Annotated in this window: 58 protein-coding genes; 21 read left to right on the top strand and 37 right to left on the bottom strand. The window is 73.0% G+C overall.

Going from position 1 to position 53748, the window contains the following annotated elements; all coding sequences use genetic code 11:
• On the bottom strand, positions 1-95 hold a 95-nt coding region (locus ACQKQD_RS23015; RefSeq protein WP_133250949.1), incomplete at its 3' end, for a GTP-binding protein.
• Between the two features lie 308 nt (positions 96-403).
• On the opposite strand from ACQKQD_RS23015, the gene ACQKQD_RS23020 reads away from it, so the two are divergent.
• On the top strand, positions 404-1267 hold the full coding sequence (locus ACQKQD_RS23020) for an outer membrane protein (RefSeq protein WP_020093755.1): 864 nt from the start codon (positions 404-406) through the stop codon (positions 1265-1267).
• Between the two features lie 173 nt (positions 1268-1440).
• Here the strand turns inward: ACQKQD_RS23020 and phnN are convergent, their stop codons facing one another.
• Genes phnN through phnG form a run of 9 tightly spaced genes read right to left on the bottom strand, consistent with a single transcriptional unit; the run spans position 1441 to position 8147 of the window.
• The gene (gene phnN, locus ACQKQD_RS23025) at positions 1441-1971 is read right to left on the bottom strand and encodes a phosphonate metabolism protein/1,5-bisphosphokinase (PRPP-forming) PhnN (protein ID WP_427509658.1); all 531 of its coding nucleotides are present in this window, start codon (positions 1969-1971) and stop codon (positions 1441-1443) included.
• Positions 1971-3107, bottom strand: coding sequence for an alpha-D-ribose 1-methylphosphonate 5-triphosphate diphosphatase (locus ACQKQD_RS23030; RefSeq protein WP_427509659.1), 1137 nt, complete (start codon positions 3105-3107; stop codon positions 1971-1973). Before ACQKQD_RS23030 ends, phnN begins: the two co-directional genes overlap by 1 nt.
• Before the next feature lie 11 nt (positions 3108-3118).
• Positions 3119-3826: a phosphonate C-P lyase system protein PhnL gene (gene phnL, locus ACQKQD_RS23035; RefSeq protein ID WP_427509660.1), complete on the bottom strand. Its 708-nt coding sequence runs from the start codon at positions 3824-3826 to the stop codon at positions 3119-3121.
• Positions 3823-4596 carry a phosphonate C-P lyase system protein PhnK gene (gene phnK, locus ACQKQD_RS23040; RefSeq protein WP_091980058.1) on the bottom strand — a complete coding sequence of 258 codons (774 nt, stop codon included), beginning with the start codon at positions 4594-4596 and terminating at the stop codon, positions 3823-3825. Before phnK ends, phnL begins: the two co-directional genes overlap by 4 nt.
• Positions 4593-5066, bottom strand: coding sequence for a GNAT family N-acetyltransferase (locus tag ACQKQD_RS23045; protein WP_091980056.1), 474 nt, complete (start codon positions 5064-5066; stop codon positions 4593-4595). Before ACQKQD_RS23045 ends, phnK begins: the two co-directional genes overlap by 4 nt.
• Positions 5067-5074: 8 nt before the next feature.
• Positions 5075-5962 (bottom strand): alpha-D-ribose 1-methylphosphonate 5-phosphate C-P-lyase PhnJ, encoded by an 888-nt coding sequence (locus ACQKQD_RS23050; protein ID WP_020093761.1) that lies wholly within the window; start codon positions 5960-5962, stop codon positions 5075-5077.
• The gene (locus ACQKQD_RS23055; RefSeq protein WP_427509661.1) at positions 5959-7071 is read right to left on the bottom strand and encodes a carbon-phosphorus lyase complex subunit PhnI; all 1113 of its coding nucleotides are present in this window, start codon (positions 7069-7071) and stop codon (positions 5959-5961) included. The genes ACQKQD_RS23050 and ACQKQD_RS23055 overlap by 4 nt, the downstream gene beginning before the upstream one ends.
• A 3-nt stretch (positions 7072-7074) precedes the next feature.
• Entirely contained in the window at positions 7075-7662 is a 588-nt protein-coding gene (gene phnH, locus ACQKQD_RS23060; protein ID WP_427509662.1) for a phosphonate C-P lyase system protein PhnH, read from the bottom strand.
• A 2-nt stretch (positions 7663-7664) separates the two neighbouring features.
• Positions 7665-8147 carry a phosphonate C-P lyase system protein PhnG gene (gene phnG / locus ACQKQD_RS23065; protein WP_427509663.1) on the bottom strand — a complete coding sequence of 161 codons (483 nt, stop codon included), beginning with the start codon at positions 8145-8147 and terminating at the stop codon, positions 7665-7667.
• A gap of 79 nt (positions 8148-8226) precedes the next feature.
• Between phnG and phnF the strand changes: the two genes are divergently transcribed.
• Positions 8227-8970 carry a phosphonate metabolism transcriptional regulator PhnF gene (phnF, locus tag ACQKQD_RS23070; RefSeq protein ID WP_427509664.1) on the top strand — a complete coding sequence of 248 codons (744 nt, stop codon included), beginning with the start codon at positions 8227-8229 and terminating at the stop codon, positions 8968-8970.
• A gap of 162 nt (positions 8971-9132) precedes the next feature.
• Here phnF and phnE (ACQKQD_RS23075) read toward each other — a convergent pair whose 3' ends face one another.
• From phnE (ACQKQD_RS23075) to ACQKQD_RS23105, 7 genes are all read right to left on the bottom strand, one after another.
• Entirely contained in the window at positions 9133-9999 is an 867-nt protein-coding gene (gene phnE, locus ACQKQD_RS23075; protein WP_132367075.1) for a phosphonate ABC transporter, permease protein PhnE, read from the bottom strand.
• Positions 9996-10877, bottom strand: coding sequence for a phosphonate ABC transporter, permease protein PhnE (phnE, locus tag ACQKQD_RS23080; protein ID WP_020093767.1), 882 nt, complete (start codon positions 10875-10877; stop codon positions 9996-9998). Before phnE (ACQKQD_RS23080) ends, phnE (ACQKQD_RS23075) begins: the two co-directional genes overlap by 4 nt.
• A gap of 16 nt (positions 10878-10893) precedes the next feature.
• Positions 10894-11820 (bottom strand): phosphonate ABC transporter substrate-binding protein, encoded by a 927-nt coding sequence (gene phnD, locus ACQKQD_RS23085; protein WP_012320793.1) that lies wholly within the window; start codon positions 11818-11820, stop codon positions 10894-10896.
• Between the two features lie 103 nt (positions 11821-11923).
• Entirely contained in the window at positions 11924-12772 is an 849-nt protein-coding gene (gene phnC / locus ACQKQD_RS23090; RefSeq protein WP_427509665.1) for a phosphonate ABC transporter ATP-binding protein, read from the bottom strand.
• Positions 12773-12886: 114 nt separating this feature from the next.
• Positions 12887-13507, bottom strand: a complete 621-nt coding sequence (locus tag ACQKQD_RS23095; RefSeq protein ID WP_091980043.1) for a chloramphenicol acetyltransferase — start codon at positions 13505-13507, stop codon at positions 12887-12889.
• Positions 13500-14186 carry a DUF1045 domain-containing protein gene (locus ACQKQD_RS23100; protein ID WP_103985857.1) on the bottom strand — a complete coding sequence of 229 codons (687 nt, stop codon included), beginning with the start codon at positions 14184-14186 and terminating at the stop codon, positions 13500-13502. Before ACQKQD_RS23100 ends, ACQKQD_RS23095 begins: the two co-directional genes overlap by 8 nt.
• Before the next feature lie 25 nt (positions 14187-14211).
• A complete protein-coding gene (locus ACQKQD_RS23105; protein WP_103985856.1) occupies positions 14212-15360 on the bottom strand; it encodes a ceramide glucosyltransferase in 1149 nt (382 codons plus the stop codon).
• Between the two features lie 209 nt (positions 15361-15569).
• Here ACQKQD_RS23105 and ACQKQD_RS23110 point away from each other — a divergent pair, with 209 nt between their 5' ends.
• Positions 15570-17198 carry an inorganic phosphate transporter gene (locus ACQKQD_RS23110; RefSeq protein ID WP_427509666.1) on the top strand — a complete coding sequence of 543 codons (1629 nt, stop codon included), beginning with the start codon at positions 15570-15572 and terminating at the stop codon, positions 17196-17198.
• Positions 17199-17287: 89 nt separating this feature from the next.
• Here the strand turns inward: ACQKQD_RS23110 and ACQKQD_RS23115 are convergent, their stop codons facing one another.
• The 7 genes from ACQKQD_RS23115 to ACQKQD_RS23145 form a co-directional block, all read right to left on the bottom strand.
• Positions 17288-17539, bottom strand: a complete 252-nt coding sequence (locus ACQKQD_RS23115) for a hypothetical protein (RefSeq protein ID WP_091980035.1) — start codon at positions 17537-17539, stop codon at positions 17288-17290.
• 3 nt (positions 17540-17542) lie between these two features.
• Complete coding sequence (locus ACQKQD_RS23120; RefSeq protein ID WP_020093775.1) at positions 17543-17950, bottom strand: MucR family transcriptional regulator; 408 nt, start codon at positions 17948-17950, stop codon at positions 17543-17545.
• Positions 17951-18428: 478 nt separating this feature from the next.
• Complete coding sequence (locus ACQKQD_RS23125; RefSeq protein WP_427509667.1) at positions 18429-19757, bottom strand: MFS transporter; 1329 nt, start codon at positions 19755-19757, stop codon at positions 18429-18431.
• A gap of 339 nt (positions 19758-20096) precedes the next feature.
• Positions 20097-21023, bottom strand: coding sequence for a hydroxymethylglutaryl-CoA lyase (locus tag ACQKQD_RS23130; RefSeq protein WP_020093778.1), 927 nt, complete (start codon positions 21021-21023; stop codon positions 20097-20099).
• Positions 21020-22213, bottom strand: a complete 1194-nt coding sequence (locus tag ACQKQD_RS23135) for a CaiB/BaiF CoA transferase family protein (RefSeq protein ID WP_427509668.1) — start codon at positions 22211-22213, stop codon at positions 21020-21022. Before ACQKQD_RS23135 ends, ACQKQD_RS23130 begins: the two co-directional genes overlap by 4 nt.
• Positions 22214-22313: 100 nt before the next feature.
• Positions 22314-23234, bottom strand: a complete 921-nt coding sequence (locus ACQKQD_RS23140; RefSeq protein WP_427509669.1) for a LysR substrate-binding domain-containing protein — start codon at positions 23232-23234, stop codon at positions 22314-22316.
• A gap of 25 nt (positions 23235-23259) precedes the next feature.
• Positions 23260-23634: a hypothetical protein gene (locus ACQKQD_RS23145; protein ID WP_020093781.1), complete on the bottom strand. Its 375-nt coding sequence runs from the start codon at positions 23632-23634 to the stop codon at positions 23260-23262.
• A gap of 230 nt (positions 23635-23864) precedes the next feature.
• On the opposite strand from ACQKQD_RS23145, the gene ACQKQD_RS23150 reads away from it, so the two are divergent.
• The 9 genes from ACQKQD_RS23150 (at position 23865) to ACQKQD_RS23190 (ending at position 32513) form a co-directional block, all read left to right on the top strand.
• Positions 23865-24488 (top strand): LemA family protein, encoded by a 624-nt coding sequence (locus ACQKQD_RS23150; RefSeq protein ID WP_376738905.1) that lies wholly within the window; start codon positions 23865-23867, stop codon positions 24486-24488.
• A 34-nt stretch (positions 24489-24522) separates the two neighbouring features.
• Positions 24523-25335, top strand: a complete 813-nt coding sequence (locus ACQKQD_RS23155; RefSeq protein WP_427509670.1) for a TPM domain-containing protein — start codon at positions 24523-24525, stop codon at positions 25333-25335.
• Positions 25325-25957 (top strand): TPM domain-containing protein, encoded by a 633-nt coding sequence (locus tag ACQKQD_RS23160; protein ID WP_091927376.1) that lies wholly within the window; start codon positions 25325-25327, stop codon positions 25955-25957. The genes ACQKQD_RS23155 and ACQKQD_RS23160 overlap by 11 nt, the downstream gene beginning before the upstream one ends.
• Before the next feature lie 303 nt (positions 25958-26260).
• Positions 26261-27577, top strand: coding sequence for a glycosyltransferase (locus tag ACQKQD_RS23165; protein WP_427509671.1), 1317 nt, complete (start codon positions 26261-26263; stop codon positions 27575-27577).
• Entirely contained in the window at positions 27577-27813 is a 237-nt protein-coding gene (locus tag ACQKQD_RS23170) for a ferredoxin (protein ID WP_020093786.1), read from the top strand. Before ACQKQD_RS23165 ends, ACQKQD_RS23170 begins: the two co-directional genes overlap by 1 nt.
• Positions 27810-29135, top strand: a complete 1326-nt coding sequence (locus ACQKQD_RS23175) for an NAD(P)/FAD-dependent oxidoreductase (RefSeq protein WP_427509672.1) — start codon at positions 27810-27812, stop codon at positions 29133-29135. The genes ACQKQD_RS23170 and ACQKQD_RS23175 overlap by 4 nt, the downstream gene beginning before the upstream one ends.
• Positions 29128-30369, top strand: coding sequence for a cytochrome P450 (locus ACQKQD_RS23180; RefSeq protein WP_427509673.1), 1242 nt, complete (start codon positions 29128-29130; stop codon positions 30367-30369). The genes ACQKQD_RS23175 and ACQKQD_RS23180 overlap by 8 nt, the downstream gene beginning before the upstream one ends.
• A 185-nt stretch (positions 30370-30554) precedes the next feature.
• Positions 30555-31730, top strand: a complete 1176-nt coding sequence (locus ACQKQD_RS23185; protein WP_091681780.1) for a zinc-dependent alcohol dehydrogenase — start codon at positions 30555-30557, stop codon at positions 31728-31730.
• Positions 31731-31844: 114 nt separating this feature from the next.
• A complete protein-coding gene (locus ACQKQD_RS23190; RefSeq protein ID WP_427509674.1) occupies positions 31845-32513 on the top strand; it encodes an SOS response-associated peptidase in 669 nt (222 codons plus the stop codon).
• Between the two features lie 6 nt (positions 32514-32519).
• Here the strand turns inward: ACQKQD_RS23190 and ACQKQD_RS23195 are convergent, their stop codons facing one another.
• From ACQKQD_RS23195 to ACQKQD_RS23205, 3 genes are all read right to left on the bottom strand, one after another.
• A complete protein-coding gene (locus ACQKQD_RS23195; RefSeq protein ID WP_427509675.1) occupies positions 32520-33290 on the bottom strand; it encodes a lytic transglycosylase domain-containing protein in 771 nt (256 codons plus the stop codon).
• 72 nt (positions 33291-33362) lie between these two features.
• Positions 33363-33623, bottom strand: a complete 261-nt coding sequence (locus ACQKQD_RS23200; RefSeq protein WP_020093792.1) for a hypothetical protein — start codon at positions 33621-33623, stop codon at positions 33363-33365.
• Positions 33624-33671: 48 nt separating this feature from the next.
• Positions 33672-33962, bottom strand: coding sequence for a hypothetical protein (locus ACQKQD_RS23205; RefSeq protein ID WP_170863009.1), 291 nt, complete (start codon positions 33960-33962; stop codon positions 33672-33674).
• A 137-nt stretch (positions 33963-34099) separates the two neighbouring features.
• Between ACQKQD_RS23205 and ACQKQD_RS23210 the strand changes: the two genes are divergently transcribed.
• A complete protein-coding gene (locus ACQKQD_RS23210) occupies positions 34100-34321 on the top strand; it encodes a hypothetical protein (protein ID WP_100252755.1) in 222 nt (73 codons plus the stop codon).
• Positions 34322-34398: 77 nt separating this feature from the next.
• On the opposite strand, the gene ACQKQD_RS23215 is transcribed toward ACQKQD_RS23210, so the two are convergent.
• A complete protein-coding gene (locus ACQKQD_RS23215; protein ID WP_427509676.1) occupies positions 34399-35679 on the bottom strand; it encodes a hypothetical protein in 1281 nt (426 codons plus the stop codon).
• A gap of 117 nt (positions 35680-35796) precedes the next feature.
• Between ACQKQD_RS23215 and ACQKQD_RS23220 the strand changes: the two genes are divergently transcribed.
• The 3 genes from ACQKQD_RS23220 to der all read left to right on the top strand — a co-directional run bounded on the left by ACQKQD_RS23220 (position 35797) and on the right by der (position 38628).
• Positions 35797-36408 carry an NnrU family protein gene (locus ACQKQD_RS23220; protein ID WP_020093796.1) on the top strand — a complete coding sequence of 204 codons (612 nt, stop codon included), beginning with the start codon at positions 35797-35799 and terminating at the stop codon, positions 36406-36408.
• 128 nt (positions 36409-36536) lie between these two features.
• Positions 36537-37247, top strand: coding sequence for a tetratricopeptide repeat protein (locus ACQKQD_RS23225; protein ID WP_020093797.1), 711 nt, complete (start codon positions 36537-36539; stop codon positions 37245-37247).
• Positions 37248-37278: 31 nt separating this feature from the next.
• Positions 37279-38628, top strand: a complete 1350-nt coding sequence (gene der, locus ACQKQD_RS23230; protein ID WP_100252757.1) for a ribosome biogenesis GTPase Der — start codon at positions 37279-37281, stop codon at positions 38626-38628.
• A gap of 123 nt (positions 38629-38751) precedes the next feature.
• On the opposite strand, the gene ACQKQD_RS23235 is transcribed toward der, so the two are convergent.
• The 5 genes from ACQKQD_RS23235 to ACQKQD_RS23255 form a co-directional block, all read right to left on the bottom strand.
• Positions 38752-39870, bottom strand: a complete 1119-nt coding sequence (locus tag ACQKQD_RS23235) for a carboxylate-amine ligase (RefSeq protein ID WP_427509677.1) — start codon at positions 39868-39870, stop codon at positions 38752-38754.
• Between the two features lie 61 nt (positions 39871-39931).
• The gene (locus tag ACQKQD_RS23240) at positions 39932-40342 is read right to left on the bottom strand and encodes a dihydrofolate reductase (protein ID WP_012320823.1); all 411 of its coding nucleotides are present in this window, start codon (positions 40340-40342) and stop codon (positions 39932-39934) included.
• 196 nt (positions 40343-40538) lie between these two features.
• Positions 40539-41288 (bottom strand): SDR family NAD(P)-dependent oxidoreductase, encoded by a 750-nt coding sequence (locus tag ACQKQD_RS23245; protein WP_100252759.1) that lies wholly within the window; start codon positions 41286-41288, stop codon positions 40539-40541.
• A 64-nt stretch (positions 41289-41352) separates the two neighbouring features.
• The gene (purF, locus tag ACQKQD_RS23250) at positions 41353-42828 is read right to left on the bottom strand and encodes an amidophosphoribosyltransferase (protein ID WP_091681890.1); all 1476 of its coding nucleotides are present in this window, start codon (positions 42826-42828) and stop codon (positions 41353-41355) included.
• A gap of 131 nt (positions 42829-42959) precedes the next feature.
• The gene (locus tag ACQKQD_RS23255; RefSeq protein ID WP_056523728.1) at positions 42960-43568 is read right to left on the bottom strand and encodes a CvpA family protein; all 609 of its coding nucleotides are present in this window, start codon (positions 43566-43568) and stop codon (positions 42960-42962) included.
• A gap of 276 nt (positions 43569-43844) precedes the next feature.
• On the opposite strand from ACQKQD_RS23255, the gene alr reads away from it, so the two are divergent.
• Together alr and radA are read left to right on the top strand one after the other, a co-directional pair.
• Positions 43845-44954 (top strand): alanine racemase, encoded by a 1110-nt coding sequence (alr, locus tag ACQKQD_RS23260; protein ID WP_427509678.1) that lies wholly within the window; start codon positions 43845-43847, stop codon positions 44952-44954.
• Between the two features lie 45 nt (positions 44955-44999).
• Positions 45000-46436, top strand: coding sequence for a DNA repair protein RadA (radA, locus tag ACQKQD_RS23265; protein WP_091681792.1), 1437 nt, complete (start codon positions 45000-45002; stop codon positions 46434-46436).
• 106 nt (positions 46437-46542) lie between these two features.
• Here radA and moaA read toward each other — a convergent pair whose 3' ends face one another.
• On the bottom strand, positions 46543-47595 hold the full coding sequence (moaA, locus tag ACQKQD_RS23270) for a GTP 3',8-cyclase MoaA (RefSeq protein WP_427509679.1): 1053 nt from the start codon (positions 47593-47595) through the stop codon (positions 46543-46545).
• A gap of 81 nt (positions 47596-47676) precedes the next feature.
• On the opposite strand from moaA, the gene ACQKQD_RS23275 reads away from it, so the two are divergent.
• Positions 47677-48099: a gamma-butyrobetaine hydroxylase-like domain-containing protein gene (locus tag ACQKQD_RS23275; protein WP_056523722.1), complete on the top strand. Its 423-nt coding sequence runs from the start codon at positions 47677-47679 to the stop codon at positions 48097-48099.
• 173 nt (positions 48100-48272) lie between these two features.
• Positions 48273-48593 carry a cupin domain-containing protein gene (locus ACQKQD_RS23280; RefSeq protein WP_020093808.1) on the top strand — a complete coding sequence of 107 codons (321 nt, stop codon included), beginning with the start codon at positions 48273-48275 and terminating at the stop codon, positions 48591-48593.
• 220 nt (positions 48594-48813) lie between these two features.
• On the opposite strand, the gene ACQKQD_RS23285 is transcribed toward ACQKQD_RS23280, so the two are convergent.
• Together ACQKQD_RS23285 and mdoH are read right to left on the bottom strand one after the other, a co-directional pair.
• Complete coding sequence (locus ACQKQD_RS23285) at positions 48814-49479, bottom strand: L,D-transpeptidase (RefSeq protein WP_427509680.1); 666 nt, start codon at positions 49477-49479, stop codon at positions 48814-48816.
• Positions 49480-49705: 226 nt separating this feature from the next.
• Positions 49706-51634 (bottom strand): glucans biosynthesis glucosyltransferase MdoH, encoded by a 1929-nt coding sequence (gene mdoH / locus ACQKQD_RS23290; RefSeq protein WP_427509681.1) that lies wholly within the window; start codon positions 51632-51634, stop codon positions 49706-49708.
• A gap of 271 nt (positions 51635-51905) precedes the next feature.
• Between mdoH and ACQKQD_RS23295 the strand changes: the two genes are divergently transcribed.
• Entirely contained in the window at positions 51906-53420 is a 1515-nt protein-coding gene (locus ACQKQD_RS23295) for a glucan biosynthesis protein (RefSeq protein WP_427509682.1), read from the top strand.
• 41 nt (positions 53421-53461) lie between these two features.
• Here the strand turns inward: ACQKQD_RS23295 and ACQKQD_RS23300 are convergent, their stop codons facing one another.
• Positions 53462-53662 (bottom strand): hypothetical protein, encoded by a 201-nt coding sequence (locus tag ACQKQD_RS23300; protein ID WP_020093812.1) that lies wholly within the window; start codon positions 53660-53662, stop codon positions 53462-53464.
• Positions 53663-53748 lie beyond the last annotated feature (86 nt).

Below are 53748 nucleotides of genomic sequence, written 5' to 3' on the forward strand. Positions count from 1 at the left end.
ATCGCCGCCGTCAGAGACGTCTTGCCGTGATCGACGTGGCCGATCGTGCCAATGTTGCAGTGCGGCTTGGTGCGGGAGAACTTTTCCTTGCCCATGATTCCCATTCCTGCGGCGGGGACCACGCAAGGGCCCCGAATCCTGGTCCGCCGCCCCGAAGTTCCGACAGGGGCGAAAAACGCGGTCCGCTTAGAGGGTCGGCCGCCAGGGATCAAGCTCCGCGACGCGCGGGGGCCCGCCGACCGACCGCGCTGTCAAGCTGCGGATGCGAGTCTTGAACGGAGAAAGATCAATCACAGGCAGTATCCGCGCCGCTTTCGCGCCACAGTGTGGCTTCGCGGGCATAGCGGGATCCGTGCGGCCGAGCTTAAGTGGCGACAACAACGCGTCACCTCGGACCCCCGCCATGATGAAGAAGCTCCTCCTCGCCACCGCCGCGACGGCCCTGGTCACGACGGCCGCCTCCGCCGCCGACCTGCCGCGTCGCGCCGCCCCGCCGCCGGTCTTCACGCCGGTGCCGGTCTTCACCTGGACGGGCTTCTACGCCGGTCTCGAGTCGGCCTACACCTTCACCGACCGTGAGCGCATCACGACCGTCGGCGTCCAGCCCGGCAACGCCACCAACGTCGCCCTCGGCCGCCGCCCGTTCGCGACCTCGACCTCGCAGGACGGCTTCGCCAACATCGGCGGCACCGCCGGCTACAACTACCAGTTCACGCCGGGCGCCGGCATCGTCGTCGGTATCGCCAACAGCATCGACTGGACGGACATCACCAAGAACCGGGTCGTGCTCGGCACCGGCAACGTCGCCGGCGGCCCGCCGAACATCAGCCAGTTCCGCCAGAGCCTCGACTGGCTCGGCACCCTCACCGGCCGCGTCGGCTACGCCTTCGACCGCGTCCTGGTCTACGGGATGGGCGGCCTCGCCTACGGCAACGTGTTCCACGACGCCAACTTCTACACCCCGGGTGGCCGCCTCCAGTTCGCCGGCCGCTACGACGACTTCAAGACCGGCTTCGCCTACGGCGGCGGCATCGAGTTCGCCCTGCCGACCGACAGCTTCCTGAACACCTTCGCGCTCGGCCGCTACATCGGCATCAAGTACGACGCCATCACGGTGAAGGCCGAGTACCTGCACTACGACCTCGGCAGCCAGAACGTTCTCGTCGGCGCGGTCCCGGGCGTGGGCAACGGCGCGTACATCTCGCGCTTCCGCACCGAGGGCAGCATCGTCCGCGCCGGCTTCAACTACAAGTTCGGCGGCATCTGAGTCGGACGACGCCGGGGTCTCCCCGGCGGATCACAGCGAGGGCGGGTGCCGGCATCGGCGCCCGCCCTTTTTTCGTGGCGCACGCGCGCCGCGCGGCCGGCGCGCGAGCCCCGGATCGCGCCCCACGATCTGCGACCGGGATCGCGGCCCGAGCCGCCGAGAGCCGCTCCGCGTCAGCAGGCGCGCAGGTGCGCCACCAGCCGTACGGCCGCAGCCTCCGCAGAGCCGGTATTGAGGATCGTCAGGTCCGCGGTGACGCCGCCCTCCCGGGCGAGACGCGCGGCCAAGTCGCCGTCCTGCGCCCGGCCGCGGGCGGCGATGCGCCGCGCCAGGATCTCGGCCGGCGCCGTGATCTCGACGACGCTCACCCGCGAGCCGCCCGCCCGCGCCCGCGCGACGACGCGGCGCGAGACGTTGCAGACCACCACGTGGCCGTCGGCGACGCGCCGGCCGACCGTCTCCGGGAGCGCGTAGCCGAGGCCGTGGGCGCGCCAGCTCAGGGTGAAGCGCCCGGCCGCGCAGCCCTCGGTGAAGGCCGCCTCGTCGATCTCGTCGTTGTCCTCGTCGGCCGAGGGCGGGCGGGTGACGAGGCGGCGCGGGAAGACGTAGCGCGGGTCGTCGGCGAGCGCCGCCCGGGCGAGCCGGAGCAGCGTGTCCTTGCCGGCCCCGCTCGGGCCGACCACGAGGACGAGGCAGCCCGCCATCAGGCGACCCGCCGGCCGGCGCGCCAGACCTCGCGGACGACCGGCACGCCCTCGGCCCGCTGCACGCGCACGAGGTCGGCCCGCAGCCCGGGCGCCAGGGCTCCGCGATCGGTCAGGCCGGTGGCGCGGGCGGGGTTCGACGTGACGGTGGCGAGCGCCGCGGGCAGCGTGATCCCGGGCGCCTGCTCGGGCAACAGGAAGGCCGCCATCAGCAGGCTCGCCGGCACGTAGTCCGACGACAGGATGTCGAGGTGCCCGGCCTCGGCCAGCGCCAGGGCCGCGACGTTGCCGGAATGCGAGCCGCCGCGAATCAGGTTCGGCGCGCCCATCATCACGGTGATGCCCTGCCGGTGCGCGGCTTCGGCCGCCTCCAGGGTGGTGGGGAACTCGGCCAGCCGCACGCCCTCGCCGACCGCGAGGTCGACGTCGGCCAGGGTGGTGTCGTCGTGGCTCGCCAGCGGGATGCCCATCTCGCGGGCGAACTGAACGAGGGCCGGCCGGTTCTTCGCGTTGAGCGCCCGCCCGTCGCGGACCTTGCGCTCGGTGTTGGCGCGGATCTCGTCCATCGGCCGGCCGCCGCGGGTGGCGTAGGTGTAGTACTTCTCCATGTCGCGGAACTGCCGCTGGCCGGGCGTGTGGTCCATCAGCGAGATCAGCCCCACCGGGTAGCGGGCCGTGAAGGTCGCCACCGTGTCGAGCACGTCCAGGGAGGGCAATTCGCAGCGCAGGTGCGTGAAGTGCTCGGCCCGGAACAGGTCGGCGGCGCGCGCGGCGGCGATGGCGCCGGCGAGCTGCTCCAGCTCGGAGCCGAGGCCGCTGCCGTCCGGATCGCTGCCGGCACGGAGCGAATCGAACACCGTGGTGATTCCCGAGGCGGTGATCTGCGCGTCGTAGGCCAGGACGGCGCCGAGGGGATGCCAGCGCACCTTCGGGCGCGGCGCGAAATGGCTCTCCAGGTGGTCGGTGTGCAACTCGATCAGGCCGGGGATCAGGTGGTCGCCGCCGAGATCGAGGCCGCGCGCGGGCGGGCGCCCCTCGCCGATCTCGGCGATCGCCCCGTCCGAGACCGCGAGCCAGCCGCGCTGCACCCGGTCCGGCAGGACCAGGGTCGCGTTCTCGAGGATGAAGTCGTCCATCGTGAGGATCCTCAGGCTGCCCGGGCGCGCGGCGCGAAGCGGGTGACATCGACCACCCGGGTCGCCACAGCGTCGCGCATCTCGCTGTCGTGGAAGATGCCGAGCACGCCGGCCCCGGCCCTGAGCTTCTCGCGGACGAGCTCGGCCACCACGGCGCGGTTCTCCGCGTCCAGGGAGGCGGTCGGCTCGTCGAGGAGCAGGAGCGGCCGGTCGGCGATCAGGCCCCGGGCGATGTTCACCCGCTGCTGCTCGCCGCCCGAGAAGGTCGCGGGCGGCAGGCCCCAGAGCCGCTCCGGCAGGTTGAGCCGGGCCAGCAGGCTCTCGGCCCGGGCGCGCGCCGCCGCTTCGGACAAGCCGCCCTCGCGGCCCGCGGCCTCGACGACGTCGAGGGCCGGGACCCGGGGGATCACCCGGAGGAACTGCGACACGTAGGCGATCACCCGCGCCCGCAGCGCCAGGACCGCCCGCGGATCGGCCCGGACGACGTCCACGACCGTCGCGCCGTCGCGGACCAGGATCGCGCCGCCGTCGCAGCGGTAGTTGCCGTAGGCCATCTTCAGCAGCGAGGATTTCCCCGCTCCGGACGGGCCGCCGAGCACCACGCACTCGCCGGGCTCCACGGACAGGCTGACATCGCCCACCACCGGCAGCACGACGCCGCCGCGCAGGTGCAGGGTGAAGCTCTTGGCGACGGTCTCGAAGGTCAGGAGCGCGGTCATGCGGCGAGCACCGAGGCAACGAGGAGCTGGGTGTAGGCGTGCTCGGGATCGTCGAGCACGCGGTCGGTGAGGCCGGTCTCGATCACCCGGCCGGCGCGCATGACCATGATCCTGTGCGAGAGGAGCCGCGCCACCGCGAGGTCGTGGGTGACGATGATCACCGCGAGCCCCAGCTCGGCCGAGAGCCGGCGGATCAGGTCGAGGAGCCGGGCCTGGACCGAGACGTCGAGGCCGGAGGTCGGCTCGTCCATCAGCACCAGGCGGGGGCCGGTGACGAGGTTCCGGGCGATCTGCAGGCGCTGGCGCATGCCGCCGGAGAAGCGCGTCGGCGGGTCGTCGATCCGGTCGGCGGCGATCTCGACGCGGCCGAGCCAGTCGAGGGCCTGGGCGCGGATCCGCCCGTAATGGCGGTCGCCGAGCCCCATCAGCCGCTCGCCGACATTGCCGCCGGCCGAGACCGCCATGCGCAGGCCCTGGGCCGCGTCCTGGCGAACGAAGCCCCACTCGGTGCGCATCAGCGCCCGGCGCCCGGCCTCGCTCAAGGTGGCGAGGTCGCGCAGCGCGCCGTCGCGCGTCCGGTAGGCGACCGTCCCGGAATCGGGCGCCAGCTCGGTGGCGATGAGGGAGAGCAGCGTCGACTTGCCCGAGCCGGATTCGCCCACGATCGCCAGCACCTCGCCGGGGACGAGGTCGAACGACACGTCGGCGCAGGCGAGCCGGGCGCCGTAGCGCTTGGTCAGGCCGCGGACCTGAAGCAGGGTTTCGCTCATCGGGTCGCCTCCGCGGCGTCGGGCAGGAAGGGGGGATCGAGGCGGAAGCTGTAGCCGTAGCGCTCGAAGCCGAGGCTCTCGTAGAAGGCGTGGGCCGGCTTGGCGTCGACGTTCGACGACAGGGCGAGCTTGTAGCAGCCCCGCGCCTCGGCGAGCCGGGCCGCCTCGTGCATCATCGCCCGGCCGTGGCCGCCGCCGCGGTGCCGGGACGCGACCACGACACTCTCGACGAGCGCCGAGGGCGTGCCCCAGTGGGCGATGTTGTCGAGGATGACGAGACAGAAGGTGCCGACGACCGCGCCGTCGCGTTCGGCCACGTAGAGCCCGTAATCGGGATAGGCCGCGAGCCGGTCGAGCAGCGCCCCGGCCTGTGCCAGGGTCGCCACCCGCCCGCCGTTCAGCTCGGCGTAGAGGTCGAGGATCGCGGGCAGGTCGGGCTTTCCGGCCCGGCGGACCGTGAGGTCGGTCATAGCGCGTCTCATGCCGCGTCCCCCGTGCCGACATGGCCGTCCGCGCGGCGCCCCTCGCAATGGTCGGTGTCCGAGCAGACGAACATCCGCCGGCCCGCATCGTCGAGCAGCACCTCGTCGAGATAGACGCCCTCGGCACCGCACAGCGCGCAGGGATGCTCGAACGCCTGGATCCGGAACGGGTGGTCCTCGAAGTCGAGGCTGCGCACCCGCGTGTAGGGCGGCACCGCGTAGATCCGCCGCTCGCGGCCCGCGCCGAAGAGCTGGAGCGCCGGGCAGTCGTCCATCTTGGGGTTGTCGAATTTCGGCGTCGGCGACGGGTCCATCACGTAGCGGCCCGCCACCTCCACCGGGTACGCGTAGGTGGTGGCGATGTGGCCGTGGCGGCTGATGTCCTCGTAGAGCTTCACGTGCATGGCGCCGTACTCGGCCAGCGCGTGGAGCTGGCGGGTCTCGGTCTCGCGGGGCTCGAGGAAGCGCAGGGGCTCGGGGATCGGCACCTGGTAGACGAGGGTCTGCCCCTCGGTGAGCGGCGTCTCGGGGATGCGGTGGCGGGTCTGGATCACCGTCGCCTCCGCGGTGCGGGTGGTGGTGGCCACCCCGGAGGTCTTGGCGAAGAAGCGGCGGATCGAGACCGCGTTGGTGGTGTCGTCGGCGCCCTGGTCGATGACCTTCAGCACGTCCGAGCGGCCGAGGATCGCGGCCGTCACCTGCACGCCGCCGGTGCCCCAGCCGTAGGGCATCGGCATCTCGCGGGAGGCGAAGGGCACCTGGTAGCCCGGCACCGCGATGGCCTTGAGGATGGCCCGGCGGATCATCCGCTTCGTGCCCTCGTCGAGATAGGCGAAGTTGTAGCCCGGTTCGCTCTCCGGGCGGTGCGCGATCGCGGCGCTCATTCGGCGGCCTCCTGCATCTCGACGGTGTCGGACCCGTGCTCGAACTCGGTACGTAGCCGGCGAACCAGCTCCAGCTCGGCCTGGAAGTCGACGTAGTGGGGCAGCTTCAGGTGCTCGACGAAGCCGGTCGCCTGGAGACTGTCGCAGTGGGCCAGCACGAACTCCTGGTCCTGGGCCGGGCTCGCCACCGGCTCGCCCAGCTCCTCAGCGCGGAGCGCCCGGTCGACCAGGGCCATCGCCATGGCCTTGCGCTCGCTCTGCCCGAAGCTCAGCCCGTAGCCGCGGGTGAACTGGGGCGGGGCCGCCCCGGAGCCCTTGAACTGGTTGACCATCTGGCACTCGGTGAGCCGCACCCGGCCGAGCGGCACCGCGAAGCCCAGCTCCTCGGGCACGAACTCGAGCGCGACCTCCCCGACCCGGATCTCGCCGACGAACGGGTGGGTGCGGCCGTAGCCGCGCTGCGTCGAGTAGGCGAGGCCGAGCACGAAGCCCTCGTCGCCCCGGGCCAGCGCCTGGAGGCGGAGCGCCCGGTCAGCGGGGTAGTCCACCGGCTCGCGGGTGAGGTCGCCCGCGGGCGCGCCGTCGTCCGGGGGCGAGGGCTCGATCAGGCCGTCCCGGGCCAGCAGGTCGGTGACCCGCGGGCAGGTGCCGGCATCGGCGCGCGGCGCGGCCTCGGCGGCGGACTCGATCCCGGCTTCGGACTCGGCCGCGAGCGCGAAGTCGACCAGCCTGTGGGTGTAGTCGAAGGTCGGCCCGAGCACCTGCCCGCCGGGCAGGTCCTTGAACGTCGCGGAGATCCGGCGCTCGACCGCCATGGCGCCGGTGTCGACCGGCGCGGAGGCGCCGAAGCGCGGCAGCGTGGTCCGGTAGGCCCGGACCAGGAACACCGCCTCGACGACGTCGCCGCGCGCCTGCTTGAGCGCCAAAGCCGCGAGGTCCGGATCGTAGAGCGAGCCCTCGGTCATCACCCGGTCGACGAGCAGCGCCATCTGCTCCCGAATCTGCTCGACGGAGAGCTCCGGCACGGCCGGATCGCCCCGGCGCGCCTCGGCGAGGAGACGGTGAGCGTTGTCGATGGCGGCCTCGCCGCCCTTCACGGCCACGTACATGGATCAGGCCTCCGTCACCGTCGTGGAGCGCGGCAGGCCGGCCACGCGGCCGGGCGCCGTCAGGATCAGGTCGACGCCCAGGGGGAAGCCCGCGCGGTTCTCCGCGAGCTGCGCCGCGAAGCCGTCCGGCAGGGGCGCCGGCGCGATCCCGGCGGTGCCCCGGATGCCGGGGCCGGACAGGCACAGCCCCTCCCCCTCCGCGAGCGCGTCGAGGGCGAGCACCAGCGTCGTGGCGGTGTCGGGATAGGCCGGCGTCCCGGGAGCGAATCGGCTCAGCGGCGGGCAGCGCGCCGGGTCGCTGACCAGCGCGAAGGCCGCCGCGGCCGGGTCCCCGGTGAGCGGCGCGCCGGTGTGGAAGCGCAGGTATTCCGCGACCTCCGGCGCCGCGGCGAGGGCCGGATCGAGCCAGACCGGCGTGTCGGCGTCGGTGAGCGTCAGCGCGACGGCGGCCAGTTCCGGCGTCAGGGGCGCGGGCGGCGCGAGGTCCGGCGTGAGGGGCCGGACGCGTCCGGGGCGGGCGAGGGCGTCCATCACGGCGCGGAACGTGTCCTGCGCGTCGTGAACCGGGTCGGCGAAGCCGGGGGCGAGCATGCTCAATCCTCTCCGCGGGCGAGGGTCAGGAAGTCGACCCGGGTGGCGGCCGTGCGTCGAGCCGCCCGCGCGCGGTGCTCCGCGAGCCGCCGGGCGGCGGGCTCCAGGGCCGCCTCGACCCGGGCGCGCCGGCCGGGATCCTGCCAGAGGGCGTCGAGGATCGCGGCGAGCCGCGCCTTCGCGCGGTCGCGGCCGAGATGGTAGGCGAAGCCCGCCGGACCGTCCGCGAGGCGGATGGCGGCCCGGGTCACGCTGACCTCGCCGAGATTGAACGGGCGACCGTCGCCGCCGATCCGGCCCGACGCCATCACGAGACCGGTCTCGGGCGGCCGCAGGTCCGCGGCCGCGGGCGCTTCGAGGCCCGACACGGCTGCCTCGAGGGCCGCCTCGAGATCCGCGCGGCTCGCCTCGGCACAGAGGGCCATGACCGCCTGGCGCGCCGCGGTCTCGCCCTCGGATCCCGGATGTCTCGGGGTCGTCGTCATCGCGAATCCCTTCGTCGCTCGGTTGTCTAGGTGTATAGACAACTGGCGTGCGCCGCACAAATGAAGTTTGGATGACAGGATGGATGCGCAGGAGCAGGCGGCCGGCCTCGTCCGGGGCGAGGGGCTGACGGCGTGGCGGCAGATCGCCGACGCGCTGACGGCCGAGATCGCGGCGGGACGCTACGCGCCGGGACAGCAGCTCCCCGCCGAGGCCGCCCTGGCGACGCGGTTCGCGGTGAACCGGCACACGGTGCGGCGCGCCCTCGCGGCGCTGGCCGAGGGCGGGCTCGTGCGCGCCAGCCAGGGCCGCGGCACCTTCGTGGAGGAGGCGCCGCTCGCCTACCCGATCGGGCCGCGCACGCGCTTCTCCGAGATCGTCGCCGGGGCCGGGCGCGAGGCCTGGGGCGACCTCGTCGCGGCGACCACGGTCCCGGCCGGGACCGAGCAGGCGGCGTCCCTGGCCCTCGCCCCCGGCGCGCCGATCCTGGAGCTGCTGACGGTCCACCGGGCGGACGGCGCCCCGCTCTCGACGGCGCTGACCTGGCTGCCGCTGCCGCGCTTCGCGGGTTTCGCCGAGGCCTACGCGGCGCGCGGCTCGATCACCCGGGCCTTCGCGACCTGCGGCGTCCACGACTACACCCGGCTCTCGACGCGGATCCGGGCCCGCCCCGCGGATCCCGCGGAGGCGCAGCGCCTCGACATCGCGCCGGCGCGGGTCGTGCTGGTGGTGTCGAGCGTCAACATCGATCCCGCCGGCGTGCCGATCCAGGCGAACCGCACCCTGTTCGCCGCCGACCGCGTGGAGCTGGTGATCGGCGGGTGATGCGATGTCCGCGCGACCTCCGCGCGACCTCCGCGCTATGTCCGCGCGATGTCCGCGCGACGGCCTCGGCACTCCGTCCTCGCGAGCGGAGCGAAGCGACCCGGGGCAGCGCGACCCTGGATCATTGCGCTCAGCGCGTGATGCCGGAAAGCCGAGGCTCCCTCAGCGCGCCGCCGGCCCGATTATCGCCCGGCGCAGGCGGGTCGAGACCCAGTCGATCGCCGCCACGGTCACGAGGATCATCAGCACCAGGAAGGCGACCTGCTGCAGCTCCAGCACGCGGATCAGCTCGGTGAGGTACTGGCCGATGCCGCCCGCGCCGACGATGCCGATGATCGTCGCCGAGCGGGTGTTCGACTCGAAGAAGTAGAGGACCTGGCTCGCCAGCACCGGCAGCACCCCGGGGATCAGCCCGAAGCGGATGCGGTGGAGCGCCGAGCCGCCCGAGGCGACGACGCCCTCGCCGGCCCGCTTGTCGCAAGTCTCGATCGCCTCCGAGAACAGCTTGCCGAGCGCGCCGAAATCCGAGCACGCGATCGCGAGCGCCCCGGCGAACGGGCCCAGGCCGACGACGTTGATCCAGATCAGCGCCCAGATCAGCACGTCGACGGAGCGCATCACGTCGAGGCCGCGGCGGACCGCGAACCGCGCGAACGGGTTGGGCACGACGTTCCGCGCCGCCAGGAACGCCACCGGGAAGGCGAGGATCGCCGCCGTCAGCGTGCCCAGGAAGGCGATGCCGAGGGTCTCGCCCAGCGCGTGCAGGAAGGTCCAGAACTGGCCTTCCGGCGATGGCGGCAGCATCAGAACCGCGAAGGTGCCGAGGCGCCCGAGCCCGTGGAGGATCCGCGCCACCGAGAAGTCGAGGCGCCAGTAGCCGAGCGCCGCGAGCCCCACCAGGACGACGAGCAGGGCGGCGAGCCGCGCCCGCCCCGGCCAGTCGGCGCGGAACTGCGCGGGGTAGTGCGCGCGCAGGCGGCCGAGGTCGGCCCGGGCCGCCGCCCGCAGGGTCTCGGGACGCGCGCTCATCGGGCGTGCTCCGCGCCGATCAGGCGGTGGCGGACCCGCTCGGTGACGAGGTCGATGCAGAAGACGGTCAGGATGATCAGCACGAGGATCGCGCTCACGTCCGCGTAGTAGAAATTGCGGATCGCCACGAGGAATTCCTGGCCGATGCCGCCGGCGCCGACGAAGCCCATCACCCCGGCGCCGCGCACGTTGATCTCGAAGCGCAGCAGCGCGTAGGAGGCGAAGTTCGACAGCACCTGCGGCAAGACCGCGAAGCGCACCGTCTGGACCCAGGTCGCGCCCGAGGCCGACAGGCCCTCGACGGGCCGCATGTCGATGTTCTCGACCACCTCGGAGAACAGCTTGCCCAGCGCGCCCGTGGTGTGGATCGCGATGGCGAGCACGCCCACCATCGGGCCGAGGCCGAAGGCGATGACGAAGATCAGCGCGAACACGACCTCGGGGACGGTGCGGCACAGTTCCAAGAGGCGCTTGGCGCCGACGCGCAGCACGCGCGACCGCACGAGGTTGGCGGCGGCCACGAAGCTGAGGGCGAAGCCCGCCAGCCCCCCGAGCAGCGTCCCGAGATAGGCCATGAGCAGGGTCTCGCCCAGCAGGCCCAGCCATTTGGGCAGGCCCCAGTACCAGGCGCGCACGTCCTCCAGCGGGTGCTCGAGGCTGATCGGCGGCAGGATCTGCTGGATGTAGGCAGTGAACTTGCCGATGTTCTCGGCGAAGACCAGCGGCCGCACCTCGGCGATCAGGCCCGCGACCACGGCGAGCGCCGCCACCAGGGCGAAGCCCGCCAGCGTGCGGCGGCGGGCCTCGCCGGTCGCCGCCGCGTAGAGGCCGGAGAGGGCGGCTGCCCGCTCCGGCGACAGGGGTGTCAGACCGCGCAAGGCAGGCGGCTCCGGATCAGGACTTCCGACGCTGCTCGTCGTTGAACCGCAGCATGTCGATGATCGGCTGGTAATCCTTGAGGGTCACCGGCGTGAGATCCTGGTCCTTGCCGTCGGAGAGCCGGTCGAACGCGGCCTTGTCGGCCTTCGGCAGGGCCACGAAGGCGTCGCGGATCTTGGCCTTCAGGTCGTCCGGCAGGCTCGCCAGCACGGCGAAGGGCCCCTCCGGCAGGAAGTCGGACTTGAACACGACCCGGAAGTCCGACTGCTGCATCGGCGTGCCGTCGGGCTTCTTGAGCATGCCCTTGGCGGCCATGCGGGTGACCATCGTGTCGGTCTCGGAGTTCCACAGGTTGGCGGCGGCGTCGGCCGTGCCCTGGGTGAGCGCCAGGACGGCGTTCTCGTGGCTGCCCGCGTAGAAGGTCTTGCCGAAGAACTTCTCGACGTCGTAGCCGGCCCGCTTCAGGAAGAAGCGCGGCGCCTGGTTGCCGGAGGTGGAGTTCGGATCGACCAGCGCGAGGTTCTTGCCCTTGAGATCCTCGACGGTCTTGTAGGGGCTGGAGGCCAGCACGTAGACCACCGAATAGTAGCCCGAGGCGCCGGTCTCGTGCTTCTGGTTGACGATCGGCTCAATCTTGACGCCGGTCATCACGGCCCGCGCGAACGAGGCCGGCCCGTACCACGCGATCTGGATGTTGCCGGCGCGCTGGCCCTCGATCACCGCGGCGTAGTCGCTCGCCACCCGCAGCTTCACCGGCACGCCGAGGGTCTTGGTCAGGTAGGCGGTGAGCGGCGCCCAGCGGTCGGCGGTGCCCGAGGCGTTCTCGGCCGGGATCACGCCCAGCGTCAGCTCCGGATACTGGGCCTTCCAGTCCTGGGCGGCGGCCGGCAGGCCGAGGAGGGCGAGGGCCGCGGCGGCGGCGAGGGTGCGTCGGGTGATCATCGGGTCGTCCTTCGTGGCGTCGGCGAGGTTCGGCCGGCCGGAGGCCGGTCGGGCGTTTCCGAACAGTTTCGTTGGCGGTTTCTGTTGGGGCCCGGGGCCCGGGTCAGGCGCCGAGGGCGGCCTCGCGGACCGGGCGTACCGGTACGAGACCGGGCCGGCCCGGCATCGCGGCTCGCTGCTCCGCCTCGCGCTGCGCGGAATCGTCCAGAACCTCGCCGGCCTCCAGGCCGTAGAGCCGGCGCGCCACGTCCTCGGTGAGGTCGAAGGGGCCGCCCTCGAACACGACCCGCCCGGCCGCGAGGCCGACGAGGCGGTCGCAGTAGGCGCGGGCGAGGTCGAGGGAGTGCAGGTTGCACAGCACCGTGATGCCGTAGCGCCGGTTCACGTCGGCGAGCGCGTCCATCACGAGCCGCGTGTTGCGCGGGTCGAGCGAGGCGACCGGCTCGTCGGCGAGCAGGATCTCGGGTTCCTGCACGAGGGCGCGGGCGATGGCGACGCGCTGCTGCTGGCCGCCCGACAGGCCGTCGGCCCGCTGGCCGGCGAACTCGCCCATGTCGAAGCTCTCCAGGGCGGCGAGGGCCATGGCGCGGTCCTCGGCGGACCATTGCCGGAGCAGGGCGCGGTGGGTCGGCACGTGGCTGAGGCGCCCCATCAGCACGTTGGTCATGACGTCGAGCCGGCCGACGAGGTTGAATTGCTGGAAGATCATGGCGCAGCGGGTGCGCCACTCGCGCAGCGGACGGCCGCGCAGGGTGGTGACCTCGCGGCCGTCGTGGAGGATGCGCCCCGAACTCGGATCCACCAGCCGGTTGATGAGGCGCAGCAGCGTGGACTTGCCGGCACCGGACCGGCCGATCACCCCGACGAAGCTGCCGGGCTCGATCCGGAGCGACACGCCGTCGACGGCGCGTCGGTCGCCGTACTGGCGCGTGAGATCCTCGATAACCAGCATGCCACCATCCGCCGGGGAACGGCCGCACGTAGACGCCGGTTTGACGACGATTGGATGACGTATTCGGAACGATTATATTTGCCGGCGCAGCATCTCGGCTTTTCGATAGCCGACTTAATCTTCGTGGCGCTCCAGGAATGCTTCGATGGGCAGCCCGCGGAAATCCGGCAGCGCCCGGCGCAGGCGCTCGTGGTCCCAGTCCCACCACGCCAGGCGGGTCAGACGGTCAGCGACCACCTCGGGGAAGCGGCGCCGGACCGGCCGGGCGGGATTGCCGACGACGATCGTGTAGGGCTCGACGTCGCGGGTGACGATGGCGCCCGCCCCCACCACCGCGCCGGTGCCGATCGTGCGCCCGGGCAGGACGACCGCGCCGTGGCCGATCCAGACGTCGTGGCCGATCGCCACCGGGCTCGCCCGGCGCCGGTCGAAGAAGGCGGGCTCGTCCAGTTCCTCCGGCCAGTAGGCGCGCGCCCGGTAGGTGAAGTGCGCCTGCGACGCCCGCTCCATCGGGTGGTTGCCGGGATTGATCCGCACGCTGGCGGCGATCGAGCAGAACTTGCCGATCGCGGTGTAGATCACCTCGCCGTCCTCACCGATGTAGGAATAGTCGTCGAGGGTCGTCTCGGTGAGGCGGGTGCGGGCGCCGACCTCGGTGTAGCGGCCGAGGCGGCTGTCAACGACCCGGGCGCTCGGATCGAGCGCGGGTTCGAGGCCGAGGGGGCGGTCAACCACGGGCCTCTCCGAAGGGCAGGCGCGCCAGGAGCCGGAACGGTCCCGACCCGTCCTGGGTCAGGAGGCTGACGGCGTCGATCCGCAGGGGCTCCGGTCCCGCGGCGGCGTAGGCCTCGGACAGGCGCCGGTGCCAGAGGTCGCGCTCCGCCTCCGGCAGGGCGTCGGTCAGGGTCATGTGGAAGCGGAAGGCCTCGAACACGTAGGGGTAGCCCCAGCGGTCGAGGAGCGCGCGGCCGCGCGGGTCGAGGCGCTCCGGCCGGCGCTTGGCGCGCTCGGCCTCCGTGAGCGGTGCCCGGAACGGGTCGAGGGCGGCGACGCACTCGGCGGCGAGGAGCCCGAGTTCCGGCGGGGGTGTCTCCGGCACCAGGGCGAGGAACGGCCCGAGGGCGGCGACCCGGAGCGGCCCCACCGCCACCGGCGGGTGCGCGGCCGCGAGGGCGCGGGCGGCGGCCACGAGGTCGGCCTCCCCGGTGCCCGGGGCGAGGCGCAGCGGCGCCTTGAGGGTGGCGTGGAACCCGTAGACCCGCGCGCCCGCCGTGACGGGTGCGAGATCGCCGAGCCCCTCCGGGTGCGGGACCGGCAGCCCGGTGACGTTGTCGGTGCCGAGGATCGCCCGGCCGAAGCCTTCGAGGCGCGAATCCGGGGCGGGCAGCCAGTAGAGGGCGTAGCGGCGCGACACGTCAGGGCCTCCGATCGCCGGGCGGTCAGGCCGTCGGCGCGTAGGTGCGCGCGTCGGCGGCCCGCCGGGGGCGCACGTCCATGGCATTGCCCCGCCACACGATGGCGCTCCGCATCCAGGCGCCGACCCAGATCGCCGGGATCAGGGCGTCGCGCGCCAGGAAGGCGGCCAGCGTGCGGGGCGAGCGGTGCCAGCCCGCGCGGAGAGCGAGCCGGTGCTCCGCGGCATAGCACAGGGCGGCGAGGCCTGCAGCGCCCGCGAGGCCCGCGAGGCTTCCGGCCCAGAGGGCGACGAGGAGCGCCGGCAGCAGGACGCCGCTGCCGATCTCGGGGGCGAAGAACAGCGGGAAGGTCACGCGGCGCAGGCGCGCCCAGCGCAGCTGCCGCGCCCAGACCTCCCGGAAGCCGCGCGGGCCGAGCGGCTGCTCGAACGGGCTCGCCACGAGGTGGACCCGCTTGCCGGCGGCGCGCACGAGCTTGGTGGCGGCCGCGTCCTCGGCGATCTCGGCCGCGAGCGCCTGGAGGCCACCCTGCGCCTCCAGGAAGGGCTTGTGCCAGAGCATGCTCTTGCCCTGCGCGAAGCCCAGCCCGAAGGCCTCGGCGGCGTATTGCCAGCGCGCCTGCAGGGTGTTCAGGAAGGCGCACTCCACCTCCGCCATGAAGCTGCCCGGGCGGGCGCCGGCCGGGGTGGAGCAGACGAGGCCGGTATCGGCGCGCCACGCCGCCTGGAGGCGCTGGAGGTAGTCCGGCGGCATCGCCACGTTGGAGTCGGCCAACACCACCCAGTCGTGGGCGGCGGCGCGCCAGCCGCGCAGGCAGTTGTTGAGCTTCGGGTTCGCGCTGACGCGCTCGTCGCCGAGGATCAGGCGGGCGGGCACGTGCGGGTGGGCCTCGATCAGGCGCTCCACCATCGGGACGATCGGGTCGGCCGGGTCGGCCACGCAGAAGATCAGCTCGTAGGACGGGTAGTCGAGGCGGAAGCTGCGGAGGAGCATCTCCTCGCTGTAGGCCTCGACCCCGCGCAGGGGGCGGACCAGGGAGACGGGCGCGCCGTCCGGGAACCGCGACGGGCCGTGGTCCCGGCCGAGGCGCCGGGCCGCGACGGCGATGCTGCCGATCTGGACGACGGCCAGGAGCGCGCCGAGGGACAGGGCCGGCACCGTGGCGTCAATCATGCGGATCCCTCGTGCGATCGGGCGAGCGGTCCGGTCCGCTAGCGGCCGGACCGCGTCAGGCGTGTGACAGCGCCGCCCGACGCTCTCGGACACGCTCTAGGACACGCTCTCGGACACGCTCGCCGACGCGCGGCGTCGCGGGCCGTCACCCAACCGTCACCGCGCGGTTTTAATCCCCGCTCACCACGAAAGATTCCGCGCGAGGGTTCATGTCCGATACCGCCGTGATGCCGTCGGGGGCGGTGAAAGGCCGGCAGGCGGGCGGCCCGCGCCTCGACCACGGGATGCATCTCGGCGGTGTCGTCGCGTTCCTCCTCGTCCTCGTGGCGGGCCTGGGCTACGCGGTGGTGAGCCTCATCGCGGACATGAACGCGGTCGGGGAGGCGCCCCTGGCCTACGGCGCCTTCGCGCTGCTCGGCCTCGCCCTGCTGATCGCCCTCGCCTTCGAGTTCGTGAACGGCTTCCACGACACCGCCAACGCGGTCGCCACGGTGATCTACACCCACTCGATGCCGCCGCTCGTCGCGGTGATCTGGTCGGGCGTCTTCAACTTCCTCGGCGTGATGCTGTCCTCCGGCGCGGTGGCCTACGCGATCGTCACGCTGCTGCCGGTCGAGCTGATCCTCAACGTCGGCTCGCACGCGGGCTACGCGATGATCTTCGCGCTGCTGCTGGCGGCCATCATCTGGAACCTCGGGACCTGGGCGTTCGGGCTGCCGAACTCGTCGTCCCACGCGCTGATCGGCTCGGTGCTCGGCGTCGGCCTCGCCAACCAGCTGATGAACGGCGGCGACGGCACTGCTGGCGTCGACTGGACCCAGGCGCTCAACGTGTTCAAGGCGCTGCTGTTATCCCCGGTCTGCGGCTTCGTGCTCGCGGCGCTGCTGCTGCTCGCCCTGAAGGTCACGGTCCGCCGCAGGGACCTCTACGAGGCGCCCGCGGGCGAGGCGCCGCCGCCCCCGTGGATCCGCGGCCTGCTGATCCTCACCTGCACGCTGGTCTCGTTCTTCCACGGCGGCAATGACGGGCAGAAGGGCATGGGCCTGATCATGCTGATCCTGATCGGCGCCGCCCCCACCGCCTACGCGCTTAACCGCACCATGGCGGACGACACGACGCCCGCCTTCGTGCAGGCCTCGACGGCGGCGAGCGCGGTGTTCTCCGCCCGCGCCCCCGGCGCGGCGGTTCCGGACGCCGCGGCCGCGCGCCGGACCGTGACGGAGGCGCTCAAGACCAAGGCGCTGAACACGCCGCCCGTCTACGCGGCGCTGGCGGCGCTCTCGGACGACATCGCCGCCAGCGTGAAGAATTACGGCGCGATCCGCACGGTGCCGGCCGCCCAGACCCAGAACCTGCGCAGCGACATGTACCTCGCCGCCGACGCGGTGCGCGTGCTGCCGGGCGCCGGGGCCGACTTCTCGGAGGCCGAAAAGGCCGACCTGAAGCGCTACGCGGGCCTGCTCAACGACGGCACGCGCTACATCCCGGGCTGGGTCAAGGTCTGCGTCGCCCTGGCGCTGGGTCTCGGCACCATGGTCGGATGGAAGCGCATCGTCGTCACGGTGGGCGAGAAGATCGGCAAGACCCACCTGACCTACGCGCAGGGCGCCTCGGCCGAGATCGTCGCCGCCGGCACGATCGAGCTGGCCGAGCTCTACGGCCTGCCGGTCTCGACCACCCACATCCTGTCGTCGGGCGTCGCCGGCACGATGGCGGCCAACGGCTCGGGGCTCCAGATGTCCACGGTGCGCAACATGGCGCTCGCCTGGATCCTGACCCTGCCGGCGGCGATCACCCTCGCAGCCGCTCTGTTCTACCTCCTGCGCCACCTGTTCTGACGCGGGTCCGGCCGGACGGGCCGGAGACCGCGCTCCGCCCCCCGACGAAGCGACCCGGTCTCCGGCCTCCCGCAGCGCGCCCCGGCGCTTCAGGAACTCGCCATCGCCCGCACGAAGGCCAGGCAGGTCCGGCGCGCCGCCGGACTGTCGATCGCCACGAAGGCCGAGACGAGGTCGGCCGCCTGGGTCATGGCCGCGTCGGGCCGGTCGGCATCCGGGTAGAAGCTCGCCACCGGCACGTCGAGGATGCCGGCGATGCGGCTCAGGGCGTCGCTCGTGCGCGCCGCCCCCGGTAACGGCGCGCGGTCCCGGGCCGGATCCGCGGAAGCGTCGGGCGTCATCGCTCAGGCCGCCTTGTGGCCGAGCTGGATCGCCCGGGCGATCTCCGAGCGCCGCGCGGCGTAGCCCGGGGCCACCATCGGGTAGTCGGCCGGCAGGCCGTACTTGGCCCGGTACCGCTCGGGGGTGAGGCCGTGCGCGGTGAGGTGGCGCTTCAGGGTCTGGTAGGACCGGCCGTCGATGAAGCTGATCAGGCCGTCCTGCTGGATCGAGGCATCGACCTGCGACTGGCTCAGCCCGACCCCGCCGAACTCCGACGGCGCGCAGCGGAGCACCGCGATCGCCGTGTGCACTTGGTCGATCAGCGCCGGCAGCGCCGTGACCTCGATCGCGTTGCGCGAGACGTAGGCCGCGACGATCGCGCCGACCTTCTCCAGCATGAAGGTTGAACGGTGGTCGGTGAGGTGGTCCATCTGAGACATCGCTGTTCGAGGGCGTCCCGATCCTCGTGCCTCGTCTCCGGTGGGTCCGCTCGCGCGGGCTTTGCGGGACGAAACCGAGGCGACGGGCCAGCCGAGGGATTTCTACCTCAAGTTGATTTCACTCCGTTTCTTGAGGTTGCAGATAATATACAATATGAGCGGTCGGCGGTTTGTCCGGCAGCGCGAGGTTTTTTGCTCCACCGCGCAACCGGCGGCATTCCCGCCATGGTTACTGATACGTTCACTGATTTCGGCCGCTGAGATCGGCGTCTGAACCGGATATCGGCATCGGCCGATCCCGGCGGCGCGCAACCTCGGGGGGCCCCCGGCGCCGATCCGGGGCCGCTCGGTCGCGGTGGTCGCGCGCCTGACCGATCCCGCCCGCGCGGCGTGCGGCCACGCCCGTCTCGCCCCGCTCCGGGGCCAGGCGCGACCCGCCGCCCTGGCCGCGCCGGGGCGGCGGGCCGTCTCACGCCGCGCGGTCGCTCCGGCGCAGGCTCGCCGGCATGGCGAAGAGCGCGAGCCCGGCGGCGGCGAGGCAGAGCACGCCGATCCCGTAGAGCGCGGGCGTCGTCGAGCCGGTGAGATCCTTCACCCAGCCGACCATCACCGGGCTGACGATGCCACCGAACTGCCCGAGCGTGTTGATCAGCGCGATCCCGCCCGCCGCGCCGACGCCGGTGACGAGCTTGGCCGGCAGGGTCCAGAAGGTCGGGATCGAGGCGACGATGCCGGCCCCCAGCAGCGCCAGGGCGAACATCAGCGGCACGATGTGCTTGTCGAACAGGCCGGCGCCGAAGAAGCCGAGCGCCGCCGCGATGGCGAGGCCCGCGACGAATTTCGGCCGCTCGCCCGAGGCGTCGGACAGGCGCCCGATCACCACCATGCTGATCGCCCCGCAGATGTAAGGGATCGCCGTCAGGAAGCCCACCGAGGCCGCCTGCCCGCCGCTCGCGGTCTTGATCAGGTCCGGCCCCCAGAAGTTCAGGCCGTACGAGCCGATCTGGAGCAGGAAGTAGATCAGCGCGATCATCAGGAAGCCGGGCTGCTTGATCGCCCCGATCAGCGAGTGGTCGCCGATGTCCCGGTTGTGGTGTGCGATCCGGCTCGACAGGAGCGCCTTCTCGGGCTCGGACAGCCAGCGGGCATCAGCGATCCGGTCGTCGAGGCGCGTCAGCACGAGCATTCCGAGCACGAGGCAGGGCAGGCCGCCGGCCAGGAACAGCCATTGCCAGCCGGCGAGGCCGCCGACGCCGTTGAGGCCGCCGAGGATCAGGCCCGCCACCGGCGCCCCGAAGATCCCCGAGAAGGCCGAGGCCACGAACATGAACGAGGTGATGCGGCCGCGATGCGAGGCCGGGAACCAGATGGTCAGGTAATAGAGGATGCCCGGCGCGAAGCCCGCCTCCATGGCGCCGATCAGGAAGCGCAGGGCGTAGAAGTGCCACTCGCTGCGGATGAAGATCATCAGCGCGGTGGCGATGCCCCAGGAGATCATGATCCGGGCGATCCAGCGCCGCGCCCCGACCCGGTAGAGGAACAGGTTCGAGGGCACCTCGAAGATCACGTAGCCGACGACAAACATGCTCGCGCCGAGCCCGTAGGCGACGTTGCTGAAGCCGAGGTCGCTCTGGAGCTGGAATTTGGCGAAGCTGATGTTGATGCGGTCGAAGAACGCGAACATGTAGCAGATCATGATCAGCGGCATGAGCCGCCACGCGACCTTGCGGACGACGCCGGTCTCCGTCACCGCGCCGGCCTCGGCGGCGGCCGGCGACCCGGACAGGGCTGCAGTCATGGTTTCCTCCGTGGTGTGTTCTTGAGGGACGTGTCGTGGGCGGTGCCGCCTTCGGGCGGGCGGCTTCCCGCGAAGTCAGGTTCGGTCGCAGCTCACGGCACACGACGGCGACGCCGCCTTCGCCGGATGAGGCGCGGGTCCCCTCTCCCGTGCGGGAGAGGGACAGGGTGAGGGATCAGGTCTGTCCGGATGAGAAGCGTCCTGCCGGCGCGTCGACGGTGTGCCGCATCCGGAGAGTTCTCATCCCTCACCCCGACCCTCTCCCGAACGGGAGAGGGAGCGCGTCGCGTCCAAAGCGTGGGGCGGGCCATTGTGAGCCCGCCCCTCCCCGTCTCCGGCTCAGGCCGCCCGGGCGGGGGCCGGATGCAGGTCGCAGGGCCGTCCGGCCTTGGCGACCTGGCCGGGCACGTCGTGGCCGACGAGGCGCGGCAGGTCCCGCGACAGGCCGATCAGCGCCGGGAGGTCGAGGCCTGTCGGCAGGCCCATCTCGTGGGCCATGCTGACGAGATCCTCGGTGCAGATGTTGCCGGTGGCACCGGGCGCGAACGGGCAGCCGCCCAGGCCGCCGAGCGCCGCATCGAAGCGCCGGGCGCCCGCGTCGTAGGCCGCCAGCACGTTGGCGAGGCCGAGGCCGCGCGTGTTGTGGAAGTGGAGCGTCAGGCGCCCGGGACCGACCAGGGGCAGGACCCGCGCGACGAGGCGGCTCACCTGCCGGGGATTGGCCATGCCGGTCGTGTCGGCCAGCGTCACCCCGTCGACGCCCAGCGACAGGTAGCGCTCCACCTGCGCGACGACCCTGTCGGCCGGCTGGTCGCCCTCGAACGGGCAGCCGAAGGCGGTCGCCACCGTGGCGTTGGTGCTGAGCGGGGCGCCGCGCACCGAATCCATGATCCGCGCGAAGCCGGCGATCGAGTCGGCCGGGCTCATGCCCATGTTGGCGCGGTTGTGGGTCTCACTCACCGAGGCGACGAGGTTGATCTCGTCGACCCTGGCGGCGAGCGCCCGCTCGGCGCCCTTCGGGTTCGGCACCAGGGCGACGTAGACGGTCCCGGACCGGCGCCGGATCCCGGAGAAGACCTCGGCCGCGTCGGCGAGCGCCGGCACCGCCTTCGGCGAGACGAAGGACGAGACCTCGATCCGGCTGAAGCCGGCCGCCGCCAGGGCATCGATCAGGCGGATCTTCTCCGCCGTTGGCACGAAGACCGGCTCGATCTGGAAGCCGTCGCGGGTCGCGACCTCCTGGACGATCAGCGCGTCGCCGCTCATGCCACGGCTCCCTTCTCGCGCAGCGCGGCGATGCGCGCCGGGTCGAGACCGAGTTCGGCGAGCACGGAATCGGTGTGGGCGCCGAGGGCCGGCCCCTGCCAGCGGACCTCGCCGGGCGTGTCGGAGAGCTTCGGCACGATGCCGGGCATCTTCACCGCGGTCCCGCCAGGCAGCTCCGCCTGCAGGATCATGTCGCGCGCCTGATAATGCGGGTCGGCCACGATGTCGGCCACCGAGTAGATGCGGCCAGCCGGCACGTCGGCGGCGTCGAGGGCGGCGAGCGCCTCCTCGACCGTCTGCGTCTTCGACCAGTCGGCGATGGTGCCGTCCAGCATGGCGGATTGCCTGGAGCGGCCCTCGTTGTTGCGTAGCGCCGGGTCGTCCGCGAGGTCGGGACGGCCGATCGCCGCCATCAGGCGGCGGAAGATCGGGTCGCTGTTGCCGGCGATGACGACGTAGCCGCCGTCCCGGGTCGGATAGGTGTTCGACGGGGTGATGCCCGGCAGCGCGCCGCCGGTGCGGGTGCGGACCTCGCCGAGCAGGTCGTACTCGGGGACGAGGCTCTCCATGACGTTGAACACGCTCTCGACGAGCGAGACGTCGATGACCTGACCGGCACCCTGCCCGGTCTTGACCCGCAGCAGGGCCATCAGCGCGCCGATGACGCCGTGGAGCGAGGCCAGGGTGTCGCCGATGCTGACGCCGACCCGGGCCGGCGGGGCCTCCGGGCTGCCGGTGGTGAAGCGGATGCCGCCCATCGACTCGCCGATGGCGCCGAAGCCGGGCCGGTCGCGGTAGGGGCCGGTCTGGCCGTAGCCGGAGATCCGCACCATCACGAGCTTCGGGTTGAGGGCGGAGAGCACGTCCCAGCCGAGGCCGAGCTTCTCCAGGCCGCCGGGACGGAAGTTCTCGACCACCACGTCGGCGCTCGCGGCGAGCTGCTTGACGATGTCGAGCCCCTCGGGCGACTTCAGATTGACGGCGATCGACTTCTTGTTGCGCGACTGCAGGTACCACCAGAGCGAGGTGCCCTCGTGCATCTTGCGCCACTTCCGGAGGGGATCGCCCTCACCCGGGGGCTCGACCTTGATGACCTCGGCGCCGAACTCGGCCATCAGCCGCGTCGCGAAGGGCGCGGCGATCAGCTGACCGAGCTCGAGAACGCGGATACCGCTGAGCGGACCGGACACGGCTTTCCTCCATCGTTTGTTGCCCCGGAGATAGGGCTCTTCCGATAGCCAAGTCCAAACGCCATGCACCACCGTGCGTTCGCCGCAGGAGAACGCACGCTCAGCGACCGGCGGCCCGGAGATGCTCCAGCAGGAGGGCGGCCGCGGGTGACAGGGCGCCCGGGCGGACGACGAGGCGCAGCGTGCGCACGGCCCAGGGATCGGTGAGCGGCACCGCGGCGAGCCGCATCGGGGGGCCGAGCAGGGTGTAGACGCGCTCCGGCACGGTCCCGAGGCCGAGCCCGACCTGCGCCATGCGGCAGATCGCGTCGAAGCTCGGGACGTGCATGCGCAGCCGCAGCGGCCGGCCGAGGCGCCGGGCCTCGTCGCGCAGGGCGGCGTAGATCGAGCTCTCCGCGTGCAGCCCGACATGGTCGTAGTCGAGGGTGTCGGCCAGCGCGACGGCGCCGCGTCCGCTCAGGGGATGCCCGGCCGGCATCACCAGGACGAGGCGGTCGCTCCGGTACGGGTAGGCGGTGAGGCTGCGGGTGTCGGTGTTGTCCGCGCAGAGGCCGAGATCGGCGAAGCCCTCCTCGACGCCGGCGACGACGCCGCCGCTCGGCCGCTCCTCCAGGTCGACCCGGATCCCGTCCTGCGCCGCCAGGAAGGCCTGCAGGTCCTCGGGCAGGAACTCCACGATGGCCGAGAGGTTGGCGAGCACCCGCACGAATCCGCGCACGCCCCGGGCGTGCTCGGCGAGTTCCAGGGCGATCTGCTCGGCGCTCGCCAGCATCCGGCGCGTGTGGTGCAGCAGGGTCTCGCCCGCCGGAGTGAGCCGCATGCCGCGCGGCTCGCGGGTGAGCAGGGTGCAGCCCAGCGCGTGCTCCAGCTCGGCGAGGCGCTTGCTCACCGCGGAGGGCGCGATCGCCGCCCGGCGGGCCGCGCCGTTCAGGGTCCCCTCCGCGCAGATGGCCGCGAACAGCCGGAGCGTCTTCAGGTCGAGGCGGCTCAGGGTCGCGGCCGCGGGCAGGTCGGCGGACATCGGGCGGCTCGGTCCGGGGGCGCCCTCAGTCGCGCGATCCGACCGGCTGGCCGTAGGTGCCGAGTCCGGCCTTGGCCCCCTCCCGGTTGACGAGGCCGAAGCGCAGCACAGCCTGCTCCAGGTAGTCGATCGCGTCGACGAGGTGGGCGCGCGCCGCGGCGACGCTCTCGTCCCCCTCCTCGACCGGCGTCTCGGCGAGCTTCACGGCGGCGATCAGGACGCGGTCGCGCTCGTCCTCGATCCGCGGGTCGCGGGCGAGGTGGCCCCGGACCCGGGCGTCGAACGTCGCGATGACCGACCAGGGCAGCGCGTCCTTGCCGGACGGCGCCCGGTACGCCCGAGCGTGGCGCCGCGCGTCGGCGCTGGCGGCCCTGACATCGTCGGCGAGTGCTGCATCCATTCCCGGCCTCCGCGGCGCCGCGCCGATCGGTCCTCGGCCGGACCATCTGCTCGAGGGTCCGAACGTGCGCCGGCCCGGTCCGTTGCCGACGCCCTTAGCGGGCCGCGCCACAAACCTTCAAGACCCGTCGGGCGAGGGCCTTACCTTGGCGGTTCCGGCCCTTATCTCTCGGGCTCGTGATCAAGCGGCCGAGTCTCGGCCGGCAGATGGGGGACGATATGGGAACGACGCTGACGGCCGGCGCGGTGCGCCGGACATCGCCCGCGGCGCGCCTCCTCGGCGTGCTCTCGGTGATCCTGGTGGCCGCGGGTCTCTCCGGCTGCGGGGCGGTCAACCGGGTGCCGACGCTGCAGGAGCAGGCCAAATCCGCGTGGAGCGAGGTGCAGAACCAGTACCAGCGGCGGGCCGACCTGATCCCCAACCTCGTCGAGACCGTGAAGGGCTACGCCCAGCAGGAGAAGGACGTGCTGATCGGCGTCACCGAGGCGCGCGCCAAGGCGTCCAGCGTGAAGGTCGACGCCTCCACGGTCAGCGATCCGCAGAAATTCAAGGAGTACCAGGACGCCCAGAACCAGCTCTCGGGCGCGCTCGGACGCCTGCTGGTGACGGTGGAGCGGTATCCCGACCTCAAGTCGAACCAGAACTTCCTCGCCCTGCAATCCCAGCTGGAGGGCACCGAGAACCGCATCGCGGTGGCGCGGCGCGACTACATCACGGCCGTGCAGGCCTACAACACCGAGGTGCGCACGATCCCGGGCCGCTGGATCGCGGCCGTGCTGTACCCCGACGCCAAGCCGATGGAGACCTTCACGGCGACGCCGAACGCCGACCGGCCGCCGAACGTGAAGTTCTAGGATGCGGCGCGTGGGGCGGCGCGTAGGACCGACCATGACCCGGACCCGGGGCGGGATCCTGCCCGACCGGGTGCGGCTCGCCCTGTCGCTCGCCGTCCTGGCGGCCTGCCTGACGGTCTTCGCGCTCGGGGCGCTGGCGGCCGAGCTGACCTTCCCGGCGCTGACCGGCCGCGTCGTCGACGCGGCCGGCATCCTGACGCCGGAGCAGCGCGGCACCCTCGAGGCCAAGCTGAAGGCGCACGAGGACAAGACCTCGGACCAAGTGGTCGTCGCCACGGTGCCGAACCTGCAGGGCACGACCGTCGAGGACTACGCCAACCGCCTGTTCCGGGACTGGAAACTCGGGCAGGCCAAGACCAACAACGGCGTCCTGCTGCTGGTGGCCCCGAGCGAGCGGAAGGTCCGGATCGAGGTCGGCTACGGCCTGGAGGGGGCGCTGACCGACGCCCTGTCCAAGGTGATCATCGCCGGCGCCATCACGCCGCGCTTCAAGACCGGCGACTATTTCGGCGGCCTCGACGCCGGCGTCGACGGCATCCTGTCGATCCTGGCCGGCGACGCGCAGGACTGGCAGCGCGAGCCGCAGGTGCGGTCCGACGAGGTCGATCCCGCCCAGGTGGCGGTCTTCGTCGTCCTGCTCCTGATCGTGGTGTTCGTCGCGTGGCGCATGAGCCGGGGCGGCCGGTCGGGACCCGGCGGCCTCGTCATCCTGCCGGGCCCCGGCTCGGGCGGGTGGGGCGGCGGCTTCTCGGACGGCGGGTCGGGCGGCTCCTCGGGCGGTTTCGACGGTGGATTTTCCGGCGGCGGCGGCTCGTCGGGCGGCGGAGGGGCCTCCGGTGACTGGTAGACGCGCGGCTGTCCTGACTCCGGAAGCGCGGGAGCGGCTCGCCCAGGCGGTCGGGCGCGCGGAGGCCGGGACCTCGGGCGAGATCGTCGTGATGGTGAGCCGGCGCGCCGGCGCCTACCGCTCGATCGTGCTGCTCACCGCCCTCGTCGCGGCGCTGGTCCTGCCCTGGCCGCTGATCGCCCTGACCGCCTGGAGCGCCGCGTCGATCCTGCTGGCGCAGGCGGCCCTCGTGGCGGCGATCCTCGCGGCGAGCCAGAACGAGCGGCTGCGCATGGCCCTGGTGCCGCGCCGCCTGCGCCGCGCCCGCGCCCGGGAGGCGGCCCGGCGGGCCTTCTGGTCGCGCGGCCTGAGCCTGACGCGCCGGCGCACCGGCATCCTGCTCTACCTGTCGCTCGCCGAGCGGCACGCCGAGATCGTCACCGATCTCGGCGTCCTGCGGGAGATCCCGCCCTCCGCCTGGGACGGGATCCTCGCCGAGCTGATACCGGCGCTCGGGCGCGGCGCCATCGAGGACGGCCTGACGGCGGCGGTCGCGCGCGTCGGGGCCTGCCTCGCGGAGCACCTCCCCGCGGGCCCGGGCGATCCCGACGAGCTGCCGAACCGGGTCGTCGTGGTCGACTGACGGCGCCGCCGGCCGTCGCGTTCGGGCGTCCGTGACGCGTCATCCGAACGGTGGACGCGCCCAAATCCGGCAGGCCGCACGATCGCTGTGGCCTGTGACACTCCGATATTGCGTCGGACTTCAACCGGATGCCATGGTGCGGCGCCGCACCAAGCACCTTGGGGTTGTGTAACTGCGCTGGACCGGCCGCGATTTCCCCTGTGAGTCCGGCGCGCCGGGGGCCACGGGGCACCCGCGCGTGAAGGCGCCGGCACCCGAGCAGGAGCGACGCCGGCCCGACCGGCGGCGCTCGAGGAGGCCGTGATGAAGATCCTGATCGCCGCGACGCCGCTCACCGGCCACGTGAACCCGCTCCTCGCCATCGGTCGGACGGTGGCGGCCCGGGGGGACGACGTCCTCGTGCTCACCGACCCGGTCTTCCGGCCGAAGGTCGAGGCGGCGGGCCTGCGCTTCACGCCCTACGCCGACAACCACGCGGCCGAGTACCGCGAGACCGAGCTGCCGGCCGGCCCGGAGCGCTACCGCCGCGAGTTCGAGCGCCGGTTCGTGGATCCGATGCCGGTCCAGGCCGCCGCCCTGCGGGCGCTGATCGCGGCCGAGGCGCCCGACGTGATCCTGGCCGGCAGCATGTTCCTGGGCGCGCTGCCGCTGCTGCTCGACAGCGCGCCGCGGCCGCCGATCGTGACCGTCAACGTCAGCATCCTGTTCCTCGACCGGCCCGACCACGCGCCCGTGGGCCTCGGCCTGCCGCCGGCCCGCGACCGGGACGACCTCGTCCGCTACGCCACCCTGAAGGCCGGCATGGACGCGGCCTTCGTCAACCCGGTGCGGGCCTACACGGACGCGAAGCTCGCCGCGCACGGCCTGCCGCCCCTGCCGGCGTCCCTGCCCCACTCGATCGTGGTCCTGCCGGACCTGTTCCTGCAGCCGACCGTGCCGGGCTTCGAGTACGAGTACGGCACCCTGCCGCCCGGCCTGCGCTTCATCGGCCTGCTCGATCCGCCGACGCCGCCCGCGCCGCTCCCGGACTGGTGGCCCGATCTGGAGGCGGCGAACGCGGCGGGTCGGCCCGTCGTGCTGGTCACCCAGGGCACGCTGGCCAACGCGGATTTCGGCGAGCTGGTCGAGCCGACACTGACCGCCCTGGCCGACCGGGACGATCTGCTGGTCCTGGCCACCACCGGCGGCCGCCCGGTGGACGCGCTGAAGGTTCCGGTCCCGGCCAACGCCCGGGTGTCGTGCTTCCTGCCGTTCCGCGAATTGCTGCCGCGGGTGAGCGTGCTGGTGACCAACGGCGGCTACGGCAGCGTCTCGCAGGCGCTCGCCGCCGGCGTGCCGATCGTGTCGGCCGGCCTGACCGAGGACAAGGCGGAAGTGAACGCGCGCATCGGCTGGTCCGGCGTCGGGATCAACCTCGGGACCAACGCGCCGGCCCCGGAGGCGGTCGGCGCCGCGGTGGCGCGGGTGCTCGGCGAGCCCGACTTCCGGGCGCGCGCCGGGGCGCTGCGGGACGCCTTCGCGGCCCGGGACGCCATGGCGTCGATCCTGACGGCTCTGGACGATCTCGCGCGCGCCGGGACCGATGCCGGGACCGCGCGCCGGCTGGCGAGGTCGGCGTGATGCCGGCCTCCGACACCGCGGCGCTCCGGGTCGTCGTGGATCTCAACCGCTGCCAGGGCTACGCCCAGTGCTGCTACGCCGCGCCGGACGCCTTCGCGATCCGCGGCCACGAGATCCTGTTCTACGATCCCGCGCCGCCGGCCGACCGCCGCGGCGCCATCGAGCGGGCGGTGCAGGCCTGCCCGGTCCGCGCCATCAGCCTCCAGGCCGGCCCGGACGACGGAGACGCGCCGTGACTCCCGAACCCGCCGGCATCGTCGTGGTCGGCGCCTCCCTCGCCGGCCTGCGCGGCGCCGAGGCGCTGCGGCGGGGCGGGTACGACGGCCCGCTCACGCTGGTCGGCGCCGAGCCGTACCGGCCCTACGACCGCCCGCCCCTGTCGAAGCACGTGCTCGCCGGCGAGCTCGCCGCCGACGCGACCCGGCTGCCGGAGCTGGCGGATCTGCGCGCCCGCTGGCGTCTCGGGAGCCCGGCCGTCGCCCTCGACCGGGCAGCCCGCACGCTCCGGCTCGCCGACGGGTCGGCGCTGGCCTACGAGGCCCTGCTCATCGCCACCGGCGCCGAGGCCCGGCCCTGGCCGGCCGAGACCGGCGGCGGGCTCGCCGGCATCTTCACCCTGCGCGGGCGCGATGACGCGGCCGCCCTGCGGGACGCCCTGCTGGCGCGCCCGCGGCAGGTGCTCATCGTCGGCGGCGGCCTGATCGGCTGCGAGGCGGCCTCCTGCCTGCGCGACCTCGGCCTGCCCGTGACCCTGGTCGACCCGAACGCCGCGCCCCTGGCCCGGGGTCTCGGGACCTTCGTCGGCGGCGTGATCGCCGAGCGTTTGCGCGAATCCGGCGCCACGTTCCGCCCCGGCACGATGGTGCGGGCGTTCGAGGGCGACGCGGCGGGGCACGTCGCCCGGGCCCGGCTGGCGGACGGCAGCACCATCGAGACCAACTTGGTCATCGCCGCCCTGGGGGCGACCCGGGCGACGGGCTGGCTGCGGGGCGCGGGCCTGCGTGCGGATGCCGGCGGCGTGACCTGCGACGCCGCCTGCCGGGTCCTCGACGCCGACGGGGTGCCCTGCCCGGACATCTACGCCGCGGGCGACGTCGCCCGGTGGCCGATCCCGCTCTACGGCAATCGCCTGATCGCCGTGGAGCACTGGGGCAACGCCGTCGAGCAGGCCGCCCACGCCGCGCGCAACATGCTGGCCGGCCCCGGCGAGCAGCGCCCCTACGGCCACCTGCCGGCTTTCTGGTCGAGCCAGTTCGGGATCAACATCAAGCTCGTCGGCCTCCCCGACGGCGCCGATTCCGTGGCGGTGGTGCAGGGTTCGCGGGCCTCCCGGCGCTTCCTCGCCGTCTACGGCCGTGCCGGGCGCAGCATCGCGGCCGTCTCGTTCGATCAGGCCCGCTGGCTGCCGGCCTACGCGGAGGCGATCACGGCCGGCGACCCGTTCCCGCCGATCACCGACGCCACCGACCGGCCGCGCGTCGAGATGGCGGCACCGGGCTTCCCGCCGCCGCACCGCGCCGCCCCGGTGCGGCCTTCCGCCGAGACCGTCCATGTCTGACGACGCCCTGTTCGCCGCGGTGATGGATCCGGCCAACCGGGCCGACCCGTACCCGCTCTATCGACGGATGCGGCAGCAGCCGGTCTCCCGCCAGCGCGACGGCAGCTACGTCGTCTCCACGCACGCGGCGATCCGCAGCCTGCTGTTCGACCCGCGGCTCAGCTCCGAGGATCTGCCACCGCCCCGGCGGCCCCGCACCGGCAATCCGGTCAAGGACCTGATCCTCAACCCGATCAAGAACCGCATCAGCGCCACGCACCGCCCGTTCATCTTCCGCGATCCCCCGGACCACGACCGGCTGCGCAGCCTGGTGATGCGGGAATTCTCGATCGCGCGGGTTCAGGCGCTGCGGCCGCGGATCGCCCGGGAGGTGGACGGCCTGATCGACGCCTGCCGGGACCGGCGGGAGGTCTGTCTCGTGAGCGACCTCTCCTACCCGCTGCCGGTGACGGTGATCTGCGAGCTGCTCGGCGTGCCGCGCGAGGACGAGCCGCGGTTCCAGGCCTGGGCGACGCAGCTCGCCACGGCCGTCGAGCCGGACGCGCGCCACGACGACGCGACCCGGCGCCAGATCGTCGGCGCCTTCGACGAGATCGCCGCCTACATGCGCGACCTCATCCGGGAGAAGCGGCGGCGCCCGGCCGACGACATGCTGAGCGGCCTCGCCGCCCCCGGTCCGGACGGCCGGAAGCAGATGAGCGACTTCGACCTCCTGTCGACGGCGGTCCTGCTGCTGGTCGCCGGTCACGAGACCACCGTGAACCTCATCACCAACGCCATGCTGACCCTACTCCGGCACCCCGAAGAGCTGGAGCGGCTCCGGGCCGATCCGGAGCGCGCGCCGCGGCTGATCGAGGAGGTCCTGCGCTACGAGCCGCCGGTGCACTTCCGGACCCGCAAGGCTCTCGGCGCGATCGCGGTGGCCGGCGAGATGATCCCCAAGGGGGCACCCGTCATCCTGATGTTCGCCGCCGCGAACCGCGATCCCGACCGGTTCGCGGATCCCGACCGCTTCGATCCCGACCGGGGCGACATCGAGCATTTCGGCTTCGGCGGGGGCCTGCACTACTGCGTCGGCGCGCCCCTGGCGCGGCTCGAGGCCGAGATCGCCCTGGTAGCGCTGAGCCGCCGCCTCGTCACCCCGCGGCTCGCGGTCGATCCGCCGCCCTACCGGCCGGGCGCGTCGCTCCGAGGGCCCGAGCAGCTCGGCATCGGCATCGACGGGATCGCCTGATCCGGACCGGGCCGGCGCGAGTCGTAAAGCGACAGTGAACGGGGCTGTTTCACGTGAAACATTCGTAAACCCCTTCGCCGCGGTCGCCCGGACGGCGTCGCAGGAACTTGGCCGTGCCGAGGTGGGCTTTACGGGAGAGCGGCCGAGACGGCCGCAATCCCGAGAGCTTCCGGAGAGACGACGCCATGAAGGCATTGTGCTGGCACGGCCGCAACGACATCCGCTGCGACACGGTCCCGGATCCGGTCATCGAGGATTCCCGCGACGTCATCATCAAGGTGACGAGCTGCGCGATCTGCGGCTCGGACCTGCACCTGATGGACGGCCTGATGCCGACCATGAAGAGCGGCGACGTCCTCGGCCACGAATTCATGGGCGAGGTCGTCGAGGTCGGACAGGGCTTCACCAAGTTCAAGAAGGGCGACCGGATCGTGGTGCCCTTCAACATCAATTGCGGTGCATGCCGGCAGTGCAAGCTCGGCAACTTCTCGGTCTGCGAGCGGTCGAACCGCAACGCCGAGATGGCGGCCGCGCAGTTCGGCTACACGACGGCCGGCCTGTTCGGCTACTCGCACCTCACCGGCGGCTACGCGGGCGGCCAGGCCGAGTACGTGCGCGTGCCCATGGCGGACGTCGCGCCCATGAAGGTGCCGGACGGCATGGACGACGAATCCGTCCTGTTCCTCACCGACATCCTGCCCACCGGCTGGCAGGGCGCCGAGCACTGCGAGATCCGGGGCGGCGAGACGATCGCGGTTTGGGGCACCGGCCCGGTCGGCATCTTCGCGATCCAGTCCGCGAAGATCATGGGGGCCGGGCGGATCATCGCCATCGAGACCGTGCCCGAGCGGATCGCCCTGGCCAAGAAGGCCGGCGCCACCGACGTCATCGACTTCATGAACGAGGACGTGTTCGAGCGGATCAAGGAGATCACCAAGGGCCAGGGCGCCGACGGCGTGATCGACTGCGTCGGCATGGAGGCGAGCGCCGGCCACGGCGGCCTCACCGGCATGCTGTCGACGGTGCAGGAGAAGCTCACCGCCACGGAGCGCCCCTACGCGCTGGCCGAGGCCATCAAGGCGGTCCGGCCCTGCGGGATCGTCTCGGTGCCGGGCGTCTACGGCGGCCCGATTCCGGTCAACATGGGCTCGATTGTCCAGAAGGGCCTGACCCTCAAGAGCGGTCAGACCCACGTGAAGCGCTACCTCGAGCCGCTGACCAAGCTGATCCAGGAGGGCAAGATCGACATGACCTCCCTGATCACCCACCGCTCGCAGGATCTCGCGGAGGGCCCGGACCTCTACAAGACCTTCCGCGACAAGAAGGACGGCTGCGTGAAGGTGGTGTTCCACCTGAACTGAGGCGGCGGCGTCCCGGTCGGCGATCGGCCGGGACGCCCCTCTCCGCCGGGCTGGGCGCGGCGTCCCGAAAGCGTGTAGAGCCGGCAACGCGCTCACCGACCACGCGGGGTGTCCATGTGCAATCTCTACAGCCTGCGGACCGGCCCGGCGGACCTGCGCCGGGCCTTCGAGATCGCGGAGGATCGCACCGGAAACCTCCCGCTGTTGCCGGTTATCTTTCCCGACCAGCTGGCGCCTGTGGTCCTGAACGGCGCGACCGGCCGCGACCTCGCGATGATGCGCTGGGGCATGCCCGGCCCGAAGGCGTTCGGCGAGCAGCCGATCACCAACGTGCGCAACGCCGCGAGCCCGCACTGGCGGCCCTGGCTCGGCGTCGCCCACCGCTGCCTCGTGCCGGTCACCGCCTTCAGCGAGTACGCCGACACCAAGCCGCGCAAGACGCCCGTCTGGTTCGCCCTCGACGAGGACCGGCCGCTCTTCGCCTTCGCGGGGATCTGGCGGCCCTGGACCGGCGTGCGCGGCACGAAGCGCGAGAACCCCGACCGCGTCGCCGCGGAGCACCGGCTCTTCGCCTTCCTGACCACCGAGGCGAACGGCGTCGTCGGGCCGGTCCATCCCAAGGCCATGCCGGTCCTGCTCACGAAGCCGGAGGAATGGGCGACGTGGCTGGAGGCGCCGACCGCGGAGGCGCTCCGGCTCCAGCGGCCGCTCCCGGACACGGCGATGCGCGAGGTCGCCCGCGGCGCGCGCTCGGACGGGCCGGAGGCCGAAGCCGAGGCGTGAGGGGCGCTAGCCGCCGGCCGGCTCGCCGGAGGACCCGTCGGGCGCGGCCGACCAGCCGCGGGCCCGCCAGCGCGACACCACGGCGGCGTTGAGCCGGGCGATGCGCGCCCGGTGCGCCTCCCAGAACGACATCGGCTTCGCCGGGACGGCGGCGACGCGGGTCCGCTGGACGGGGCCCGTCGGCCGCGCGGCGAGGCGGTCCGGCGCGGCCGCGCGGGCGCTCGCCCGGACGACGCGCGCCTCCGGATTTCTGAGGATCGCCTGGGCGCGGGCGCAGTAGAGTTGCGACAGCGGCGACATCGCCTCCGAACCGTGGCCGGCCCGGTACTTCATCAGGGCGCGGCAGAGGTCGCCGTCGGCCCGGCGCCACGCCTCGGCGAGGTAGCGGACGCCGTAGCGGACGTTGATCTCCGGCGACGCCAGTTCGGCGACGGTGCCGCGGAAGCCGAGCATCGCCGCGGTGGTCGGGCGGACCTGCATCAGACCGACCTCGCCGACGCTGCCGACGACGGTGGGATCGTAGCCGCTCTCGATCCGCGCGACGGCGTCGGCCACCGCGAGAGGCAGGCCGGTGCCGGCGGCCTCGCGGGCGATGAGCGGCAGGTAGCGGGCGCGGGCGTCGGCGGCGACCGGTGCGGGTGCGGGCACGGCCGCAGGCGCGGGCGGGACCGGCGGCAGCGAGGCCATGCCGACGGCGTGCACCGCCAGGAAGGTGGCGGGCCGGGCCTGCGCGGGGGCGGCGCAGGTCAGCAGCAGGAGAAGCAACGGAGCGCGCATCGGCCGCCACGGAGAGGAACCGGAACCTGTCTATCCCGGCCGCCTCAACGAAGCCTTTCGCCGGCACGCGCCCTACTGGATGGGGCCGCGATCCCGCGCCTGCAGCAGCCGCAGGGCCTCGCCCAGGACCGCGTGGAGGTCGGCCGCGCCCTGCTGGCTCAGCGGCAGGCCGACCCGCTGCCCGTGGATCGTGTCGAGGACCAGCATGGCGAGGTCCTCGCCGATCAGCAGGTTGGATCCGGGCAGGCAGAGCGGCAGGACGAAATCGCCCTCGACCTCGCCGAGGGCGTCGACCGCGTCCGCGGGCCGGAAGGGCGGTTTCCGATCGGTCATCGCTCCCCTCCTCGCATTCCTCCCGGCGCCGGTCCCCGGCGCCGCGGCTCAGTCGCGGTCCGGCATCCGCACCGACCGCACCGTGAGCGTGTCGATCTCCAGCGAACCGACCTCCAGGGTGCCGACCCGGGCGCGGCCCACCGAGAGGCGGCCGATCGCGAAGGCGCCGACCGCCACGACGCCGAGGGCCGCGGCCCCGAGAGCCAGCGCGCCCAGGGCCGACGCCCCGATCGCCCCCGCGCCGACGGCGCCCGATCCCAGGATCGCCGTGTCGTGGGACGGGATCACCCCCGTCCCGTCGGGGCGGCTCTGCGCCTCCGGAACCCTCGAACGCGACATGCGGATTCCTCTCCGAGCGGGCGACTCCGGAGCCAGCTATACCCGACGTTAACCGCGTTTTCACGCCGCTCGGAGACGATGGCGCTCGATCCCGGCCGGCCCGGACCGCGCGTCCGCCGCCAGAGAGGACGTCGCCCGTGCAGCACCTGTTCCAGGCCGTCGCGATCTTCGCGTTCGGCTGCCTGCTGATCCATGCCGGTCGCGCCTATGCCCGGGCGACCACGCTCCTGCTCTCCGCGACCGCGCTGATGCTGAGCGTCACCCTCGGCACCGTGCTCTGCCAGCGGATCGGCCTCCCGGGGCGCTCCGTCGCGGCCGGCCCGTCCTACACGGTGGCGCTCGGCCGGCCCGCTCCGTAGAGCCGCGTCCGGTCGGACGGGATGCGCCCGAGGCTCGGGACGGTGTCGCGCGGTGGGGCCGCGCCGGTCGAGCGGGATCAGGGCCAGACGCGGATCGCCACCGGGCGGCGCAGCAGGTCGCGGTCGGAGGTGATCGTGCAGCCCTCCGTGCGCAGGCTCGCGTAGGTCAGCAGCGCCCGGTCGCCGACGTCGTCGAAGTTGCGGCCGCGCGCGTCCGGGTCGAGCAGCGACGGGTAGGCGAGGAGCGGCACCGTCGCCGCGCACGGGTCGTCGTAGAGGGTCGCGCCCTCGAGCAGCAGGCGCGGGCTGTCCCAGGCGATCAGGTCGCGGGAGGTGGTCCAGTAGAAGCCCGACCGGGGAAAGCCCTCCCCCGCCTTGGCCATGAACACGGCGATCCAGGCGCCCGTGCCGCGGTGCCGGACGACGGCGCCGACCGGGCCCGGGAACGGCCCGACCGGCCGGCAGGTCGCCGTGTTCGGGCGGGCAGCGCGGTAGGGGTCCGGGAAGGCGGCGGTGAAGCCGGTGCCGGTCCAGGCCCGCCAGCGGGTCGGATCGGCCGGGTCGTCGCTGCGGAACAGGCAGACCCCGGCCTCCTGATCGCTGCCCGGTCGGGTCCAGCCGGTGGTCGAGGCGAGGAAGTACCGCCACGTCCCGTCCGCGACGATGTTCGACGGGTTGAAGAAGCCGCGGTGGCGGCCTTGGTCGATCTCCTGCCGGAACGGCGCCCCGGCGACCACGACAGGCGGGCTCTGCCGCTTGAAGCTGCGGCCGCCATCCGTCGAGGCGGCCGCCGTGATCGTGTTGTACCAGCAGGCCATGTAGCTGGCCGCCGGGCAGCGGCCGGGATGCTCGTTGGCCTGGTACTCGTGGTGGAGGAGCGCGGCCACGCGGCTCCCGTCCTCGGTCCAGGTGGCGGTGATCCAGGAGCGGTCGTCGTAGGTGGCCGGATCGGGCTTCTCGCCCGAATCGAGCACCACCGCGCAGTCGATCTTGAGATGCTCGAGGTCGGGACCGCGCAGCGCCCGGTTGCGGTAATGCATCCCGTAGAGCGCCACCGCGCCCGACGCGTCCTGGAAGGCGCGCGCCGGCGCGTCGGGCACGTCGGCGCCGTCGCAGGCGTCGCGCCCCGCCTTGAAGACGAGCGCGGCCGGCCCGACCAGCGTCAGCGCCGAGAGCGGCGGCTCGGGCGCGGCCGCGGCAACGCGCGGGAGGAGCGGCAGAAGCACCAGGGGGAGCGCCAGGGAGAGCGCCAGGGAGAGCGCCAGGGAAAGCGTCGGCAGGATCCGGCGCGCCGCCGTCCCGGAGCCGGTTGGGCGCGCGGCGCGCGCCCGTCCGGCGATCCCGTTCGCCCAACCCATGATCGCCACCCGGCTGCGTCCCGGCCGCGCCTGGACAAACAGGCGGAGATTCGCTTGAGAACCATTACAGAGTGCTTGCCGCCGACCGGACGCGCGCGGCCCGACCGAAAGTCATCCATGGTTCTCCTGATCCTCGGGCTGGTGCTGTTCCTCGGCACGCACGCCTTCTCGATGGCCCGCACCCGCCGCGCCGCGATCGTCGGCCGGATCGGCGAGGGCCGCTACAAGCTCGGCTACACCGCCCTGTCGCTGCTCGGGCTCGTGCTGATCGGGATCGGCTTCCACGATTACCGGCTCGCTGGCTACATCCCGGTCTGGGACCCGCCCGTCTGGACGCGCCACCTCGCCCTGACGCTGGTCTGGGCCGCCTTCGTGTGCCTCGCGGCCGCCTACCTGCCGGGCCATATCCGCGCCAAGGCCAAGCACCCGATGCTGCTCGCCGTGAAGATCTGGGCGACGGCGCACCTCCTCGCCAACGGCGATCTCGGCTCGATGCTGCTGTTCGGCGGCTTCCTTGCCTGGGCGGTGACCGCCCGGATCAGCGCCAAGCGCCGGGGCCTCGCCCCGGGGGCGGTCGCGGCCCAGCACGGCGGTCCGGCGGCGGCCCCGCTGGGCTGGCGCAACGACGTCCTGGCCCTGGTGATCGGCACGGCCGCGTGGTTCGTCTTCGCCCGCTACCTGCACTACCCGGTGATCGGCGTGCCGGTCTGGCCGGGTACCCCGGCCTGAGCCGGCCCCCGAGACGACACCCGAGGCGGCCCCGAGACATGGCCTGTCGCCAACCCGGCGCCCGTGTGTTAGGCGCGGGGCCCGAACGCGACGAGGTGGCCCGCTGAGATCATGCGGGCCGGGATAGAATGGCCGAGAACAACGAGTTCCTCCGCGAGGTCGACGAGGATTACCGCCGCGACCGGATCCTCCAGATCTGGAAGCGCTACAGCGGCGTGATCATCGCGCTCGCCGTGCTGCTGGTGGCGGGCGTCGCGGGCTGGCGCTACTGGCAGGCCCAGCAGCGCGCGGCGGCCGAGGTGGCCTCGGTGCAGTTCGACGACGCCAACCGCCTCGCCAAGGACGGCAAGGTCGCGGAGGCCGACAAGGCCTTCGACGCCCTCGAGGCGCAGGGCCCGGCGGGCTACCGCCTGCTCGCCCGGTTCCGCGCCGCGGCCGAGACCGGCAAGCGCGACCCGGCGGCCGGGGCCGCGGAGTTCGACAAGCTCGCCGACGATACCGGCCTCGGCGACGGCCTGCGCGACCTCGCGCGCCTGCGCGCGGCGCTGCTGCGCCTCGACGGGGCGAACCCGGATCCGGCGCTCGCCAATCTCCAGGGCCTCGCGGCCGGGACGCCGTTCCGCCACACGGCCCGCGAGATGCTGGGCCTCGCCGCCCTGAAGAAGGGCGATTACGAGGACGCCAGCCGCTGGTTCGACCAGATCGTGGCCGATCCCGACACGCCGCGGAACCTGCGCGAGCGGATCGAGGTCTACGCGGCGATCGTGGCGGGCGGTCCCGTGACGGTGACCGCGGCCAAGCCCGAGCCCGCCGCGCCGCCCCCGCCGATCACGCGCTGATTTCATCGTCCGGACTGTCTCGAGAACCACCATGGATATGCCGACCGTCGCGATCGTCGGGAGGCCGAACGTCGGCAAGTCGACCCTGTTCAACCGCCTCGTGGGCAAGAAGCTCGCGCTGGTCGACGACCGCCCGGGCGTGACCCGCGACCGGCGCGAGGGCGACGTCGCGTTCGGCGGCCTCCAGTTCCGGGTGATCGACACCGCCGGCCTGGAAGAGGCCGACGAGAAGACCCTCACGGGCCGGATGCGGATGCAGACCGAGGCGGCGATCCTCGCCGCCGACGTGGTCCTGTTCGTGATCGACGCCCGCGCCGGCGTGCTTCCGGCCGACCAGCCCTTCGCCGAGCTGGTGCGCCGCGCCGGCTGCCCGGTGATCCTGATCGCCAACAAGGCCGAGGGCGGCGCCGGCCTCGCCGGCGCCTACGAGGCCTTCACCCTCGGGCTCGGCGACCCGATCCCGTTCTCCGCCGAGCACGGCGAGGGCCTGGGCGAGCTGCACGAGGCGCTCAAGGGCGCCCTGCCCCAGCGCGACGAGGACGAGGAGGCCGACGATGACGCCCCCGGCGGCCGCGCCCTGAAGGTCGCGATCGTCGGCCGCCCGAATGCCGGCAAGTCGACCCTGATCAACCGCATGCTCGGCGAGGAAAGGCTGCTCGTCGGCCCCGAGGCCGGCATCACCCGCGATTCGATCTCGCTGGACTGGGAGTGGCGCGGGCGGCGGATCAAGCTGCACGACACCGCCGGAATGCGTCGCCGCGCCCGGATCGACGACAAGCTGGAGAAGCTCGCTGTCTCGGACGGCCTGCGTGCGGTGCGCTTCGCCGAGGTGGTGGTGGTGCTCCTCGACGCGACGATCCCGTTCGAGAAGCAGGACCTCACCATCGTCGACCTCGTCGAGAGCGAGGGCCGCGCCCTGGTGATCGGCCTCAACAAGTGGGATCTGGTCGCCGACCAGCCGGGCCTGCTCAAGCAGCTCCGCGAGGATTGCACCCGGCTGCTGCCGCAGGTGCGCGGCGTCGGGGTCGTGCCGCTCTCGGGTCTCGCGGGCGACGGTGTCGACAAGCTGATGCAGGCGGTGGTGCAGGCCGCCGAGGTCTGGGACCGGCGCGTCTCGACCTCGCGCATCAACGACTGGCTGAACGAGGCCACCTCCCGCAACCCGCCGCCGGCAGTATCGGGCCGGCGGATCAAGATCCGCTACGCCACCCAGGTGAAGAGCCGGCCGCCGCACTTCGCGCTGTTCGGCAACCAGCTCAACGCCCTGCCGAAATCCTACACGCGCTACCTCGTGAACGGCCTGCGCGAGGCGTTCGACCTGCCGGGCACGCCGATCCGCCTGTCCCTGCGCACCTCGCAGAACCCGTTCGACAAGGGCTGATCCGAGCTCCGGTCGTCCTTGCGAGCGGAGCGAAGCAACCCAGTCACGCGCCGCGCTGGTCGAGGTCGCGGCACCCTGGGTCACGTCGCTGCGCTCGTGATGACGGCGCGGATGCGGCAGTTCTCAGCGCGCCGCGTCGGCGATCCAGTCCACCGCGGCCGCCAGGGCGGCGCGCTCGTCCTGACCCGCCGCGAGCGCGGCCTCGTAGGCCGCGATCTGCCCGTCCGCGCTGGTCCCCTCGGCCACGATCGCCCGCGCGCGGGCCACGTCCGCCGCGCAGCCGAGAGCGTCAGCGTCCTCGGCCACCAGCGTGAGCACCGCCTCCAGCGCCTCGGCGAACGGCACGGCCTCGCCGCGCGCCTCGTCGATCAGGGACGCGGCGACGCCGCTGTGCTGGGCGCGCCAGAGGTTCTCCGAGGCCAGCGCCCGCGAGACGCCGTCGAGCCCGGCATGGAGGTCCGGCCGGCGCGCGCACAGGCGCACGAGGCAGCGGAACAGCGCGGCGACGCAGAGCGAATCGTCGAGGCGCGTGCAGGCGTCGGCGATGCGCAGCTCCAGGGTCGGGAACTTGATGGAGGGCCGCAGCGACCACCACAGGAAGCTCGCGTCCGCGATGGCGCCCGACCGGCTCATGATGGCGACGAACCGCGCGTGGGCGGCGGCGTCGGCGAACAGTTCCGGCAGGCCGGTGCGCGGCAATTCCCCGAAGACGCTGAGCCGGTAGGCCCGCAGGCCCGTCGCCTCGCCCTGCCAGAACGGCGAGGAGGCCGACAGCGCGAGCAGCAGCGGCTGGAACGGCAGCAGCCGGTTCATCAGGTCGACCCGGGCGTCGGGGTCCGGAACCTCGACGTGGACGTGCATGCCGCAGATCAGGGCCCGCCGCGCCGCGATGCCGACATCCGACAGGATGCCCTTGTAGCGCGCGCCGTCGGTGGCGGTCTGGCGCGACCAGCGCGCGAGGGGGTGCGTGCCGCAGGCCAGCAGCCGGAGGCCGTTCTCGGCCGCGATCCCGGCGAGCTGTGCCCGCTGGCCGCCGAGGTTGTCGCGGGCGGCCGCCGCGTCGGTGAGCGGCGGCGTGCAGACCTCGACCTGCGCGGCGACCAGCTCGCGGCCCGTCTCCGGGAGCTCCGCCTTCACCCGCGCGTGGAAGGTGGCGAGGTCGCCCCGCGGCGTCCCGCGGGTCTCGGCATCGGCCAGGAAATACTCCTCCTCGATGCCGAAGCGGTAGCTCGGGGCGCTCATCGTGGTCTCCGGAAAACGCGACGCGTGCGCGCCAACGCGCCGGCGGGGACGAAGGTGCCGCTCAGGGCGTCCGCAGCGGCCCGCCGACCAGCCAGGCGGGGTCGAACCAGCGGTCGGCCTCGCCGTCGTAGGGCAGGCGCGTGATGTCCCAGTTCTGGATGTACCGCGCGTAGACGTTCCACACCGCGATCCCGCCGCCGACGAAGATCCGCCGCCCGGGATAGCGCTTGAGCACCGCCTCCGGATCCTCGTGGCTGCGGATCACGTCGATCGTGCGGTCCTTGAAGGCGAATTCGGGCACCGAGGCCACGGTCTTCGGCCCGGCGATCAGCACGTGGCCCATGGTCAGCGCGAAGAAGCGCGTGACGTCCTCCACGAAGAGCGGGTCGGTGTTGCCCTCCCAGGGCAGGTGGCCGTTGAGGCCGAGCTGGCCCCGCAGGCCGATCGCGCAGATGCAGCGGACGTCGATCATCGTGATGAACTCAGAGAGGAAGATCAGGCCCGTCCCATACAACCCCTCATCCCGAGATGCCCGCGCGAGCGGACCGCGAAGGAGGGCTCCAGGGATCGCGCGACCTCCGGGCCGTTCTCTCGAGGCCTCCGCTTCGCTCCGGCACCTCAGGATGAGGCAGGCGGTGGGATGTGCGTTCGAATAACAGCGCAGGGGCTCACTCGGGTGCGCGGAAACTCAGCACCCGGTCGGTGGGGAAATCGTAGAGCTTGCCGGTCTCGGTCCAGTCCGGGGACGCGAGCCGCACGAAATGGGGCGCGAGTTCCTCGGGCGTCCGGAGGGTCTCGGGATCCTCGCCGGGCATGGCCGAGCGGCGCATGCCGGTCCGCAGGGGGCCCGGATTGAGCAGCATGGCCCGGATCGCCGCGCTCTCGTTCTCGGCCGCGTAGGTCCGCACCAGGGCCTCCAGCGCCGCCTTCGAGACCGAGTAGGGTCCCCAGTAGGGCCGGCACTTCGCGGCGGCCCCCGACGAGACGAAGATCGCCCGGCCGGCGTCCGACATGCGCAGCAGCGGGTCGAGGGAGCGGATCAGGCGCCAGTTGGCGGTGACGTTCACGTCCATCACCTGCCCCCAGATCTTCGGGGTGATGTGGCCGATCGGCATGAGCGCGCCGAGGATGCCGGCATTGGCGACCAGGATGTCGAGGCGCTTCCAGCGCTCGTTGATCGCCGCGCCCAGGCGGTCGATCGCGTCGTAGTCGGCGAGGTCGAACGGCACCAGGGTGGCGCTGGAGCCGGCCGCCCGGACGGCGTCGTCGAGCTCCTCGAGGGCGCCCACGGTCCGGGCCACCGCGATGACGTGCGCGCCGGCCCCGGCCAGCGCCAGGGCGGCGGCGCGCCCGATGCCGCGGGACGCGCCGGTGACGACCGCGACGCGGCCTTCCAGGATTCTCTGAGACTCAGCCATGGCGTGGACCTAGCGCATTTCCGCGCGCAGGGGATGTCCGATCGCGCGAAACGGCCGGATCCTGTCAGTCGGCCTCGGCCAGCATGGCGAAGCGCTTCGGGCCGGCGATGGACAGGTCGGTCAGGCCCGTCGGGTAGTCGCCCGTGAAGCAGTGGTCGGTGTATTGCGGGCAGGCCGCGTTGCGCGCCTCCTCGCCCATCGCCCGGTAGAGGCCGGGGATCGACAGGAAGGCCAGCGAATCGGCGCCGATATACTTGCGCATGGCCTCGAGATCGTGGGTCGCGGCGAGCAGCTTCTCCCGCTCGGGCGTGTCGATCCCGTAGAAGTCCGGGTAGGTGATCGGCGGAGAGGCGATCCGGAAATGGACCTCCGCGGCGCCGGCCTCGCGCATCATCCGGACGATCTTCACCGAAGTCGTGCCGCGCACGAGGCTGTCGTCCACGAGGACGATGCTCTTGCCCTCGATCGCCGCGCGGTTGGCCGAGTGCTTCATCCGCACGCCGAGCTCGCGCACCGACTGGGTCGGCTGGATGAAGGTGCGGCCGACATAGTGGTTGCGGATGATGCCCATCTCGAACGGGATCCCGGTCTCCTGCGAGAAGCCGAGCGCCGCCGGCACGCCGGAATCCGGCACCGGCACGACGATGTCGGCGGGCGCCGCGGCCTCGCGGGCCAGCTCCCGGCCGATCGCCTTGCGCACCGCGTAGACGCTCTTGCCGTTCACCACCGAGTCCGGCCGGGCGAAGTAGATGTACTCGAAGATGCAGGGCCGCATCGGCACGGCGTCGGCGAAGCGGATCGACTCGATCCCCTCCTCGGAGATCACCACGATCTCGCCGTTCTCGATGTCGCGCACGAAGCGGGCGCCGATGATGTCGAGCGCGCAGGTCTCGGAGGCCAGCATGTAGCGGCCGTCGAGCTCGCCCAGCACCAGCGGGCGGATGCCCAGCGGGTCGCGGGCGCCGATCAGCTTCTTGTTGGTCAGCGCCACGATCGCGTAGGCGCCCTGGATCGCCTGCAGGGCGTCGATGAACCGCTCGATGATCCGCGGCTTCCGCGAGCGGGCCGCGAGGTGCAGGATCACCTCGGTGTCGGAGGTCGACTGCGTGATCGCGCCGTCGCGCACGAGGTCGCGGCGGATCGACAGGGCGTTGGTCAGGTTGCCGTTGTGGGCGACCGCGAGGCCCCCGCTGGCGAGCTCGGCGAAGAGCGGCTGGACGTTGCGCAGGATCGTGCCGCCGGTGGTCGAGTAGCGCACGTGCCCGATGGCGGCGCGGCCTTTGAGGCGGGCGATCGTGTCGCCGTCCGAGAAGGAATCGCCGACGAGGCCGGGGCGGCGCTCGGAGTGGAACACCGAGCCGTCGAAGGAGACGATGCCGGCCGCCTCCTGGCCCCGGTGCTGCAGGGCGTGCAGGCCCAGCGCGACGATCGCCGAGGCGTCCGGATGGCCGAAGATGCCGAAGACGCCGCACTCCTCGCGGAGCGTGTCGCCGTCAAGATCGAGATCGAAGGTGTCGGTGGAGGCGGCGGCGTGTGACATGGGGCTGTCGATCACTCACAGATCCCGGCGGCGACGGGCCGGCGCGCCGGTCGTCGCGGAAGCAATCCGTACACCACCGGAACCGCTATCTAGGCGTTCCGCGCGACGAGACCTACGGCGAATACCGCAGATCAGCGTCGCGTCGGGGTCGGCGCGGTCTCGGTCCGGCGCTGCGGCGCCGCGTCGGTCTCGGCCGGGGCGTCGGCGGAATCGCTCGGCGGCGCGCCGGTCTTCGGCTTCTTGAACTGCTTGAGGAAGCCTTCCGGATTCTCGGGCAGCTGCGCCACCAGGGCGTCGCCGGACTTCTCCAGCATCGGGCGCGTGCGGGCCTGGGCGGCCCAGTCCGGCACCTTGCCCTGCACCAGCCACGACAGGAACACCCAGCCGATCACGCAGATCAGGAAGCCGCGGGCCGCGCCGAACAGGAAGCCGAGGGAGCGGTCGACCGCGCCGATCCGCGAGTCGAGCACGACGTCGGAGATCTTCACCGTGATGATCGACACGACGATCAGGGTGCCGAGGAAGATCGCCGCGATCGAGGCGACGAGCGCCACGGTGTCGCTGTTCACGTGCTGCTTCACGGTGGGCAGCAGCATGGGGTGGAGCGTCCACGCGACCGCGGCGGCCGCCACCCAGGCGACGATCGCCAGGACCTCGCGGGTCACACCACGCACGGCCGCGAGCAGCGCGGAGACCGCGACGATGCCGAGCACGGCGAGATCCAGGACGGTAAACGGCATCGTTGAGCTTTTTGGTACCCGCGGGGATAGCGCGTCGGCCGTGCGGCTCCCCCGGGCCGCGGCGGATTTATACCAAGCCAGACCTCGGCCGTCACCCTGGCGCGCCCGCCTGATCGCGCGCCTGTGCCGTCCGTGCATCAGACCGTGCATCGGACGCGCCGATCACCGTGGCGCGCGCCGCCGCGCGGAATGCCCGGCTCCACCCGGGCACCGTCCCGGTGCTATGGGTCGCGCCCGGGGTCCGGTCCGCGCGTCCGGACTCCCGGTGGCGAATGGATGGAGGCGTTCCGCGTGTCCGAGGCCGGACCTGTGACGGAGATCGGCGCCCACGGCGCCCGGCTGACGATCGACCTCGGGGCGATCGCGGCCAACTGGCGGATCCTGGCGGCCCGCGGCGCAGGCGCCGACTGCGCCGCCGTGGTGAAGGCCGACGCCTACGGCTGCGGCGTCGGCCGCGTCGGGCCGGCCCTGTGGGCCGCCGGCTGCCGGACCTTCTTCGTCGCGCACCTGTCCGAGGGCGTCGCCGCCCGGGCCGCCCTGCCGGAGGCCGCGATCTACGTGCTGAACGGTCTGCCCCCGGGCGCCGCGGCGGCCTTCGCGGCCCACGGTCTGCGCCCGGTGCTCGGCAGCGTCGAGGAGCTGTCGGACTGGGCAGCGTTCCCGGGGAACCGGCCGCCCGCGGCGCTCCACGTCGATACCGGCATGAACCGGCTCGGCCTGTCGGTGCCCGAGGCGCTGGACCTAGCCGGGGACGCGCGGATCGCGGCGGCCGGGATCGACCTGCTCCTCAGCCACTTCGTCAGCGCCGAGAAGCCGGAGGACCCGGTCAACGCCCGGCAGATCGCCGATTTCGCGCGGGTCCGGGCCGCCTATCCCGGGCTCCGGGCCTCGCTGGCGAACTCGTCGGGAATCTTCCTCGACGGGGCCCGGCACGACCTGCTGCGGCCGGGCTACGCCCTGTTCGGCGGCAACCCGACGCCGGGCGCCGCGAACCCGATGCGCCCGGTGGTGCGGCTGGAGGCGGCGATCGCGCAGGTGCGCGGCGTCGCGGCCGGTGCCACCGCGGGCTATAACGGCCGCTGGACCGCCGCCGCGCCGAGCCGGCTGGCGACGCTCTCGCTCGGCTACGCCGACGGCTTCCCCCGGGCGATCAGTGGCCGCGGCCACGCGCTGGTCGGCGGCGTCCCGTGCCCGATCCTGGGCCTCGTCTCCATGGACCTGATCATCCTCGACGTCACGGCGGCGCCCGCGGCCCGGCGCGGGGCGGAGGCGGTGCTGATCGGCGACAGCCTCGACATCGACGCGGTCGGCCGCGCCGCCGGCACGATCGGGTACGAGATCCTGACCGGGCTGGGTTCTCGGTATGTTCGAACTTATGTAGGCTGACGCGACTCCACCCTGACACGCCGGATCGCCGGCGCCCGGACCCGTATGGCCAAGATCCACCAGACCTTCGTCTGCCAGTCCTGCGGGGCGGTCTACAATCGCTGGCGCGGCCGCTGCGAGGCCTGCAACGGCTGGAACACGATCGTCGAGGAGGCGCCCTCGGCGCCAGGTCAGTCGGGTCCCGCCGCGACCCGGCCGTCGCGCAACCGCGGCCGGGTCTTCCCCCTCGAGGGCCTGACCGGCGAGGCCAAGGAGGCGCCGCGCATTCCCTCGGGGATCGGCGAGCTCGACCGGGTGACCGGGGGCGGCTTCGTGCGCGGCTCGGTGATCCTGCTGGGCGGCGATCCCGGCATCGGCAAGTCGACCCTGCTGATGCAGGCCTCGGCCGCCATGGCGGGCACGGGCGAGCGGGTCGCCTACATCTCGGGCGAGGAGGCGGTCGGGCAGGTGCGCCTGCGGGCCGAGCGGCTGGGCCTGAGCGCGCGCCCGGTCCAGCTCGCCGCCGAGACCAACGTCGAGGACATCGTCGAGACCCTGAGCCAGGGGCGGCCGCCCGCGCTCGCGATCATCGACTCGATCCAGACCATGTGGACCGAGACGGTGGAATCGGCCCCCGGCACGGTCACGCAGGTGCGCTCCTCCGCGCAGGCGCTGATCCGCTTCGCCAAGACCACCGGCACGGCGGTGATCCTGGTCGGCCACGTCACGAAGGACGGGCAGATCGCCGGTCCCCGCGTGGTGGAGCACATGGTCGACGCGGTCGCCTCCTTCGAGGGCGACCAGGGCCACCATTTCCGCATCCTGCGCGCCGTGAAGAACCGGTTCGGGCCCACCGACGAGATCGGCGTGTTCGAGATGACCGACGCGGGCCTCAGCGAGGTGCCGAACCCCTCCGCCCTGTTCCTGGCGGGCCGCGACCATCAGGCGGCGGGCACCGCGGTCTTCGCCGGCATGGAAGGCACGCGGCCGCTGCTGGTGGAGATCCAGGCGCTGGTGGCGCCCTCCTCGCTCGGCATGCCGCGGCGCGCCGTGGTCGGCTGGGACCCGAACCGGCTGTCGATGGTGCTCGCCGTGCTGGAGGCCCACGGCGGCATCCGGCTCGGCAGCCACGACGTCTATTTGAATGTTGCCGGAGGCTTGCGCATCACCGAGCCGGCAGCGGATCTGGCGGTGGCGGCAGCGCTGGTCTCGTCGCTGTCGGGGGCCGTGCTGCCGCCCGAGACGGTCTATTTCGGCGAGATCGGCCTGTCGGGGGCGATCCGGCCCGTGGCGCAGGCCGGCTCCCGGCTGAAGGAGGCGCAGAAGCTCGGCTTCGCCAAGGCGCTGATCCCGCAGGGCCGCGGCGAGGGCGAGAAGGCGCTCTCCGTGGAGACGCTCCGCCACATCGCCGACCTGGTGGCGGGGATCAGCGCGGGCGCGCCGCGGCGGGGATCCGGCCAGCGCGGGCGGCAGCAGGCCCGCTACGCCGACGAGGAGATGTGAGCGCGCCCGTCCTTGCGAGCGCAGCGAAGCAATCCAGGGATGCGCTACGTCCGGGAAGGGCCAGCTGCCCTGGGTTGCTTCGCTGCGCTCGCAAAGACAGAGACGGTCAGCCCCCCGTCACGCTCATGTGCCGCGGCACGGCCGCAGGCCGCTGACGCTCGATGACGAAGTCGTGGCCCTTGGGCTTGCGGGTGATCGCCTCGACCACCGCCTGGGCCAGCACCGCATCGTCCTGGGAGGCGCGCAGGACCGCCCGCAGGTCGGCCGAATCCTCCTGGCCGAGGCACATGTAGAGCTGGCCCGTGCAGGTCAGGCGGACCCGGTTGCAGCTCTCGCAGAAATTATGGGTCAGCGGCGTGATGAAACCGAGCTTCCCGCCGGTCTCCTCGACCCGCACGTAGCGCGCCGGGCCGCCGGTGCGGTCGGGCAGCGGCGTCAGGGTGTAGCGGGTCTCCAGGCGCTGCCGGGCGACCGACAGGGGCAGGAACTGGTCGGTCCGGTCCGCCTCGATCTCGCCGAGCGGCATCACCTCGATCAGCGTCATGTCCATGCCGAGGCCGTGGGCCCAGGCGATCATGCCGGGGATCTCGTCGGCGTTGACGTCGCGGAGCGCCACCGCGTTGATCTTCACCTTCATCCCGGCGGCGCGGGCCGCCGCGATGCCGTCGAGCACCACCTTGAGGTCGCCGCGGCGGGTGATCTCCCGGAACTTGTCCGGATCGAGGGTGTCGAGCGAGACGTTGATCCGGCGCACGCCCAGGCTCGCCAGCTCGTCGGCGTAGCGCGTGAGCTGCGTGCCGTTGGTGGTGAGCGTCAGCTCCTCCAGCGCCCCCGAATCGAGGTGGCGCGAGAGCCGGCGGAACAGGTGCATGATGTCGCGGCGCACCAGCGGCTCGCCGCCGGTGATCCGGAGCTTGCGCACGCCCCGGGCGATGAACACGCCGCAGAGCCGGTCCAGCTCCTCCAGGGTCAGCAGGTCGCGCTTGGGCAGGAACTCCATATGCTCGGACATGCAGTAGGCGCAGCGCAGGTCGCAGCGATCCGTCACCGAGATGCGCAGGTACGAGATCGCCCGCTGGAACGGGTCGATCAGCGGCGCGGGCCCGGCGGGCGCGCCGAGAGCGGACGTCTGCGGCGTCAGGGAGCTGTCATCGAGCATCGTCCGGCATATGATGCCACCGGCGGTCGCGGGCAAGCCGATCCCGCGCCGCAGTCCCGGATTGCGTGAGGAGTGTGACCCGTGAGCGAGGATCTGTGGCCGACCGAGATCCGCCTGTCGGCCGACCGGCGGGTGCTCAACGTCGCCTTCGAGGACGGGGCGCGCTACGCCCTGCCGGCCGAGTACCTGCGGGTGTCGAGCCCCTCGGCCGAGGTGCAGGGCCACTCGCCGCTGGAGCGGAAGGTGATCGGCGGCAAGCGCGCCGTGGCGATCCTGGCGGTGGAGCCGGTCGGCAACTACGCGGTGAAGCTCGGCTTCGACGACATGCACGACACCGGCATCTACGGCTGGGGCTACCTCCACACGCTGGGCCGCGAGTACGAGACGCGCTGGAACACCTATCTCGGCGAGCTCGCCGAGCGCGGCCTCGACCGCGAGACCGCGCGCACCGCCCCGGTAAAGCAGGGCGGGGGCTGCGGGTCGGGCTCGTGCGGCTGCCACTGAGGGCAGCCGCTCCCGCTCACTCCGGCCCCGAGCCTCGTCTTTGCGAGCGGAGCGAAGCAATCCAGAGTGGCGCCACGATTTTCGGCGTCGCGCACCCCTGGGTCGCTTCGCTGCGCTCGCGATGACGGCGGAGTCGAGCCGCGCACCTGTCAGCCCGCACCTTCGGAGCCGCCATGGCCTTCGCCTGCACCATCCCCGCGACGCCCACGATCCAGCAGGACGACGCCGCCGTGCGCATCACCCGCTGGGACTTCCCGCCCGGCGGCGTGACCGGCTGGCACGAGCACGGCTGGCCCTACTTCGTGGTGATGCTGGTGGACGGGATCCTGCGCGTCCACGACGGCGCGGCGGTCAGCGAGACGGCCCTCGCGGCCGGGCAATCCTACATGCGCCCGGCGGGCATTCGGCACGACGTGATGAACGGGTCCGACCACCCGATCGCGTTCGTCGAGATCGAGGTGAAGCGTCCGGACGCGCTGGTCACGCTGCCCTGATCCGGTTTCCGTTTGAACGCTTCGGTTGATGTGCCTATCCCGTCATCACGAGCGAAGCGAAGTGACCCAGGGCAGCGCGACCTCTGCAGGGGTGGCGCCGCTGGATTGCTTCGCTCCGCTCGCAAAGACGGCCGCGCCGAAGCCATCAACCGGAAACCCTACGAAACGCGAAAAGGGCCGACCTCGCGGCCGGCCCCCTCGTCGAAGCTCCGAAAAGGAATCAGCGCTGGACGATGACCTTCGTGCCGACCTTGGCGCGGGTGTAGAGGTCCGTCACGTCGTCGTTGGTCATGCGGATGCAGCCCGACGAGACGGCCGTGCCGATCGTCTCCGGCTCGTTGGAGCCGTGAATGCGGTAGATCGAGCCGCCGAGATACATGGCGCGGGCGCCGAGCGGGTTCTCGAGGCCGCCCTTCATGTAGCGCGGCAGGTCGGGCCGGCGCTTCAGCATGGTCGACGGCGGGCGCCAATCCGGCCACTCGCGCTTCATCGTGATGGTCTGCACGCCGCCCCAGGTGAAGCCCGGCCGGCCGACGCCGACGCCGTAGCGCAGGGCCTGGCCGCCGCCGAGCACGTAGTAGAGCCGCCGCTCGGCGGTGGAGACGACGATCGTGCCGGCGCCGTAGGGGCCGTTATACGCTACCGTCTCGCGCGGGATCGCCGACATCTGCGGGACCGCCGCGTCGGCACTCAGCGGGTCGGCGGGGTTCAGGGAGGCGTTGGCCACCGGCACCGCGACGGTCTCGACGGCCTGCGGGCGGACGCGCACGGTGAGCGCGTCGTTCAGCGGCTGGCGGGTCAGCGGATCGATCTCGTAGGCCAGTGCCGGCGCGGCGCAGGCGGCCGCGCCGAGAAGCCCGATCAGGGCGGGGAGAAAACGACGCATCAAAGCCTCTCGGGGCAGGCGCGGACTATGGCGGGAACGCGGCGAAGACCGCGGCACGATGCCGTGCCGATCCTCGCCAAGGGGTAAACGCTCGCGCCTCAAATCCAAGCCTCAAACCGCCCGGCCGGGGCGGTTCCGCCCGCCCGTGACTCGATGGCAACACTGTGGCAGCTTGGCCGTAAGAGCCGGGATGACGGGCGCGGATCCGCGCGTTCGCGCCCCCCCGTCAGGCCTCGTCGGCGGCGAGCCAGATCGCCGGCTCGCGCGCGGCCGGGCGGAGCGGGGCCAGCGCGGCGGGCAGGCCGCGCAGCTGGGCGAGTTCGGCGAGCTCCGGCGCCTGCGCGGTGTCGTCGGCGTTCAGGAACAGTCCCCGCGCCCGGGCGGCGCGGCCGAGATCGGCCCGGCTGGTCCAGACGCTCTGGGCCGGGCTCGTGAGCAGCGCCAGGGCGACCGGCGCCAGCCAGAGGGCGAGCCACGGGTTCCCGACGAGGACCAGGGCGAGCACCATCAGCGCGCCGACCACCACGGCGTCGGCCTGGAGCCGGAACGCCTCCGCCCAGGAGACCTGCCGGTCGTCCCGGTCCTGCGTCTCCCAGCGGACCACCCGGCCGAAGAAGGTCGAGACCACGGCGCCGGCGGTGAACAGGGTCAGGACCGGCCACAGGATCACCCACACCGCCTGCTCCAGGGCGGCGCTCGCGAGCAGCGCCCGCGCGCCGCCGAAGGCCGCCCGGCGCTCCGCGGAGGCGAGGACGTGGCCGAGGCTCAGGAGCTTCGGCAGGGCCAGCACGGCGACGCTGAGGGAGGCGAGCGCGTGGGCGGCGGCGCCCTGCCCGGTCAGCCCGTAGGCCAGGAGGCCGAGATCGCCGGTCCGGGCGGCCTGCCACGCGGCGAGGCCCAGGAAGGCGATCCAGAGCGGCAGCACCCCGTAGGAGAGGATGCCGACGAGGAGGTGCCAGCGGCTCGCGCCGTGAAGGCCCGCCCAGGGCAGCACCCGCAGGTGCTGGAGGTTGCCCTGGCACCAGCGGCGCTCGCGGCCGAGCAGGTCGACGAGGTTGGTGGGCATCTCCTCCCAGGTGCCGCCCATCTCGGGCAGCAGCCGCACCTCCCAGCCGGCGCGCACCATCAGCGCGCCCTCGACGATGTCGTGGCAGAGGATCTCGCCGCCGAGCGGCTCCCGGCCCGGGAGCTTCGGGAGCTGCGCGTTCTCCGCGAAGGCCTCGACCCGCAGGATCGCGTTGTGGCCCCAGTAGCTGCCCTCCGGGCCCTGCCAGGTCTCCAGGCAGCGCAGGGCCAGCGGCGCGTAGAGGCGGACGGCGAATTGCTGGATGCGGGCGAAGAGCGTGTCCCGGCCGGCCGCGTACGAGACGGTCTGGATCAGGCCGGTGCGCGGGCTCGCCTGCATCAGCCCGACGAGCCGGCCCATGGCCGCGCCGGTCATCAGGCTGTCGGCGTCCAGCACGATCATGAAGGCGTACTCGCCGCCGTAGGTGCGGCAGAACTCGCCGATATTGCCGGCCTTGCGGCCGACATTCTCCGTCCGGCGCCGGTAGCGGATCCGCGGCAGCGCCGGGTCGGAGGCTGCCCAGGCCTGGATGCGGGCGTACTCGTGCTCCTCCACGGCGGCGATCGCGCCGTCCCGTGTGTCGGAGAGGACGAAGATGTCGATGCCCCGCGCCTCGGCGCGGGCGAGCGACCGGGCCATCACCCGCAGGCGGGCGAAGACCGCGACCGCGTCCTCGGCGTGGATCGCCACCACGGCGGCGGTGCGTCCGGCCCCGGCCGGCACGGCGCCCGCCTGCCCGGAGCGGCGCTCCAGCGCGGACTTCGCCCGGTCGCCCAGGAGGGCCGCGACGAACCCGTAGACGTACTGGCAGGCGACGAAGGCCTGCCAGCCCATCACGAGGCCGAACAGCACCAGGACCGCCCAGGCCAGCGGGCTGACACCCGCCGGGTAGGCGAGCGCGGCGAGCCAGACGAGGCCGCCGGCGGTGGCGAGGCTCGGGACGGCCAGGGCGAGGCGGCGGGCGCGCAGGGCGCCGCGCGGCGCGTCGGTCCAGACCTCGCGGCAGGCTGCGTTCTCCGACGGATCGGGTATGGCGGGAGCCGCGTTCCGGTGCGACCGCTCGGCGGAGGAGGTGACGCGTGACGACATGGCGCGAGGAACTCGACCGTGGAAGGCTGCCGGCCGCCCGGCCGTGCGGGGCCGGGAACCGATGACCGTGGATACCGATGTGCGGGGTGAGGATACGGAGCCGAGCCGGCAGCCCAGGCTGCCGGAAGCCGAACGGATCAATCCCCCCTCCCGGCGCCGCGTTCTTCGAACAGTCCTGGCCGCGGCTGCCGGCACGGTTCTACCTAGCGCGACGGATCTGAATGGGTCCAGAACGTGGGCCGGGCCGGCGCTTCCGCCGCAGGGCGACGCGATGACCTTCGAGAGCCTGTCGGCGCAGGCGGCGCAGCGCGCCGCAGTGCCCTACGCCCCGCCGCCCGAGGACCTGCCGCCGGCGCTCGCCGCCCTCGACTATGACGGCTACCGGGCGATCACCTTCCGGCCGGACGCGGGCCTGCGGCTCGGCGCGCATTTCAGCGCCCAGCTGTTCCACCGCGGCTTCCTGCAGCGCCGGCGCGTGGCGCTCCACCTCCAGCCGCTCCGGGGGCCCGCGCGGCCGATCCCCTACGACACGGGGCTGTTCGACCTGGGCACGCGGCTCGCCGGCCAGGGCTTCCCGGCGGATCTCGGCTTCGCGGGCTTCCGCCTGCACTACGCCTTCCCGGACACGCCGGCCTGGCGGCCGAAGGGCTTCCAGGAGGAGTTCCTCGTCTTCCTGGGCGCCTCCTACTTCCGCCTGCGGGCGGCGAACCAGGAATACGGGCTCTCGGCCCGGGGGCTCGCCATCGGCACCGGCGCCCCGGAGGGCGAGGAATTCCCCGACTTCGTCGCCCACTGGATCTGCGAGCCGGAGCCGGAGGCGCGCACCCTCACGGTGCTCTCCCTCCTCGACAGCCCGAGCGTGGCCGGCGCCTACCGGTTCGAGATCGCGCCCGGCGACCCGGCCCGGATCGCCGTCACGGCGGCGCTCTACCCGCGCCGGGCGCTCCCGAAGCTCGGGCTGGCGCCGCTCACCAGCATGTTCCTGTACGGCCAGAACGGGCCCGGGGCCCGGGGCGCCAAGCCGTTCGACGATTTCCGGCCGCAGGTGCACGATTCCGACGGGCTGTGCGTCGCGGCCGGGGCCGACCCGGCGCGGATCGACCGGATCTGGCGGCCCCTGGTCAACGGGCGGGCGCAGCCGCAGATCTCCGCCTTCGCGGCCCGGCCTCTCGCCGGCTTCGGGCTGCTGCAGCGGGAGCGGAGCTTCGCGGCCTACCTCGACGTGGAGGCGCGCCACGAGGCGCGGCCGGGCCTGTGGGTGGCGCCGGATTCCGCCGGGGGCGCCTTCGCGGACGGCGCCGTGCAGCTCTTCGAGATCCCGTCGGGCGAGGAGTACATGGACAACATCGTGGCGGCCTTCGTGCCGGCGGCCCCGGCGCAGCCCGGCGCGCCGCTGCACGTCAGCTACGGGCTGACCACGGTGGGGGCCGAGCCCGTGCCGGCGATCCCGGAGACCGCCCTCGCCCGGGTGACGTCGACGCGGCTCGGCTCGGCGGAGCGCCTGCGCCCGTCGAACCCGCCCGACCCGCGGCGGCGGCTCTGCGTCATCGACTTCGAGGGTCCGGGCCTGCCGAAGGGTCCCGACGACGCGGTCGCCGCGGAGGTCTCGGCCAGCGCCGGCACGCTGCACGATCCGGTGGCCAACTTCGTGCCGCAGACCGGAGGCTGGCGGATCTACGTCGAGTGGCGCCCGCCGGAGCCGGTGCCGCCGGGCGACGTCGTGCTGCGCGCCCGGCTGGTCCGCGGAACCGTCCCCCTCAGCGAGACCTGGGACGCCGCCGTCTAGGCTCCGTCATCGCGTCGCCGCGCTCGCGAAGACGGCGTGTCTCAGGCGGTCCGGCGCTCCTGCTCCAGGCGCCGGGCCAGGCGGGTGGCGCCGTAGACCTCGCTCAGGCGGCGGCGGGCCGCGCTGACCGGCGGGGCCTGCCGCTCGTCGTGGGCGGCCGCGATGACGCGCAGGGCGGCGGCGACCGAACGCTCCAGGCGACGCTCGGCCTGGACGGCCGCGTCCCGATGATGGTCCAGCATGTGATGATCCCTCGTGCTGCGCCGTCTCCACCCTCTGGCGGGGCGGTATCCGGCAGCGCCGACAGATTTCACATCCGGCTTGACGG

This window comes from Methylobacterium sp. NPDC080182, from assembly GCF_050281105.1.
Taxonomy (GTDB): Bacteria; Pseudomonadota; Alphaproteobacteria; order Rhizobiales; family Beijerinckiaceae; genus Methylobacterium.

What these genes read in the sequence shown, in the direction of transcription:
- ACQKQD_RS23115 (WP_091980035.1), bottom strand. Translation starts at nt 17,539, where the DNA reads ATGACGCCCGACGCTTCCGCGGATCCGGCCCGGGACCGCGCGCCGTTA.
- ACQKQD_RS23030 (WP_427509659.1), bottom strand. Translation starts at nt 3,107, where the DNA reads ATGGACGACTTCATCCTCGAGAACGCGACCCTGGTCCTGCCGGACCGG.
- ACQKQD_RS23240 (WP_012320823.1), bottom strand. Translation starts at nt 40,342, where the DNA reads ATGATCGACGTCCGCTGCATCTGCGCGATCGGCCTGCGGGGCCAGCTC.
- ACQKQD_RS23140 (WP_427509669.1), bottom strand. Translation starts at nt 23,234, where the DNA reads ATGTCCGCCGACCTGCCCGCGGCCGCGACCCTGAGCCGCCTCGACCTG.
- ACQKQD_RS23280 (WP_020093808.1), top strand. Translation starts at nt 48,273, where the DNA reads ATGGCCTTCGCCTGCACCATCCCCGCGACGCCCACGATCCAGCAGGAC.
- ACQKQD_RS23255 (WP_056523728.1), bottom strand. Translation starts at nt 43,568, where the DNA reads ATGCCGTTTACCGTCCTGGATCTCGCCGTGCTCGGCATCGTCGCGGTC.
- mdoH (WP_427509681.1), bottom strand. Translation starts at nt 51,634, where the DNA reads ATGTCGTCACGCGTCACCTCCTCCGCCGAGCGGTCGCACCGGAACGCG.
- ACQKQD_RS23105 (WP_103985856.1), bottom strand. Translation starts at nt 15,360, where the DNA reads ATGATTGACGCCACGGTGCCGGCCCTGTCCCTCGGCGCGCTCCTGGCC.
- ACQKQD_RS23170 (WP_020093786.1), top strand. Translation starts at nt 27,577, where the DNA reads ATGCCGGCCTCCGACACCGCGGCGCTCCGGGTCGTCGTGGATCTCAAC.
- ACQKQD_RS23110 (WP_427509666.1), top strand. Translation starts at nt 15,570, where the DNA reads ATGTCCGATACCGCCGTGATGCCGTCGGGGGCGGTGAAAGGCCGGCAG.
- ACQKQD_RS23130 (WP_020093778.1), bottom strand. Translation starts at nt 21,023, where the DNA reads ATGAGCGGCGACGCGCTGATCGTCCAGGAGGTCGCGACCCGCGACGGC.
- ACQKQD_RS23145 (WP_020093781.1), bottom strand. Translation starts at nt 23,634, where the DNA reads ATGGATGCAGCACTCGCCGACGATGTCAGGGCCGCCAGCGCCGACGCG.
- phnD (WP_012320793.1), bottom strand. Translation starts at nt 11,820, where the DNA reads ATGATCACCCGACGCACCCTCGCCGCCGCCGCGGCCCTCGCCCTCCTC.
- phnL (WP_427509660.1), bottom strand. Translation starts at nt 3,826, where the DNA reads ATGACCGCGCTCCTGACCTTCGAGACCGTCGCCAAGAGCTTCACCCTG.
- ACQKQD_RS23055 (WP_427509661.1), bottom strand. Translation starts at nt 7,071, where the DNA reads ATGTACGTGGCCGTGAAGGGCGGCGAGGCCGCCATCGACAACGCTCAC.
- ACQKQD_RS23205 (WP_170863009.1), bottom strand. Translation starts at nt 33,962, where the DNA reads ATGTCGCGTTCGAGGGTTCCGGAGGCGCAGAGCCGCCCCGACGGGACG.
- purF (WP_091681890.1), bottom strand. Translation starts at nt 42,828, where the DNA reads ATGTCACACGCCGCCGCCTCCACCGACACCTTCGATCTCGATCTTGAC.
- ACQKQD_RS23225 (WP_020093797.1), top strand. Translation starts at nt 36,537, where the DNA reads ATGGCCGAGAACAACGAGTTCCTCCGCGAGGTCGACGAGGATTACCGC.
- phnC (WP_427509665.1), bottom strand. Translation starts at nt 12,772, where the DNA reads ATGCTGGTTATCGAGGATCTCACGCGCCAGTACGGCGACCGACGCGCC.
- phnG (WP_427509663.1), bottom strand. Translation starts at nt 8,147, where the DNA reads ATGACGACGACCCCGAGACATCCGGGATCCGAGGGCGAGACCGCGGCG.
- ACQKQD_RS23120 (WP_020093775.1), bottom strand. Translation starts at nt 17,950, where the DNA reads ATGGACCACCTCACCGACCACCGTTCAACCTTCATGCTGGAGAAGGTC.
- ACQKQD_RS23050 (WP_020093761.1), bottom strand. Translation starts at nt 5,962, where the DNA reads ATGAGCGCCGCGATCGCGCACCGCCCGGAGAGCGAACCGGGCTACAAC.
- radA (WP_091681792.1), top strand. Translation starts at nt 45,000, where the DNA reads ATGGCCAAGATCCACCAGACCTTCGTCTGCCAGTCCTGCGGGGCGGTC.
- ACQKQD_RS23190 (WP_427509674.1), top strand. Translation starts at nt 31,845, where the DNA reads ATGTGCAATCTCTACAGCCTGCGGACCGGCCCGGCGGACCTGCGCCGG.
- alr (WP_427509678.1), top strand. Translation starts at nt 43,845, where the DNA reads ATGGAGGCGTTCCGCGTGTCCGAGGCCGGACCTGTGACGGAGATCGGC.
- ACQKQD_RS23045 (WP_091980056.1), bottom strand. Translation starts at nt 5,066, where the DNA reads ATGACCGACCTCACGGTCCGCCGGGCCGGAAAGCCCGACCTGCCCGCG.
- ACQKQD_RS23300 (WP_020093812.1), bottom strand. Translation starts at nt 53,662, where the DNA reads ATGCTGGACCATCATCGGGACGCGGCCGTCCAGGCCGAGCGTCGCCTG.
- der (WP_100252757.1), top strand. Translation starts at nt 37,279, where the DNA reads ATGGATATGCCGACCGTCGCGATCGTCGGGAGGCCGAACGTCGGCAAG.
- ACQKQD_RS23125 (WP_427509667.1), bottom strand. Translation starts at nt 19,757, where the DNA reads ATGACTGCAGCCCTGTCCGGGTCGCCGGCCGCCGCCGAGGCCGGCGCG.
- ACQKQD_RS23200 (WP_020093792.1), bottom strand. Translation starts at nt 33,623, where the DNA reads ATGACCGATCGGAAACCGCCCTTCCGGCCCGCGGACGCGGTCGACGCC.
- ACQKQD_RS23195 (WP_427509675.1), bottom strand. Translation starts at nt 33,290, where the DNA reads ATGCGCGCTCCGTTGCTTCTCCTGCTGCTGACCTGCGCCGCCCCCGCG.
- ACQKQD_RS23155 (WP_427509670.1), top strand. Translation starts at nt 24,523, where the DNA reads ATGACCCGGACCCGGGGCGGGATCCTGCCCGACCGGGTGCGGCTCGCC.
- moaA (WP_427509679.1), bottom strand. Translation starts at nt 47,595, where the DNA reads ATGCTCGATGACAGCTCCCTGACGCCGCAGACGTCCGCTCTCGGCGCG.
- phnN (WP_427509658.1), bottom strand. Translation starts at nt 1,971, where the DNA reads ATGGCGGGCTGCCTCGTCCTCGTGGTCGGCCCGAGCGGGGCCGGCAAG.
- phnK (WP_091980058.1), bottom strand. Translation starts at nt 4,596, where the DNA reads ATGAGCGAAACCCTGCTTCAGGTCCGCGGCCTGACCAAGCGCTACGGC.
- ACQKQD_RS23215 (WP_427509676.1), bottom strand. Translation starts at nt 35,679, where the DNA reads ATGGGTTGGGCGAACGGGATCGCCGGACGGGCGCGCGCCGCGCGCCCA.
- ACQKQD_RS23165 (WP_427509671.1), top strand. Translation starts at nt 26,261, where the DNA reads ATGAAGATCCTGATCGCCGCGACGCCGCTCACCGGCCACGTGAACCCG.
- ACQKQD_RS23235 (WP_427509677.1), bottom strand. Translation starts at nt 39,870, where the DNA reads ATGAGCGCCCCGAGCTACCGCTTCGGCATCGAGGAGGAGTATTTCCTG.
- phnE (WP_132367075.1), bottom strand. Translation starts at nt 9,999, where the DNA reads ATGAGCGCGCGTCCCGAGACCCTGCGGGCGGCGGCCCGGGCCGACCTC.
- ACQKQD_RS23295 (WP_427509682.1), top strand. Translation starts at nt 51,906, where the DNA reads ATGACCTTCGAGAGCCTGTCGGCGCAGGCGGCGCAGCGCGCCGCAGTG.
- ACQKQD_RS23020 (WP_020093755.1), top strand. Translation starts at nt 404, where the DNA reads ATGATGAAGAAGCTCCTCCTCGCCACCGCCGCGACGGCCCTGGTCACG.
- ACQKQD_RS23245 (WP_100252759.1), bottom strand. Translation starts at nt 41,288, where the DNA reads ATGGCTGAGTCTCAGAGAATCCTGGAAGGCCGCGTCGCGGTCGTCACC.
- ACQKQD_RS23285 (WP_427509680.1), bottom strand. Translation starts at nt 49,479, where the DNA reads ATGCGTCGTTTTCTCCCCGCCCTGATCGGGCTTCTCGGCGCGGCCGCC.
- phnH (WP_427509662.1), bottom strand. Translation starts at nt 7,662, where the DNA reads ATGCTCGCCCCCGGCTTCGCCGACCCGGTTCACGACGCGCAGGACACG.
- ACQKQD_RS23185 (WP_091681780.1), top strand. Translation starts at nt 30,555, where the DNA reads ATGAAGGCATTGTGCTGGCACGGCCGCAACGACATCCGCTGCGACACG.
- phnF (WP_427509664.1), top strand. Translation starts at nt 8,227, where the DNA reads ATGGATGCGCAGGAGCAGGCGGCCGGCCTCGTCCGGGGCGAGGGGCTG.
- ACQKQD_RS23180 (WP_427509673.1), top strand. Translation starts at nt 29,128, where the DNA reads ATGTCTGACGACGCCCTGTTCGCCGCGGTGATGGATCCGGCCAACCGG.
- ACQKQD_RS23220 (WP_020093796.1), top strand. Translation starts at nt 35,797, where the DNA reads ATGGTTCTCCTGATCCTCGGGCTGGTGCTGTTCCTCGGCACGCACGCC.